The 57,671-nt window shown below is 36.7% G+C and carries 54 protein-coding genes, 1 other RNA gene, 2 pseudogenes and 1 other annotated feature (2 of these 58 running past the window's edge); of the genes and pseudogenes, 34 read left to right on the top strand and 23 right to left on the bottom strand.

Features of this window, described 5'->3' with window-relative positions; translation table 11 throughout:
* From FSZ17_RS12835 to FSZ17_RS12810, 6 genes are all read left to right on the top strand, one after another.
* Positions 1–171, top strand: the end of a protein-coding gene (locus tag FSZ17_RS12835) for an ABC transporter substrate-binding protein (RefSeq protein WP_057776619.1). It extends 1,542 nt beyond the left edge of the window; 171 of the gene's 1,713 nt are visible here — the last part of the coding sequence; its start codon lies beyond the left edge, outside the window; its stop codon occupies positions 169–171.
* A gap of 91 nt (positions 172–262) precedes the next feature.
* A complete protein-coding gene (locus FSZ17_RS12830; protein ID WP_185150620.1) occupies positions 263–1,330 on the top strand; it encodes a M24 family metallopeptidase in 1,068 nt (355 codons plus the stop codon).
* A 19-nt stretch (positions 1,331–1,349) separates the two neighbouring features.
* Positions 1,350–2,375, top strand: a complete 1,026-nt coding sequence (locus FSZ17_RS12825) for an ABC transporter ATP-binding protein (RefSeq protein ID WP_057776621.1) — start codon at positions 1,350–1,352, stop codon at positions 2,373–2,375.
* Complete coding sequence (locus tag FSZ17_RS12820) at positions 2,341–3,312, top strand: ABC transporter ATP-binding protein (RefSeq protein WP_057776622.1); 972 nt, start codon at positions 2,341–2,343, stop codon at positions 3,310–3,312. Before FSZ17_RS12825 ends, FSZ17_RS12820 begins: the two co-directional genes overlap by 35 nt.
* A gap of 22 nt (positions 3,313–3,334) precedes the next feature.
* Positions 3,335–4,477 (top strand): NAD(P)/FAD-dependent oxidoreductase, encoded by a 1,143-nt coding sequence (locus tag FSZ17_RS12815; protein WP_057776623.1) that lies wholly within the window; start codon positions 3,335–3,337, stop codon positions 4,475–4,477.
* A gap of 11 nt (positions 4,478–4,488) precedes the next feature.
* On the top strand, positions 4,489–4,962 hold the full coding sequence (locus FSZ17_RS12810; protein ID WP_057776624.1) for a DUF3830 family protein: 474 nt from the start codon (positions 4,489–4,491) through the stop codon (positions 4,960–4,962).
* Between the two features lie 289 nt (positions 4,963–5,251).
* On the opposite strand, the gene FSZ17_RS12805 is transcribed toward FSZ17_RS12810, so the two are convergent.
* Entirely contained in the window at positions 5,252–6,385 is a 1,134-nt protein-coding gene (locus FSZ17_RS12805) for an aminotransferase class V-fold PLP-dependent enzyme (protein ID WP_228460190.1), read from the bottom strand.
* Positions 6,386–6,420: 35 nt separating this feature from the next.
* Between FSZ17_RS12805 and FSZ17_RS12800 the strand changes: the two genes are divergently transcribed.
* The 3 genes from FSZ17_RS12800 (at position 6,421) to FSZ17_RS12790 (ending at position 9,489) form a co-directional block, all read left to right on the top strand.
* A complete protein-coding gene (locus FSZ17_RS12800) occupies positions 6,421–7,125 on the top strand; it encodes a Crp/Fnr family transcriptional regulator (protein WP_057776625.1) in 705 nt (234 codons plus the stop codon).
* A 281-nt stretch (positions 7,126–7,406) separates the two neighbouring features.
* Entirely contained in the window at positions 7,407–7,607 is a 201-nt protein-coding gene (locus FSZ17_RS23740; RefSeq protein WP_057776626.1) for a hypothetical protein, read from the top strand.
* Positions 7,608–8,013: 406 nt separating this feature from the next.
* Positions 8,014–9,489, top strand: coding sequence for a protein adenylyltransferase SelO (locus FSZ17_RS12790; protein ID WP_057776627.1), 1,476 nt, complete (start codon positions 8,014–8,016; stop codon positions 9,487–9,489).
* A gap of 195 nt (positions 9,490–9,684) precedes the next feature.
* Here the strand turns inward: FSZ17_RS12790 and FSZ17_RS12785 are convergent, their stop codons facing one another.
* The gene (locus FSZ17_RS12785; protein WP_057776628.1) at positions 9,685–10,467 is read right to left on the bottom strand and encodes a hypothetical protein; all 783 of its coding nucleotides are present in this window, start codon (positions 10,465–10,467) and stop codon (positions 9,685–9,687) included.
* 253 nt (positions 10,468–10,720) lie between these two features.
* Here FSZ17_RS12785 and FSZ17_RS12780 point away from each other — a divergent pair, with 253 nt between their 5' ends.
* The 3 genes from FSZ17_RS12780 (at position 10,721) to FSZ17_RS12770 (ending at position 13,153) form a co-directional block, all read left to right on the top strand.
* Positions 10,721–11,986 (top strand): S8 family peptidase, encoded by a 1,266-nt coding sequence (locus FSZ17_RS12780; RefSeq protein ID WP_057776629.1) that lies wholly within the window; start codon positions 10,721–10,723, stop codon positions 11,984–11,986.
* A gap of 224 nt (positions 11,987–12,210) precedes the next feature.
* On the top strand, positions 12,211–12,693 hold the full coding sequence (locus FSZ17_RS12775; protein ID WP_057776630.1) for a tetratricopeptide repeat protein: 483 nt from the start codon (positions 12,211–12,213) through the stop codon (positions 12,691–12,693).
* 130 nt (positions 12,694–12,823) lie between these two features.
* The gene (locus tag FSZ17_RS12770; protein ID WP_057776631.1) at positions 12,824–13,153 is read left to right on the top strand and encodes a DUF1904 family protein; all 330 of its coding nucleotides are present in this window, start codon (positions 12,824–12,826) and stop codon (positions 13,151–13,153) included.
* A gap of 417 nt (positions 13,154–13,570) precedes the next feature.
* Here the strand turns inward: FSZ17_RS12770 and FSZ17_RS12765 are convergent, their stop codons facing one another.
* Positions 13,571–14,083, bottom strand: coding sequence for a DUF3231 family protein (locus FSZ17_RS12765; protein ID WP_057776632.1), 513 nt, complete (start codon positions 14,081–14,083; stop codon positions 13,571–13,573).
* Positions 14,084–14,644: 561 nt separating this feature from the next.
* Here FSZ17_RS12765 and FSZ17_RS12760 point away from each other — a divergent pair.
* A complete protein-coding gene (locus FSZ17_RS12760; protein WP_057776633.1) occupies positions 14,645–15,742 on the top strand; it encodes an L-dopachrome tautomerase-related protein in 1,098 nt (365 codons plus the stop codon).
* A 153-nt stretch (positions 15,743–15,895) separates the two neighbouring features.
* Here FSZ17_RS12760 and FSZ17_RS12755 read toward each other — a convergent pair whose 3' ends face one another.
* From FSZ17_RS12755 to FSZ17_RS12735, 5 genes and pseudogenes are all read right to left on the bottom strand, one after another.
* Positions 15,896–16,195 carry a spore coat protein gene (locus FSZ17_RS12755; protein ID WP_057776634.1) on the bottom strand — a complete coding sequence of 100 codons (300 nt, stop codon included), beginning with the start codon at positions 16,193–16,195 and terminating at the stop codon, positions 15,896–15,898.
* An 18-nt stretch (positions 16,196–16,213) separates the two neighbouring features.
* Complete coding sequence (locus FSZ17_RS12750) at positions 16,214–16,408, bottom strand: hypothetical protein (RefSeq protein ID WP_057776635.1); 195 nt, start codon at positions 16,406–16,408, stop codon at positions 16,214–16,216.
* Positions 16,409–16,425: 17 nt separating this feature from the next.
* Positions 16,426–17,562, bottom strand: a pseudogene (locus tag FSZ17_RS12745) (zinc-dependent alcohol dehydrogenase).
* Between the two features lie 18 nt (positions 17,563–17,580).
* A complete protein-coding gene (locus tag FSZ17_RS12740) occupies positions 17,581–17,949 on the bottom strand; it encodes a spore coat protein (protein ID WP_057776636.1) in 369 nt (122 codons plus the stop codon).
* A gap of 16 nt (positions 17,950–17,965) precedes the next feature.
* Positions 17,966–18,211, bottom strand: coding sequence for a hypothetical protein (locus FSZ17_RS12735; RefSeq protein WP_057776637.1), 246 nt, complete (start codon positions 18,209–18,211; stop codon positions 17,966–17,968).
* A gap of 541 nt (positions 18,212–18,752) precedes the next feature.
* Here FSZ17_RS12735 and FSZ17_RS23415 point away from each other — a divergent pair.
* Both FSZ17_RS23415 and FSZ17_RS12730 read left to right on the top strand, forming a co-directional pair.
* A complete protein-coding gene (locus FSZ17_RS23415) occupies positions 18,753–18,914 on the top strand; it encodes a hypothetical protein (RefSeq protein ID WP_185150619.1) in 162 nt (53 codons plus the stop codon).
* Positions 18,915–19,265: 351 nt separating this feature from the next.
* Positions 19,266–19,574, top strand: a complete 309-nt coding sequence (locus FSZ17_RS12730; protein WP_057776638.1) for a hypothetical protein — start codon at positions 19,266–19,268, stop codon at positions 19,572–19,574.
* A gap of 276 nt (positions 19,575–19,850) precedes the next feature.
* Here the strand turns inward: FSZ17_RS12730 and FSZ17_RS12725 are convergent, their stop codons facing one another.
* Positions 19,851–21,089: an IS110 family RNA-guided transposase gene (locus FSZ17_RS12725; RefSeq protein WP_057776995.1), complete on the bottom strand. Its 1,239-nt coding sequence runs from the start codon at positions 21,087–21,089 to the stop codon at positions 19,851–19,853.
* A gap of 431 nt (positions 21,090–21,520) precedes the next feature.
* Positions 21,521–21,773, top strand: a binding site (T-box leader).
* 86 nt (positions 21,774–21,859) lie between these two features.
* Here FSZ17_RS12725 and tyrS point away from each other — a divergent pair.
* The 8 genes from tyrS to FSZ17_RS12685 all read left to right on the top strand — a co-directional run bounded on the left by tyrS (position 21,860) and on the right by FSZ17_RS12685 (position 31,076).
* Positions 21,860–23,074 (top strand): tyrosine--tRNA ligase, encoded by a 1,215-nt coding sequence (gene tyrS, locus FSZ17_RS12720; protein WP_057776883.1) that lies wholly within the window; start codon positions 21,860–21,862, stop codon positions 23,072–23,074.
* A gap of 597 nt (positions 23,075–23,671) precedes the next feature.
* Positions 23,672–24,244 (top strand): glycerol-3-phosphate responsive antiterminator, encoded by a 573-nt coding sequence (locus FSZ17_RS12715; protein ID WP_057776882.1) that lies wholly within the window; start codon positions 23,672–23,674, stop codon positions 24,242–24,244.
* A gap of 27 nt (positions 24,245–24,271) precedes the next feature.
* Positions 24,272–25,657 carry an alkaline phosphatase family protein gene (locus FSZ17_RS12710; RefSeq protein WP_057776881.1) on the top strand — a complete coding sequence of 462 codons (1,386 nt, stop codon included), beginning with the start codon at positions 24,272–24,274 and terminating at the stop codon, positions 25,655–25,657.
* A 249-nt stretch (positions 25,658–25,906) separates the two neighbouring features.
* Positions 25,907–26,728 carry an HAD-IIA family hydrolase gene (locus FSZ17_RS12705; RefSeq protein WP_057776880.1) on the top strand — a complete coding sequence of 274 codons (822 nt, stop codon included), beginning with the start codon at positions 25,907–25,909 and terminating at the stop codon, positions 26,726–26,728.
* Positions 26,729–26,788: 60 nt separating this feature from the next.
* A complete protein-coding gene (locus tag FSZ17_RS12700; protein WP_228460188.1) occupies positions 26,789–27,724 on the top strand; it encodes a carbohydrate ABC transporter permease in 936 nt (311 codons plus the stop codon).
* Between the two features lie 17 nt (positions 27,725–27,741).
* Positions 27,742–28,575: a carbohydrate ABC transporter permease gene (locus FSZ17_RS12695; RefSeq protein ID WP_057776879.1), complete on the top strand. Its 834-nt coding sequence runs from the start codon at positions 27,742–27,744 to the stop codon at positions 28,573–28,575.
* 38 nt (positions 28,576–28,613) lie between these two features.
* A complete protein-coding gene (locus FSZ17_RS12690; RefSeq protein ID WP_057776878.1) occupies positions 28,614–29,906 on the top strand; it encodes an ABC transporter substrate-binding protein in 1,293 nt (430 codons plus the stop codon).
* Between the two features lie 69 nt (positions 29,907–29,975).
* Positions 29,976–31,076 (top strand): ABC transporter ATP-binding protein, encoded by a 1,101-nt coding sequence (locus FSZ17_RS12685; RefSeq protein ID WP_057776877.1) that lies wholly within the window; start codon positions 29,976–29,978, stop codon positions 31,074–31,076.
* Positions 31,077–32,025: 949 nt separating this feature from the next.
* Here the strand turns inward: FSZ17_RS12685 and FSZ17_RS12680 are convergent.
* Positions 32,026–32,307, bottom strand: coding sequence for a winged helix-turn-helix transcriptional regulator (locus FSZ17_RS12680; protein ID WP_082625459.1), 282 nt, complete (start codon positions 32,305–32,307; stop codon positions 32,026–32,028).
* 192 nt (positions 32,308–32,499) lie between these two features.
* Here FSZ17_RS12680 and FSZ17_RS12675 point away from each other — a divergent pair, with 192 nt between their 5' ends.
* A complete protein-coding gene (locus FSZ17_RS12675; RefSeq protein ID WP_057776873.1) occupies positions 32,500–33,402 on the top strand; it encodes an SDR family oxidoreductase in 903 nt (300 codons plus the stop codon).
* Positions 33,403–33,570: 168 nt separating this feature from the next.
* Here the strand turns inward: FSZ17_RS12675 and FSZ17_RS23930 are convergent, their stop codons facing one another.
* Both FSZ17_RS23930 and FSZ17_RS24120 read right to left on the bottom strand, forming a co-directional pair.
* Positions 33,571–33,702, bottom strand: a complete 132-nt coding sequence (locus FSZ17_RS23930) for a hypothetical protein (RefSeq protein WP_267128881.1) — start codon at positions 33,700–33,702, stop codon at positions 33,571–33,573.
* Positions 33,703–33,903, bottom strand: coding sequence for a restriction endonuclease (locus tag FSZ17_RS24120; RefSeq protein WP_407643408.1), 201 nt, complete (start codon positions 33,901–33,903; stop codon positions 33,703–33,705).
* A 302-nt stretch (positions 33,904–34,205) separates the two neighbouring features.
* Here FSZ17_RS24120 and FSZ17_RS12670 point away from each other — a divergent pair, with 302 nt between their 5' ends.
* Positions 34,206–35,315, top strand: coding sequence for a hypothetical protein (locus FSZ17_RS12670; RefSeq protein ID WP_146846466.1), 1,110 nt, complete (start codon positions 34,206–34,208; stop codon positions 35,313–35,315).
* Between the two features lie 148 nt (positions 35,316–35,463).
* On the opposite strand, the pseudogene FSZ17_RS12665 reads toward FSZ17_RS12670, so the two are convergent.
* The 5 genes and pseudogenes from FSZ17_RS12665 to FSZ17_RS12650 form a co-directional block, all read right to left on the bottom strand.
* Positions 35,464–36,884 (bottom strand): annotated as a pseudogene (locus tag FSZ17_RS12665) (IS4 family transposase).
* 251 nt (positions 36,885–37,135) lie between these two features.
* Entirely contained in the window at positions 37,136–37,573 is a 438-nt protein-coding gene (locus FSZ17_RS12660; protein ID WP_057776871.1) for a hypothetical protein, read from the bottom strand.
* A gap of 410 nt (positions 37,574–37,983) precedes the next feature.
* On the bottom strand, positions 37,984–38,295 hold the full coding sequence (locus FSZ17_RS23410; protein ID WP_156416302.1) for an alpha/beta fold hydrolase: 312 nt from the start codon (positions 38,293–38,295) through the stop codon (positions 37,984–37,986).
* Between the two features lie 185 nt (positions 38,296–38,480).
* Complete coding sequence (locus FSZ17_RS24115; RefSeq protein ID WP_185150618.1) at positions 38,481–38,693, bottom strand: alpha/beta fold hydrolase; 213 nt, start codon at positions 38,691–38,693, stop codon at positions 38,481–38,483.
* A 115-nt stretch (positions 38,694–38,808) separates the two neighbouring features.
* Complete coding sequence (locus tag FSZ17_RS12650) at positions 38,809–39,285, bottom strand: DinB family protein (RefSeq protein WP_057776870.1); 477 nt, start codon at positions 39,283–39,285, stop codon at positions 38,809–38,811.
* Between the two features lie 145 nt (positions 39,286–39,430).
* Between FSZ17_RS12650 and FSZ17_RS12645 the strand changes: the two genes are divergently transcribed.
* Complete coding sequence (locus FSZ17_RS12645) at positions 39,431–40,333, top strand: LysR family transcriptional regulator (RefSeq protein WP_057776869.1); 903 nt, start codon at positions 39,431–39,433, stop codon at positions 40,331–40,333.
* 847 nt (positions 40,334–41,180) lie between these two features.
* Here FSZ17_RS12645 and FSZ17_RS12640 read toward each other — a convergent pair.
* On the bottom strand, positions 41,181–41,807 hold the full coding sequence (locus FSZ17_RS12640) for a cysteine hydrolase family protein (protein WP_057776868.1): 627 nt from the start codon (positions 41,805–41,807) through the stop codon (positions 41,181–41,183).
* Between the two features lie 385 nt (positions 41,808–42,192).
* Here FSZ17_RS12640 and ssrS point away from each other — a divergent pair.
* Positions 42,193–42,389: non-coding RNA, 6S RNA (gene ssrS, locus FSZ17_RS12635), on the top strand.
* Positions 42,390–43,657: 1,268 nt separating this feature from the next.
* Entirely contained in the window at positions 43,658–47,203 is a 3,546-nt protein-coding gene (locus FSZ17_RS24005; RefSeq protein ID WP_057776866.1) for a S8 family serine peptidase, read from the top strand.
* A 223-nt stretch (positions 47,204–47,426) separates the two neighbouring features.
* Here the strand turns inward: FSZ17_RS24005 and FSZ17_RS12620 are convergent, their stop codons facing one another.
* The 3 genes from FSZ17_RS12620 to FSZ17_RS24000 form a co-directional block, all read right to left on the bottom strand.
* Positions 47,427–48,107: a hypothetical protein gene (locus tag FSZ17_RS12620; protein ID WP_057776865.1), complete on the bottom strand. Its 681-nt coding sequence runs from the start codon at positions 48,105–48,107 to the stop codon at positions 47,427–47,429.
* A gap of 418 nt (positions 48,108–48,525) precedes the next feature.
* Positions 48,526–49,203, bottom strand: coding sequence for a nuclease-related domain-containing protein (locus FSZ17_RS12615; protein WP_322107613.1), 678 nt, complete (start codon positions 49,201–49,203; stop codon positions 48,526–48,528).
* A gap of 43 nt (positions 49,204–49,246) precedes the next feature.
* Entirely contained in the window at positions 49,247–49,447 is a 201-nt protein-coding gene (locus FSZ17_RS24000) for a nuclease-related domain-containing protein (RefSeq protein ID WP_322107581.1), read from the bottom strand.
* A gap of 286 nt (positions 49,448–49,733) precedes the next feature.
* On the opposite strand from FSZ17_RS24000, the gene FSZ17_RS12610 reads away from it, so the two are divergent.
* Both FSZ17_RS12610 and FSZ17_RS12605 read left to right on the top strand, forming a co-directional pair.
* Complete coding sequence (locus tag FSZ17_RS12610) at positions 49,734–50,483, top strand: GTP pyrophosphokinase (protein WP_057776864.1); 750 nt, start codon at positions 49,734–49,736, stop codon at positions 50,481–50,483.
* Positions 50,484–50,507: 24 nt separating this feature from the next.
* On the top strand, positions 50,508–51,113 hold the full coding sequence (locus tag FSZ17_RS12605) for a TetR/AcrR family transcriptional regulator (protein WP_057776863.1): 606 nt from the start codon (positions 50,508–50,510) through the stop codon (positions 51,111–51,113).
* A gap of 335 nt (positions 51,114–51,448) precedes the next feature.
* Here the strand turns inward: FSZ17_RS12605 and FSZ17_RS12600 are convergent, their stop codons facing one another.
* A complete protein-coding gene (locus FSZ17_RS12600; protein WP_057776862.1) occupies positions 51,449–52,426 on the bottom strand; it encodes a ring-cleaving dioxygenase in 978 nt (325 codons plus the stop codon).
* A 229-nt stretch (positions 52,427–52,655) separates the two neighbouring features.
* On the opposite strand from FSZ17_RS12600, the gene FSZ17_RS12595 reads away from it, so the two are divergent.
* The 4 genes from FSZ17_RS12595 to FSZ17_RS12580 all read left to right on the top strand — a co-directional run bounded on the left by FSZ17_RS12595 (position 52,656) and on the right by FSZ17_RS12580 (position 56,788).
* Positions 52,656–53,156, top strand: a complete 501-nt coding sequence (locus FSZ17_RS12595; RefSeq protein ID WP_057776861.1) for an Lrp/AsnC family transcriptional regulator — start codon at positions 52,656–52,658, stop codon at positions 53,154–53,156.
* Positions 53,156–54,331 carry an aminotransferase gene (locus FSZ17_RS12590; protein ID WP_407643407.1) on the top strand — a complete coding sequence of 392 codons (1,176 nt, stop codon included), beginning with the start codon at positions 53,156–53,158 and terminating at the stop codon, positions 54,329–54,331. Before FSZ17_RS12595 ends, FSZ17_RS12590 begins: the two co-directional genes overlap by 1 nt.
* A 634-nt stretch (positions 54,332–54,965) precedes the next feature.
* The gene (locus FSZ17_RS12585) at positions 54,966–55,529 is read left to right on the top strand and encodes a glycine/sarcosine/betaine reductase selenoprotein B family protein (protein WP_057776860.1); all 564 of its coding nucleotides are present in this window, start codon (positions 54,966–54,968) and stop codon (positions 55,527–55,529) included.
* Positions 55,530–55,879: 350 nt separating this feature from the next.
* Positions 55,880–56,788: an RNA polymerase sigma-70 factor gene (locus tag FSZ17_RS12580; RefSeq protein WP_057776858.1), complete on the top strand. Its 909-nt coding sequence runs from the start codon at positions 55,880–55,882 to the stop codon at positions 56,786–56,788.
* Positions 56,789–57,341: 553 nt separating this feature from the next.
* Here FSZ17_RS12580 and FSZ17_RS12570 read toward each other — a convergent pair.
* Positions 57,342–57,671, bottom strand: partial view of a copper resistance D family protein gene (locus FSZ17_RS12570; protein WP_057776856.1) — the end only. It continues 762 nt past the right edge of the window; only the last 330 of its 1,092 coding nucleotides appear in the window; the start codon falls outside the window, past its right edge — the gene reads right to left on this strand; it ends in the stop codon at positions 57,342–57,344.

Here is a 57,671-nt window from a genome sequence, read left to right as displayed (position 1 = left end):
GAAAAACGTCAGCAATTAATCTGGCAAGTAGGAGAGAAACTTGCGGAAGATGAGATTTGGATTCCATTATACGAACAGGTATCTCCATTTGTAGTAAATAATAGAGTTATAGGGTTCGAACCTGACTTTAGAGGTGCTACATTTAACGCTAAAGACTGGTCTGTAAAATAATTAATATTCTGTAAGTAAGTAGGGTGTTATCCCTCGCGTTTAATGGAGGGGTATCACCCTATCTCCTTATCTTGAGATGCTCGGAGGTGGAATGATGGAAAAAAGAATCGAGAAAGCAAGAAGCTTCCTAAAAGAAAAGGAACTAGACGCTATCTTCATCTATTCATATGAAAATAGAAGATATTTTTCTGGATTTTCAGGAAGCAATGGCTATTTGTTAATTACGAATGATTATTGTGGGCTAATTACTGATCAACGATATACAGAACAAGCAAAAGAGCAATCCCCACATTTTGAAATTATCACCCAAGGAATTGACCCTTTTTCCACGATACAAGATGTATTTAAAGGAAAAGACATTTCAAAGATTGGTTTTGAGTCTGAATCAGTATCCGTTCATTTATTTAATAGATTGAAATCTATTTTCATCGAATATGAATGGTTCCCCCTAACGAAAGAACTCCTAAATATCCGAAAAGTAAAAGATGATGCTGAAATTGAGATTATTAGGAAGGCTATTGCAATATCAGACCAGGCTTTTGCCGAATTGATTCCATTATTAAAGCCAGGCATGACTGAAAAAGAAGTTGCGGTCGAATTGGAATATCTGATGGGCAAATTGGGACATGAAGGCCCAGCGTTTGGCACAATTGTTGCCGCAGGGAATCGTGCAGCATTACCACATGCGATTCCTTCTTCTAAAATTGTAAACAATAACGAATTCCTCTTAATTGACTATGGAGTAAAATACATGGGATACATGTCAGATATGACTAGAACAATAGTGCTAGGTTCACCTAATGAAGATTTAAAGAAATACTATGACATCGTTCATGAAGCGTTAGAAAAATCCATTGAAGCTGTTAAACCTGGAATGACCGGTCACGAATTGGATGCTGCTGCAAGAAATGTATTTATTCGTGAAGGCCTTGAGCAATATAGCTTAAGGGGATTAGGACATGGCGTAGGGTTACAGATTCATGAGAATCCAAGAGTTGTCCTCGATTCTGAAGAAATTCTGGAACCAGGAATGATATTTACCATTGAGCCAGGTTTGTATGTGCCTGGAAAAGTCGGTGTTCGTGTGGAGGATATTGTTCTTGTAAGGGAAGATGGATGCGAAATTTTAACAGGGACACCTAGGCATATCTATATTTGAGATGAAAAGGGGTGTGGTTATGGAAAGCTTATTGGAGGTTAAGAACCTCAAAACCTATTTTTATAACGATGATGACGAAACGGCGGCAGTAGACGGGGTATCTTTTGAATTAAAAAAAGGAGAGACTCTTGGTCTAGTAGGGGAATCTGGAAGTGGAAAAAGTGTTACCTCTCTTTCAATTTTACAGCTTATTCAAAAACCACATGGAAAAATTATCGATGGAGAAGTTATTTTTAAAGGAAAAGATCTTGTCAAAATGGGAGAAAGGGAAATTAGAAAAGTTCGTGGAAATGACATTTCAATGATTTTTCAGGAACCAATGACTTCCCTAAATCCTGTTTTTACTGTAGGAAATCAAATTATGGAAGTGCTTATTCAACACCAAAGTCTATCAAAAAAGGATGCAAGGTTACGAGCAATAGAAATGTTGAGAGTAGTAGGAATTCCTTCTGCAGAACAAAGAGTCGATCAGTATCCACACCAACTTTCAGGCGGTATGAGACAAAGAGTCATGATTGCGATGGCATTGGCTTGTAATCCAGATTTACTTATTGCAGATGAACCTACAACTGCTCTAGATGTAACAACTCAGGCTCAAATATTGGAACTTATGAATGAGCTTAAAGAGAAACTCGAAACGGCAATTTTACTGATAACACATGATCTCGGAGTTGTCGCAGAAACAGCAGATAAAGTGGCTGTTATGTATCTTGGCCGGATTGTTGAATATTCTGATGTGGAAATTTTCTTCGAGGAACCTAAACATCCTTATTCACAGGGTTTAATTAAATCAGTTCCAAATTTAGATGAACGAGTCGACCGGCTTAATCCTATTATTGGGCAGGTTCCACACCCATCTGAAGTCAAAAGCGGTTGCAGGTTCGCTAGCAGATGTGAATTTGTTCAACCTATCTGTCTACAGGATGAGCCAAATCTCATTGATTTACAAGGTCATAAAGTAAGATGTTGGAAGTATTCTGATAATTGGGTTGAAAAAGGGGTGGAACCGAATGCCGGAGAAATTACTTCAAGTAGAGGAGCTTAAAAAATGGTTTCCAATCGAAGGAGACGGGTTACTCTCTAAAAATAAAAACATTGTAAAAGCTGTAGATGACATTAGTTTTTATATTGAGAAGGGGGAAACACTTGGCCTTGTAGGTGAATCGGGGTGTGGAAAATCAACAGCTGGAAGGGTTATTTTACGCCTCATTGAGGCTACAGAAGGAAGAATCTTAATTGAGAATGAAGATATCCGTGCTTTATCATCAAAAAAATTAAAGAAAAAACGAAAAGACATGCAAATTGTTTTCCAAGACCCTTACGCCTCACTAAACCCGCGCTTAAAAGTTGGGCAAATTCTTGAGGAACCCATGTCGATTCACTTAAACATTAGTAAGAAAGAGAGAAAAGAAAGAGTAAAGCAAATCATGGCGGATGTTGGCTTAAATGCTGCATATATTGACCGATACCCCCATGAATTCTCAGGTGGCCAAAGACAACGGATCGGAATTGCAAGAGCTCTGGCTGTGAACCCTAAATTAATTATTATGGACGAACCGGTATCCGCTCTTGATGTGTCTGTTCAAGCCCAAGTATTAAATCTTATCCAGGATTTGCAAGCTAAGTATGATTTAACCTATTTGTTCATTACTCATAATTTAAGTGTTGTGAAACATATCTCAAACAGGATTGCTGTTATGTATCTTGGAAAAATTGTAGAAATCTCCGAACGGGATGAGTTTTTTGAAAATCCTAAACACCCATACTCTCAAGCTTTACTTTCAGCCATTCCTAAACCTGATCCAAAACTGAAAAGGCAAAGGATTATTTTAAATGGTGATATTCCGAGTCCTGTTAACCCTCCAGAAGGGTGCCGATTCCATACTCGCTGTCCGTATGTGATGGATATATGTAAATCTGTACCACCAGAATTAAAGGATGCTGGAAATAATCATTTTGTAGCTTGTCATCTTGAAAAGTAACAAAATAGAAAGGAAGAGTGAAATGGAAAAATACGATGTTGTCATAGTTGGTGCTGGAATTATTGGCTGTTCGATTGCCTACTTTCTGACTGAAGCAGGATATTCGAATGTGTTAGTCATTGATAAAACTGGAATTGCATCTGATATTACTGGAATTTGTCCTGGGGGAGTTCGTCAACAATGGGGAACTGAAATAAACTGTATTATGTCCAAAGCGTCTACCGAATTTTTTCAAAATATCAATGAACATCTCGAACCCGAGCATGAAATAAAATTTAGAAATGTAGGTTACTTATACACGTTCCATTCTGAAGATGCAAAAAATAAGTACGTGCAAAGTGTTGCACTACAAAATTCATTAGGGATACCAACAAAGTTTATTACACCAAGTGAAGCAAAAGAGATTGTCCCTGGAATTAACGAATCAAGTTTCATTTCAGCTTCATTTTGTGAGACAGATGGATTCGCGGATGATGCCTATCATGTAACAAATAGTTTCGCGGCTATAGCAAAGCGAAAAGGAGTAAAGTTCGTAAGTGATACTGTTGAAAATATCGTCGTTGAGAATGGTGTTGTAAAAGGAGTAAATTGCTCGAATAGGGGTTACATCTCTTCTGAAAAGGTCGTAAATGCTGCTGGATTAGGATCTAAGAAACTTGCAGAGACAGCAGGGGTTAATTTGCCAATTAACTTTGAGGTAAGACGTATTCTTTACACGAACAGAGTGACTGAAAGAATCCTTGAGCCATTACTCATTTCGTTTGAAAAAGGCTTTGCAGCTAAGCAATTAACAGATGGAACGATTTACTTAAGTTATCTAGGGAAAGACTTGCAGCCTCCATACAATATGTTTGATTTCCAATTACGCGCTGCTGAAGTAGGGACGGAAATATTCCCTCCACTTGAGGAACTCGTTTTCCATAGCCATGTCGACGGTACTTATGACAGTACCCCTGATCATCAGGCAATACTAGGTGATGTGGATGGCTTACCTGGTTACTATCAAGCTGTGGGTATGAGTGGACATGGCTTTATGATGTCCCCAGCAATTGGGGAAACAGTTGCAGCAATTGTCGCAGAAAATACGCCGAAAATTGATGTTTCAAGTTTGCATTATCGCCGATTTGCAAATAAAAAGCTAATCTTTGAACCAAGTGTAGTATAGGGGGTGAAGTGATGAATACATTTAAAATCACATTCTTAGATTTAGATGTTCCCATTCGGGCACAAGTGTTAAGTGATAAGGCTCCATCGACGAGCGAGGCATTCTTGAAATTACTCGAAAACCCAATCACATCTATGGCAAGGCATGCCATGTACACAGGTAAAGAAATTTCAATACAGCTTCCAGTAGAAGCATGTCAAGTTACTGCACTACATGATCCAAATAAGGAGAACTTAACATGTTTCCCTCAACCGGGTGATATTCTGTATACGTTTATGCCTGCATACGCATGGGGAGGCGTTCCTACCCCGATATATGATTTTGGTCTTTTCTATGGTAGAGATGCACGAACCTTCTTCCCAGCTGGATGGATTCCAGGCAATCTATTTGCAAGAGTTGTGGAGAAGGATTTAGAAGAATTAGAGGAAATTGGTAAGATTATTCATGTTAAAGGTCAGCAACGAATTTCACTAGAATTAGAGTGATAATAGTAGTTTAACAGCACCTCTTACTGAGGTGTTTTTTTATTTATTAGAAAAAATTTGTTCGTTGTAGATCACTATGGCATCGATTGAATAGTAAAGATGGCTTCATGAGTTTAACTAATTAAATTGGAGAGGCAAGTGACCCGCAAGCAAAATTTTGGATCATAATATAACAGCTAGATAAAGCCCAGACAAGGTTTATTCCCTAGGTTATTCTTATTTTTTATATAAACAAGGCTAGCCGTAAAAACAGGCTAGCCTCGTTTTATCTATCAAAAGGGATAACAAATCAATGAGATAATTCTTTTAATTTTAGTAAGCAATTTACTATATCTTCCTCATTGTTATAGATGTGTGGAGCAATTCTTATGACATCCTTACGGGAAGATACAACGAATCCAGCCTGTTTCAATTTCTTTTCGATGTTACTCGCATCATCAACATAAATAGCAGTACTTGTGCCTTTCTTACTATTGTCCAAAGGGCTTGCGATTTCAAAACCCAGTTCTGCAGCTTTTTCAATTGTAAAGGAAGAGAGTTTTGATAAATAATTTTGTATCGTTTCCATTCCAACCTTATCAATGAAAGACAATGCAGCATCTGCAATGTATGCATTGATAACAGGAGGTGTACCTGTATTAAAACGCTGTGCTGAATGGGCGTAATCTAAATTTTTTAGATCAAAGGCAAAAGGGTTTTTTTGCCCAAACCAGCCTATTGTAGTTGGATACAACCGTTCTGCCAACTCTTTTTTTACGTAAAGGAAGGTTATACCCGGTACTCCGAGTAGATACTTTTGCATCCCAGTAACCAAGATATCTATGTCCATGTCTTTTACGTCAATATTTACAGCACCAGCTGATTGATATGCATCCACCAGTAGAAGGGAGCCTTTTTTGTGAGCGATTTTAGCAATATCCTTAATGTTTTGCTTAAAACCATTATAATAAGAAACATGAGAGATACAAGTTAGAGCTGTGTTTTCAGTTATATGAGTTTCATAGGTTTCTAAAGGAATCATATTATTTTCTGCTGGAATAAATATAACATTAATATCTTGCTTTTGTTTTTGTGCCAAGATTGCATGTCCTACACAAGGAAAATCCATTTCAGTTACACAAACGTCTTGCTTATTTAGGTCAAGAGATTGTAAAATAGATGAAATAGAGTCAGAAACTGATGAAAGAATTGCAACCTCACTCGCATCACAATTAATGATCCTAGCAAATTTTTCTTTGGCACTATTTACTTTCTCCATCCAAGTCTCCCAAGACATTCCTTCTTCTAGTAAACTATTTTTATACTCATCCATGGCATTCATTACATCAAGAGAAATAGCGCTTTGAGAACAGCTAGAAAGTATTAATTTTTTTTCCAAACCTGGGAACTCTGATCTAACTTTTAGTAACATTTCAGTATTCATTTTCAAAAATCCCTTCCTTTAATGAGGTGATAAATATGAATGAAGTTGTTCAAGAATTCAATTTTCTCAATCCTTGGTTAGATAATCTTCCATATACTTGGTCTGAGTTAAAGAATCATAGTGAGAAAGTAACCTATAAAAAGCATGAAACCATTTTTAATCAGAACGAAACAGGAAATTATATCTACATAATTGAAAGTGGACGTGTTCGTCTTTTTTTAATCTCTCCCAATGGAGAGGAAAAAGCTCTTACTATTATCGGGAAAAATGGAATCTTGGGTGAGTGTTCATTAAATGGTGATTCGAGTTATGCTACTAATGCTATTGCCGCTTCTGAGGTTGTATTACTAAGGACTTCTAAGCAAAGTTTTTTTGAATTTCTTTTTAAAAAGCCGCAGTATATTTCTCAAGCATTTGATCTAATTACAAAGAAATATCGTCTCCTTTGTTCACAGTCTTTACAATTAAGTTACATGAAAGCATTGCCAAGGGTTTGTGCCGCCTTTATTCAGTTATCGATTCAATATGGTGAAAAAATTGATGAAAGACAAATTAAATTAACAATTAATTTTACACATCAAGAGTTAGCAAACCTTCTAGGAACCACAAGAGTTACAGTCGCAAAAAATATTAAATGGTTAGAAGACCATGCACACATTACTAAAAGTGGAAAATCCTACATAATCAATAATATTGATAAACTTGCTGATCTCGCAAATGAAAAAATGCTATTTGCATAAATTTATTATAGATTAGCTTTTCAGAAAAAAATGTAAAATACTTAACATTCGATAAAACTTTTGGTGCCATTTTCCATAATATAGTGGTCAATAACCAAGTGTAGACGAAAATGTACATTCTATAATGTCGGAATTTACAGAAATTAATAAAGGAGAGTCGATCATGTCGACTCTCCTTTTATATGTAAAAAAGGGCATAGGGTGAAATGATTGAATGATGGAATAATATCGAAGCGTTCCTGTACAATTTAAGTCATAAAAACACTCGAACAATTGAGGATATGAATGCAATTCAACAATCATTTAACAATCGACCAAAAAATTGGGACACTATACCTGCGCTCATGGGACTCCTTGTATCGATAGATGCAATCATTCAAGTATCCAGAATTGGATCAATGGACTTCTCAAATGCAGGAAGAGGAATGGAAATGGACGCTATTGCTGCAGTGCTTTTACAGAAGAAGGAGAAGACTTCGTGAGTATGTATGCCCTGTATTTATTTAACTTTATAGAAATGATCAATTGTAGCAAAATGGGCCGGCTTTTGAAGGGGGGTTGTCTGTATATATTTAGAAATTATATATATTGTTGGCAATAGAGGAATTTTTTCATTTTCATACAAAAAAGGGTTTATACACTTTATATTTTTTTGTACTTAGCGTTTTTTCCTTTTTCACAGGAGCCTTTCATTCTATTGTACCCAATTAAGAAATGCTTAAATTGCTTCATCTTCATGTGATAAGAGTATAATAAAATTGCAGAAGCAGACATTAAAGGGTATAGCATTGTCTCGATTTTGAAAATAGAAAAAGTAATTAATCCTTTTAATTTTTATGTAGAATTAATATTAGAATTCAAAAAGACAAAAAAGAAAAGGGGGATAAGATGACAAATAATATTGATGCAATTGATGCAGGCTGGAACTTCGACAACAGTTATGCCCGTCTGCCGAAATCATTTTTTACCAGCCTCAACCCGACCCCTGTACGCTCGCCGAAATTAATCGTTCTCAATGATCCTTTAGCTAGATCACTTGGGTTGAATGTTCAAGCGCTGCAAAGCGATGATAGTGTGGCGGTATTTGCTGGCAACCAAATTCCTGAAGGCGCTTTTCCGCTTGCTCAAGCTTATGCGGGACATCAATTTGGGCATTTTAATATGTTAGGGGATGGCCGGGCACATCTGATTGGAGAGCAGATCACTCCCCAAGGAGAACGGTTTGATATTCAACTTAAGGGTTCTGGTAGAACACCATACTCCCGGGGAGGCGATGGTCGAGCTGCGCTTGGACCCATGCTGCGCGAATACATCATCAGCGAAGCAATGCATGCGCTTGGTATTCCAACAACCCGCAGTCTAGCAGTTGTGACAACTGGTGAGCCAGTTTACCGTGAAACCGAATTGCAGGGTGCCATTCTGACCCGTGTGGCTGCAAGTCATATGCGCGTTGCTACTTTTCAATACGTGGCAAACTGGAGAACAGTTGAGGAGTTAAGGAACCTTGCTGACTATACGATAAATCGTCATTATTCGGACATTGAAGCTGATGAGAATCGATATCTTTCTCTGCTTCAAGAAATGATAAAGCGTCAGGCAGCACTGATTGCGAAATGGCAGCATGTTGGCTTTATTCACGGGGTAATGAACACAGACAACATGACCATTAGCGGGGAAACCATTGATTATGGTCCTTGTGCCTTTATGGATGTGTATGACCCAGATACGGTGTTTAGTTCTATTGACAGACAAGGGCGCTATGCATATGGAAATCAGCCGATTATTGGAGGTTGGAATCTCGCACGATTTGCTGAAACTCTTCTGCCGCTGCTTCATGAAAATGAGGAACAGGCTATCGAATTGGCACAGACTGCAATTTCAGATTATAATGCGATATACCAATCTAGTTGGCTCACTGGTATGAGGGCAAAACTTGGCATATTTAATGAAGAGCCAAAGGACGTATCCCTTATTGAAGACCTCCTCAAGATCATGCAAAAGTATCGTGCGGACTTTACGAATACTTTCCGTTCGTTAACTATTGATAAGCTAGAGGATACCGCACTCTATGGAACACCAGAAATAGCAGAATGGTATGAATTATGGCAAGCAAGACTCGGAAGGCAACAGGAATCGAAATCCACTTCGCAGCAGTTAATGAGAAACAGCAATCCAGCGGTCATCCCTCGTAACCACAAGGTTGAAGAGGCACTGGAAGCCGCAGTAAAGCAAGGGGACTACAGCGTGATGGAACGTCTGCTTGATGTTCTTTCAAGACCATTCGAACACTCTCCTGTACAGGAAGAATACTGCACACTGCCTGCGCCATCAGACCGTCCTTATCGAACATTTTGTGGTACATGATATTAGGTAGAAGTATGAATTCTCCAAATTACTAGGATAAATTCCCTGATTCCTCATTTTTAAAAATTCCATATCAAAGGGATTACAGGTAGCTTACCAAAATGTTGAATCAGGGATCATAAAAAATTTTTAATAGTCGATTTGATGTCATAAAAAAGGGCAATAGGTTTATTTTTTGATGCAAAGAATCCGTCATTAAAGAACATTTCCTACAAACCCCAACTCATACAGCTCCTCAAAATAAAGCCCTTCAAACTTTCTTTCAAGAATCCCATAATAATAGGCGATAGGTTTATTAATTTGACGATTCGATTTCATTTTGCGTATTAACTGCTTAAACGATTGGATGGAAATAGAAAGGATCTGTTCGGTTTCATTTTCACGATTATTTCGGTATGCCGCTATTTTTGCCATTCGCCAAAATTCCTCAATGGTTACAGCTTCTGAGAAAAAACATTTTACGACGTTAACAAAAGATTGTGGAACTTGATCACTTGTAAATGTGTAATCCAGGTCCGTTTCTGAACGTTTATTATTCTTTTTAATATTAGTTTTAGAAAGATTACTAGTTTTAATAGGGTGGTTCATTTTTTCCTTTTTAGGTGGTTCACTTTTAGGAAAACGATTGAACACGTAAAGATTGCTGGACTGGGACCCATTCTTTCGTTCTGTTTCGTGGACTGTTAAGATCCCTTGTGTTGATGCCTTCATAATCATTCTTTTAAAAGTAGAGCGGGAAATGCCATTTCCATTGTATTCCTGATGAATGGCCTTTAGCATCGTGCCGATTTTAGCATTACAGACGCCAGGTATTTTAGCAGAAAAGCGGACAAGCCGTTTCAATGCAACTAACTCACCCTTAGAAAAATGATGCTTACATTTTGCTAACCACATTTCCATATGGCTGTTGAATTCCTTAAGATCCTGAAATTGAGATAAAGATGTGAAGTTTTTAATGCTACCTGATTTAAAATTCATTATTTTGCACCACCCTTTCACTCTTCAAATAGTGTTAAGTGATTGAAAGGGACAGGGTAGCTAGTAGATATTTTGTTGCAAATTTGTGACAAGAGTAATTCGAAAGTACTTTATTTAATTTTTATACACTCAATAGGATGTAAATATATGACTAGAAAATAAGTATTTTACGACTATTCAGAATACAAGCCTTCATCATATATATTAAATCAGTATCAATCAACATTGATTTGAAGGGAGAGGTTTTATTTAAATGAAGATGAAACGATTGGTCGGGTCTGTGATGTTAGGTGCTGCATTAGTGATGGGGACTATTACACCAAGTATGTCAGCTCAAACGATTGAGCCAGATTCTCTTAAGGCTGTGGAAAAAATAAGGGTCCATATTCAAGTTGAAGAAAAAAATAAAGCACAGCTACAAAAGGTTTATCAAATAAGTACCCATCGCGATTTTAAAGAAGAGGGGTTTACCTCTGAAGTTACTGAAAAACAATACGATGCGTTATTACACAATAAAAATATAACGATTGAAAAGGTACCTGAATATGAAATCCAAGTAGTTCAAGATAATAATAATGTAGCTGCTGTTCCAAGTACTCAAGTTCCATGGGGAATTAAAGCCATCTATAATGATAGCAGTCTACAAAAAAGCTCAGGCGGAGATGGAATTAAAGTGGCAGTTTTAGATACAGGCGCAAACACTTCACATGTTGATTTACAGGCTAACGTAGAACAGTGTAAAGATTTTACGAGAACAAGTACTTATGTTAATAATTCATGTACAGATAAGAATGGCCATGGGACTCATGTTTCTGGAACTGTCCTAGCAAATGGAGGAAATAACGGGCAGGGGGTGTATGGTGTCGCACCAGAGGCAGAGCTTTGGGCATATAAAGTTTTAAATGATAGAGGCTCTGGATACTCAGATGATATTGCTTATGCTATTCGACATGCAGCTGATGAGGGAACGAGAACTGGGTCAAAGGTGATTATTTCAATGTCACTAGGATCTAGTAGTAAAGATAGTTTAATTGCGAATGCGGTAACATATGCGAACAACCAAGGTGCACTTGTTATTGCAGCGGCAGGTAATAGCGGTCCAAATGCAAATACAATAGGCTATCCAGGTGCTTTAGTTGATGCTGTTGCCGTTGCAGCACTTGAAAATGTTCAACAAAATGGTACGTATCGTGTAGCAGACTTTTCTTCAAGAGGGTATCAATATTCAGCAGGAGATTACGTCATACAAGAAAGAGATGTTGAAGTAGCAGCTCCAGGTGCTAGTGTGGAATCTACTTGGTATAATGGCGGATACAGAACAATAAGCGGAACATCCATGGCAACCCCGCATGTTTCAGGTTTAGCAGCAAAAATTTGGTCCTCTAATAAGGGATTGACGAATAGTCAACTTCGTACGGATCTGCAAAATCGTGCCAAACTTTATGATATAAATGGTGGAATTGGAGCATCAACGGGAGATGATTATGCTTCAGGATTTGGATTCCCGAGGGTTCGATAAGGCTGTATAAGAATTTAATTTAATTATTTAGGGAAGCTCTTGAAAGGTATGAGTTTCCCTATTTTTATGCGCCTAGCATGAGAACATTATATAGACTGAAAGTCCCGAAGTGAAGGCAGAGTAGCATAAAACCTTTTTCTATCAGAAACAAAATGGATTCGCTATTTTAACACTTCATTTGATAAAATTTGTATATAATGTGAAATATAAGGATGTGAACCTTGATGGAAAGATTAAATAGATCCATTGAATGGCGTAAAGAAGGAAAACAAGTAGAATCGAATAAATTACTTGTAGAATTAGTCAAGGAATATCCAATGGATGCGATCGTTAACTATCAATGCGCGTGGAGTTATGACTTATTAGGAGAAGAATCAAAAGCAGTTCCCTATTATGAGGATGCCATCAAATTAGGACTTTCTGGTCAAGACTTAGAAGGTGCTTTCATCGGGCTGGGAAGTACCTTTAGAGCATTAGGAGAATATGAAAAATCTAAACAAGTATTTCAGAAGGGCATTAGCCAATTTCCAAATAATCAGGTGCTCCAAGTTTTCTACTCGATGACTTTATATAACCTGGATGAGCACCAAAATGCCATGCAGATACTTCTAAAATGCCTATTAGATAATACGCAAGATGAAGAAATTTTAAACTACAAGAATGCGATCAGCTTTTATTCGGACAAATTGGATCGAGTGTGGACTTAAAGTAAGGATTTCTTTTAAGTTATGAAATTATTATTCTAGTTGTCTTAATGGTATTGTTGTATTGATAAATGATAAAGTGTATGATTCAGTATCATAATACCAATTTTTCATTTTTATTGGAGGAAACAAAATGCCGCAATTAATTTTTAAAGGTATCTCGGTAGATCAAGTTAAAAAAATTAGTTCTCCTTTGGTTCAGGAACTAGCAGACCTTTGTCATTGTGAAACTGACAATTTTACATTAGAAATCATTCATTCAACTTTTGTATTCAATCAAGAGGAAGTCCCTGGATTTCCATTCATAGAAGTGAAATGGTTTGATCGTGGCCAGGAAATTCAGGATCAATTTGCAAAAATGATTACAAAACACATTCACTCACTTGATATTCCTGAAGTGGAAGTCGCCTTTACAGTATTTTTAGAGTCTGCTTATTATTTGAATGGTACGAATTTCGAATGAATTTAGAGTATGGCCAAAATTGGTTAGAACCAGCGACACAACTAACAAACGATGAATCGCGTAAGCAGTAAATAAAATGGATAAATAACAATACCTTAAGTAGTTTTGTGTCGCTCGTCAAATGGAATTAGAGGAAGTAAAAATATCTCCATATAAATCTCTAACTAGTTTACCAATAATCTTTATGTAAACCCTTATAGTTTACTCTTGTCCAAACTATCGGAAAAAAATAAAAGAGTGTTTGTATTATTAAACAAACGGGCCATATTGTGGAATAACAATTTGTGAAGAATAGCTAGCAAATTTAAATTCAAAAGGGGAATAATCAATTAATTTTATGAAAAGTACGAGTTGCTTTATAAATGAAAAGGGGAGCAGAATAAAATTTCTCCTCCCCATATACCAGTTATAAATTAACTAACAATCTTCTGCTTTATAATGATGTAAAGGAGGTGGAACTAGCCATCCTTTTTCTTTATTTAGACGTAGAACTTTAGCTCCAAGTGCTGCCTTTTGAATATGAAACTGTCCAAACATCATTCCAATATCTTCTCGAATTGATTGCCCCATTATTGTACTGCACGCTACTAATCCTGCAGCGATGCTCATTGAAAGAGCAGCTGCTATTTCAGGATCTGCAAAACGTGCTCCAACCGGAATATCCTCTAAACAAGCTTTAGGTCTTTCTGGAGGTGTTGGAGGTAATCCGACTCCATTCGCTTTTAATAAAGTTTCAATCTGTTTGATTTCTTGTTGTCCGCCTTGAATGGCTTCCTCAAGCAATTTATGTAAATCTTCATCGCCTGCATGGTTTAGGTGAGTTTGATAACCTGCAATTGCCCCTTTAGCCGTTAAAAGAAATGACCATGTGCTAAACACTTCCCCATAATGCATAGGTTCATCTGCTGGATTTCCACTTAAAATTCCCATTGTAATCCTCCTAATCAAATTCATATTTTGTGCCTCCTTTCGCCAAAGCACATTTTTTATCATTCTCCATTCGCAGCTTGTTAATTCATTATTTGCGGCTTCGAAATAATACACGATCATTTGTCTAACTGTTTATTATAAAGTTTGATCAGGAATCCTGTTTTAAAATATATCATTTTCCTTATTCTGCAATTGGGCCATTTAATGGAATAAGACTTTAAACAAAACTAGATATTTATGTGAGATTGTGAAGAAATCTAAAGGAGCAGTTTAGTTTAAGTACATTTCTTCACAAAGTTAAAAAAGGGATTTTCTCTAATTTTTTACAACAATATAACGTTGATTCGGGAGTATTGAACTTCGCTACCTGCAAATTGTATGCTACTTAATCTGGAGACCTTTAAATTAAAATGTTTCCTTTCTTCTGACAGACTTATTAAATTTCGAAAGCAATCAATTCAATCATCTTTTCGTATAGAAAAACTTATTAAGAAACATACACTAAAAAAAATATATATCATATATAGGTGATATCCCGTTTGATTGCTTGAGGAGGATATTATGAAACCTATGTTACCTAGTGAAAAATATTTCGGTAATTTAGAACTAGTTTATGCATTTTATGGGGCTATGCCTACAGGTGTTACTGTTTCAGAGACCGGTCGTATTTTCATTTGCTTTCCGAAATGGGGAGACGATGTTAAATTTACGGTGGCGGAAATTGTTGAGGATAAATTGCAGCCTTATCCCAATTTACAAACCAATTTGGTTAACCCCGAGAATATCACAATGACTTTCATCAGTGTCCAAAGTGTAGTTGCTGATGGAAGGGGAACGCTTTGGATATTAGATACAGCGGCACCCAATTTTTCTGAACCTATTAAAGGGGGGGCAAAATTAGTCGCTGTTGATTTAGCAACCAATACAATAAGAAAAGTATATACCTTTACAGAAGATGTTGTCCTGCCTACAACTTACTTGAATGATGTCCGTTTTGATTTTCGTGTTGGAAAAGCAGGTTATGCCTATATAACGGATTCTTCTTCAAGAGGACCAGGAGCTATTATAGTCGTAGATTTATCAAATGGAAACGCGTTTAGACGGTTAAATGGGGCAAATTCAACTTCACCCGATCCATATTTTTTACCGAAAGTAGAAGGTCAAATTTTAATGAATCGAAACAAAGACGGTTCAACTTCTCCATTTAGATTGGCGTCTGATAGTCTTGCGATTTCTCCCGATGGAAAGATATTATATTTTGCTCCACTAACCAGTCGTCATTTGTTCTCGATCTCAACAGAAGCCCTGAGAGACAGAACGATACCGGATATGGATTTACCTTATCATGTGGAGTATTGGGGAGAAAAAGGTGCGTCTGATGGAATGATCACCGATGCAAAGGGAACTGTATATGCTGGAGATTATGAAAACAACAGTATTCGTAAGATATTGCCAAATGGCATAATGGAAACTATCGCACATGATCCGAGAATTTTGTGGCCGGATACTTTTTCTATTGGTCCAGATCAATATTTGTATGTCATTGTGAACCAATTACATCGACAGCCTAGATTTCATTATGGAAAAGACTTACGACAGAAACCTTATAGTTTACTTCGTATCAAAATTGATGAATTTCCTGCTCCGACCTTTTCATAATTAAAATAGTCAATTAATTGTTTTCATTATATAGTTTAAAACAAACACGAGTAAGCAAGAAGTATTAACTTTATTTACTTCTGCCAAATAAACTCAAAATGGTTTAATAGGAACAGTTTATTTGGTGAGTGTTAAACTGTTCCTGGGAATTTTTTATAATGTCGGTAAGTTCAATGCTGTATTGATATTATTTAAATCCAAACTGATCTGTTCGTTTGTATCCCAAGCATGGTACCATCCTCTTTCTACCATATATCCGGATATTTGTTCATGCATATCAAGAGCTTCCACTAAATGGCGTGTGAGCATTTCTTTAATTTCCGGTGTTCCTGCCTCTGTAACTGCCATGGCGTAATTTCTAATTCCACTTTTAGCTGAAATGAGTAGATCCATTGCAACCACTTGATCCGATAGTGCGTCCATGCCAGTTAAAGTTTCAATGATTGGATTCATGTTCATTCATCTCCTAATTTACTGCTTAGCGTTTGTAAGGATAGAAGCATATTCTTGTAATTGTCTCGTAGATACATCAATGTCTTGCTGCATAATATCTTTTAATAGCTGATCTGTAATTAACGCTTTCATCGTTTTGGATTTAGTTAAACAAGTCGTCTTAAATGCAGCCATCTCATGGATCTCAAGAACTTCATGTAAGGCGTAGTTCATTTATTAACCTCCTTTCCTCAAGGTTTCAACACTACTTTTATACAATTATCCATTTTTGTGTCAAAAATCTCATAGCCACGCTTCGCTTCACTAAGTGGAAGTACATGACTTACGACATCTCCTGGATCAATTTTTCCGGTAGAAACTAATTCAAACATATATGGCATATAATGAATCACAGGTGCTTGTCCAGATCGAATATTGACGTTTCTGTTCATAATATCTCCCATTGGGAATCAATTATATCTACCACCGTAAACGCCTGTAACTTGTATTGTCCCGCCTTTACGTACTGCTTGTGATGCCATGATAAACGCACTGAATGCTCCGCCTTGAAGTTTCATTCCGCTCGCCAGGAACTCTAAATCAGTCATTTTACCGTCCATACCAACTGCATCAATGACAACATCAGCGCCTCCCTTCGTTATTTCTTTCAAATGCATTCCCACATTTTCAAAGTTCTCGAAATTTACAATTTCAACTTTGTTGGTACGTTTCGCGTGTTGCAAACGATAGTCTACATAATCTACGGCAATGACACGCTTTGCTCCTTTTAGCCAACAAAATTTTTGAGCAAAAAGACCAACCGGACCACAGCCAAGAACAATAACTGTATCTCCATCCTTTACGCCTGCATTGTCAACACTCCAAAAACCAGTAGTCATCGCATCGGCAATAACTGTTAACTTTTCATCTGGTTCTTCACAAGTCTCTGGAATTTTGAAATTAGTAAAGTTGGCAAATGGCACTCTTAGATATTCAGCTTGCCCACCAGGATAGCCCCCCGTCGTACCAGAATATCCGAAATAGGCACCCATATCAGCATTATCATTAGAATTATCACATTGGCTTTCCAAATGGTTCTTACAAAAAAAGCATTCACCGCATGCTATATTAAAGGGAATAATTACTCGATCTCCCTTTTTTAGTTTAGTCACACCTGGACCAACTTCTTCGACGATTCCCATTGGTTCATGACCAATAACATAGTTTTCTTGTAGGTTAGGAATCATGCCATGAATTAAATGTAAATCAGACCCACATATAGCAGTACTCGTTACTTTAATAATCATGTCATCTGGTTTTTCAATCTTTGGATCTGGAACTTCTTTGACTACAACATTTTTAATACCTTGATACGTTACCGCCTTCATGCTATACAGCCTCCAGTGTTAGTGATCATCAGGTGTCCGGTCAAACATACCTTTTCTATTGGTCTCAACAGGGAATAGATTCATTTTGCCAATCATCAATGTATTGTTGGCAGAGAGTTGATCTAGTTTATACTGTTCACTTAGTTCGTATGGATGGAACCATTTTTTATTAATCATAAGTTCTGTAATTTCTTGGTGCATGGCAATACCTTGCATTAATTGGTTTCGTAAGAGCGTTCTAACATCAGGTGATGCTGACTCCGTTAATGCAACCGCAATATTGCGAACACCTTCTTTGGCACGAAGAAGTAAATCCATCGCAAATGTGGTATCTGCTAGCTCAGGTACGTGTAGCGAGTTTATAGGGTCTAAATAGTCATGGTTCAATGAATTTGCCTCCTTTTCAATTGATTATTGGTGTTGGCCGGTTTTGAGGAACAGGAGCTTCAAAAGGTGCACGTTGATAAATTGCCTGTAATTCCCAAAGCGCTTGTATGGATTGTTCAACATCTTTTTGCATTAATGCTCTCAAATCATGATCAAATACCAATCCTTGCATTAGTTTTGATTTCGCTAAGCAAAGGGTTTTGAAATTAATAACTTCATGTAAATCCAATGATTCATGATCAGCTAATTTTTGATTATCCATTTCTAATTAACCTCCATAGTCGTTAATTCAATCAATAGTATTAACGACTAAGGAGGACTTTAATGTTTTTGGAAATTTGTAAATTATCCCAAATGGTTGGTATATTCATAAAGTGGGGAAAATCATTTATTGTGATGGGTGAGGATGATTGCTGCGGTGTTCTTTTTTTGTAGCTAAAAAAATTCAACCTGAAACTATAGAAGCCAGGTTTCTTAACTATCTTATTTTTGTGTCTACTTGACAGGGTCAGATCATCTAGATAAGGGTTTTTTATATTCAAAAATGAATAATTCGATAAAGTGGTGTATACATACTTCTATGAACTAAATTTTTTAAAATGAATTAACCAATTTAGTTTTTTATATTCTTTATCATTAATCATTTTTTTGTTTTGTAATTCAATTCTGCCAAACCCCTGTATGTTAAATGATGATACCTAATTTCTTATGAAGTTAACTAGATAGTTGATAATTGTTCCTTCTGGAATGTTTTGATAAAAAAGACAGATAATATTTTTAAACGTTTCAAGGAGATGAACCAAATGAGTTACCGTAATTATCTAGATGTTTTCGGCTTAAGTATTCGTGCTCGTCATCATATTGAAAAAGAAAACCATGACCCTTTCAAAAATCCTATAATTCATAAACGAATAGATGGTCTGGAGATTGTACCAATTGATAGGACTAGATTGTGGGGAAAATAATTATCCCTTAAAAACATTTCAAGCATCCCCACAAATCAATATCAGTGTTATTCGATAAACGGGCGCAATTCTTGAAGAGGAATTGTGCCTTTTTCAATAATAGGGCCAAATTGTGGAGTAAAGGAAGGATTTATTAGAAAGTAAATCGAACATAGTCAATCTTGTATGGAATCAACCATGCTTTTTTATGTTAATCCGTTATTAAATAATCGTTTTATTATTTTTGTTAAATTTTGTGGAAAAGTTACTTTTTGTGTCTTATAAGCAATTATTTTCCGAATTCTCCTTATAATTTTAGTATTTATAGTGTAAAATTACACTATAAAGAAACTGAAAAGGGGGCGAAGAGTTTTGGAAAATCTCAAAAAAATTAGCAATTATTCATTTATTTTATCTATCATCGGAATTGTATTTGGCATGATATTTCAAACTATGGCGTATTGGGGTTCAAGTTATACTGTTGGTATGATGTGGTTCTGGATTGGGGCATTTTTATCATATGCATTTTCCTTAACTGCTATATTTTTGATGTTTTTAAAGACAAAAGAACTAAAATTAAGTATTGTTGATATTGTTATGAGGATAATCTTTATAATCATTTCATTTGCAAATATAGTTTGGACAACGTTTGTTATCATTGCTGGACTGTCAGGCATGTAGTAATTGCAAAAGGCAAAAAAGTATGTGAATTCAATTACGAATTCATGCTCTTACCTTTGTTCATTTCATTTTTTGGGTTTGATTTTGTGAACACATGTACTTAAAGTAACGGGGGCTTTACTTCAATAACAATATTCAACAAAACCAGCTAATAGTTTGTCAACATTTTTCAATAAAAAACTTTATTTATCCATGCTATACTTAAATTGTCCATGACAAATAACCTTCCGAATATACTGTTTGGAAGGTTTTTCATTTGATAGATTGATGTAGTAGTTAAGCTATATCTTGGAAGGTTGTTTTGCTTTTCAATAAGGCATAGATCCAATGTAAGAGCTTATTCACACAAGCAATAACTGCAACCCTAAATGGTTTACCTTCATCGCGTTTTTTATCATAAAACTCTCGTAGTTTTTTGTTTCTTGCAATGATCTCATCTGTTGTCTTTTGCTTTCTGGTATCACGAATTCCGCATCTTACAGCCATATATAGAGATCGTCTTAATCGGCTAGATCCTCGTTTAGTAATTTTGTTTTTTGTAGCTGTAAATCGACCAGAAGAGTAAACACTAGGGTCTATTCCTGCAAATGCAACTAACTTTTTAGGGTGATTAAACCTTTCTATCTCTCCAATTTCTGAGATGATTGTTGCCGCAATTTTTTCTCCGATACCAGGGATAGATTGGATAATCTTATATTCTTCCAATTCTTCAGCGAGGGCATCTATTTCAGCTGCTAACTTCGATAGGTGCTCTTCGTATTGAAGAACGATATTGATTAATATCTTAAGATTAAAGATGTGACTGTCGTACATATTATGTTGAAATGGATTTCTTTCAGCCGCCTCAATAAGTTTCTCTGCTTTCTCTTCAGCCCACTGATTTGATCGACTCTTACACAAGGATGAAATAATGTCGATTAACGCTGACTTTGATACTTTTAATACAGACTCTGATGTAGGAAATGTATTAAGGACATTTAAAGAGACTCTGGAATATAGAGCTCCAAAAACACCTCGATACTCAGGAAATACTTGATCCAATAGAGTTTGTAATTGTAATTTTGTTTGCGATGAGACACCTACAATTGCTTCCTGTTGTCTGGTGAGGTTTCTTAGATTTAATAACTGAATTCCTCTTTTTCTATGAGGCTCTAACTCTTCCTTGTAGAATAGCTCGCAAAGTTGGTACGCATCTACAGGGTCTGTCTTTACCTTTCTAAGATTGGCACTACGTGAGCGATGAGACACAAGAGGGTTCACCATAATATACACATAGTCTTGTTCATCTAAAAACTGGACAACAGGGGAATGATAAGGACCAGTTGATTCCAAGATAACCGAAGGTTTCATCCCCTCTGATGCTATCGTAACCTCCTTTAAGAAATCTAATAAACTATCTAAACCATCCAAAGTATGCTTTACACTAAAGCTTTTACGATAAGGTTTTCCTTTATCTAAAAAGGCTTGAACCTGACTCTCTCCTTTTGAAACATCCAGACCAATCACTGGATTCATTTATCAATCTCCTCCTAGAAATGAATTAGTCGGTAACCACTAAACTCCTTGTAATGCCATAGGTTCGCTTGTTAAACGGGATCTATGTCCCAACCAGCCTAAAACATGTTTATACAAGTAGGGGGTGAACAGTTTTGCTGACGGGATCCAGTCCCACGGGCGCTGCGTTCTACCCCGACTACCGCTATCATAAGACCTCATGAAAAAAGGTCAACCAGAAAAAACTGGCTGACCTTATATTACGATCGGGCGCTTTTCTGAAATAAGGAAAGCGTCTTTCTTCATGAAAAGGAATTGTGCCTTTTTCAGTAATAGAGCCATTTTCTGGGTTAGGAATCTACTGAATTGACAAATTTAAATAACATAGATAGAATCAATAACATTAATATCTGCATAACGAAGATTTGTTTAAAACATTTCGGAGTATAAGAAAAAAGGCTATGATAAGAAAGAGTAGCAATCATGTAAACAGACAGAAAGTTACCGGTTGATGAGAGGTGCATGTTGAACGATTGTGAATACATCTTGGAGCTGTGTACCGAACAGGATTTCCTTAGTAGGCTACACCGGATAAGCACCCGTAATCATGTGTTAAAGTATCGTCAAACGACTGTACTTATTAAGATAAGCAATGTGAGTTGCTTATGAATTAAAGGTGGTAACACGAGATGAATCGTCCTTTTGGTTAATCCAAAAGGGCGTTTTTTTATTATCCTTTGCTTCTTATAGAACTTGCAATATTAGAAATAATATTTCAAGGAGATGTTAGTATGTTTGTAAAACCTGAAGAACAATTAAAAATTATCATGAAAGGTGTTCAAGAAGTAGTAAACGAGGTAGAGTTACTGGCTAAATTAGAGAAGTCATACCAGTTACAGACTCCGCTTACTATTAAATTAGGGCTTGATCCTTCTGCACCTGATATTCACTTAGGTCATGCAGTTGTATTAAGAAAAATAAAACAGATGCAAGATCTAGGTCATAAAGTCGTAATTATTATCGGTGATTTTACAGGTCGTATTGGGGATCCAACAGGAAAAGCAAAAGGCCGAGTAGCATTAAGTGACGAACAGGTTAAAGCAAATGCAAAAACATACTTTGAACAAATCTTTAAAGTGTTAGATTCAGAAAAAACAGCTGTCCACTTTAATAGTGAGTGGCTTTCAAAATTAACATTCGAGGAAGTTATTAAATTGGCAGCAACCACATCAGTTGCGAGAATATTGGAACGTGATGATTTCCAAAACAGATATAAAAATCAAGTACCAATCGGAATTCACGAATTTTTTTACCCACTAATGCAAGCGTACGATTCGGTAGAGGTCCAAGCGGATATTGAATTAGGCGGTACAGACCAAACATTTAACATTCTAATGGGTCGTACACTTCAAAAACATTTGGGATTAGAAAAGCAAATTGCCATTTTCATGCCCTTGCTTGAAGGTCTTGATGGTATAGAAAAGATGAGCAAAAGTCTTGGAAATTATATCGGAGTAAATGAACCGGCAGAAGTAATGTTTAAAAAGGTTATGGAAGTACCCGATAGCCTCATTGTTAAATACTTTGAGTTGGCAACGGATGAACATCCAGATGAAATAGAAAACATTAAACAGCTTCTTGAAAAAGGAGTTAATCCAAGAGATATTAAACTTAAATTAGCTAAAATCATCACGAATTTATACTGGGGAGAAGAAGAAACAAAAAGAGCGATAACGTATTTTGAAACGGCTTTTAGTAAAAAAGAAATACCAGATGACATTCCTAAAATTTTAATAGAAATTGGTGCAGAAACAGTTGAAGCCATCATTCCACAGCTTCTTGAAAAAGGAATCGTAAAAAGTAAAAGCGAATTTATACGTTTAGTTAAACAAAATGGAGTACAGCTCAATAAAGAAAAAATAAATGAAGATGAGTTAGACCGTGTATTAATGAATGAAGACGTATTACAAATTGGTAAAAAGCGATTTATACGTTTCATTAAATAATCTAGAATTCTTTTGGGAGCGATAATTGGATATTTTAATATCATCGCTCTTTTTTTCTTATTGTACTAACGGGTGATTGACACATTAATGCTCTTCAACAATTGGGCGCTATCCTAGAATAAGGTTCACAGAAATGATCAATCTTTTTTTCAAAACACGCTTTTTTTATTTGTTCTCTTATCAAGGTTTATAGAGTTTTTTTAATCAAACTTTATTTCAAGGCTACAGTTAATTAAAAAAATGTCTTCCGATCGGGAAAATTAATTGAATAAGAAGTCGCAAAAAAAAACCACTATTTATACAGCTATATTTTGCACGGGAACAAAATTTACAAAACATTAAAACATAGTTAATATTTTATTTATAAACTATTGGTATTATAAAACTTGTAATAGGCAATATTAATAAACATAAATGAATATTAGTTGATTATATAGGTGGAGAATAGGAGAAAACCTTTGTATAGCTAATTTTCACAATATACAAATATATTAATATTTTATATATGTATATTGTGTTAAAGCTAGGCAAATGTGTTTTCTCCTTTTAATTTTACTATATACTAGTTTCCATCTGAAAAAATAGGGGGATGTAAGAGTGAGTGAATTTTCTATTAACAATCCCGTCATAGCAGCCGTAAGGGATGTTAACCACATGAATTATGCAGTCCAGACACCTATCGATACCATATTTTTAATGACAGGTGATATCTTAACTTTAGAAGAAAATGTAAAAATTGCTAGAAGCAATGATAAAAAGATCTTTATACATGTTGACCTTGTTAAGGGACTAGCAAAAGATAAAGAAGGTATTAAATATTTATCAAGGCAGGTAAAGCCTGATGGAATTGTTACTACTAAAACTCATTTACTTCTTGCAGCAAAAAAAGAGGGGATTCTTACTGTTCAACATTTATTTTTACTTGACACTCAAGCTTATGAATTAGGAATAAAAAATGTTCTAGATGTAAAGCCAGATGCTGTAGAAATTATGCCAGGATTAATGCCTAGAGTTATTAAAGATTTAAAGCAAAAAATTCCTTGCCCAATTATCTCTGCTGGTTTAATCAAAGAGGAGCATGAGGTAAGAGAAGCTTTAAAAGCAGGAGCTACTGCTACTGCAATCGGTGACCAATCATTATGGGATTTAAATATATTTAAATCACTCTAACATCTTCATTTTCCAGGAGGTTCCAATATGTCGAAAAAAAATAATCAATATGTAATAGTAATTAGCATCGATGGACTTGCTCAACACTATTTGGAAAATCCGAAACTTCAAGCGCCTAATTTGCGCAGTTTAATCCAAAATGGAGCAGTAGCGAGAGGATTGGAAAGTATTTATCCAAGCGAGACTTGGGCTATTCATTCTAGTATTGTGACTGGTACTTATCCTAGTAAGCATGGTGTCGTGGGGAACTGGTCTTTTGATCGAGAAAAACAAGAGGTTATTTGTTATGCGGGTGATGTCCATGTAAATAAAGAAGAAACTCTCTTACAAGAAACATATTATGATCTCGCCAAAAAGAATGGATGGACTACGGCATCTATTTGTTGGCCGTTAACAAAAGAAGCAAAATCTATAGATTTTAATATTCCAGAATTTTATAATCAAGAATTATTTGAGAAATTTAGCACAACCTCTTTTTGGAATGAATTAAAGGAAGCAGGTTTACCAGTTGATAAATATGCTATTTGGAGCTTAGATCACGCTCGTGGACATATGCAAGATTGGCTGACAGCAGAAATTTCAAAATACCTGATTAGGAAGCATCGTCCAAATCTACTACAATTACACTTCTTGTTACCTGACAGCTATCAACATGATTTTGGAGTAAATGCAGAAGAAATCTTATGGTCTATCGAATATGTTGATGAGAGGATAGGAGACATCCTAAGTACTTTAAAGCAAGAAGGCATTTATGATCAAACGAATATCTTTATTATGTCAGATCATGGGCATCAAAATTATATAAATGTTTTTAATCCTAATTATATATTTGAAGAAAAGGGATGGATCTCAGAAAGTTTCGAGAATAGTAAGGTTCTACACATCTCTCAATCTGGCTCAGGCTTCATCTATATTCAAGAAAAGGACCCAGTTGAGAAAGCAAGATTATTAGCACAAGTAAAAGAATTATTAGAGCAGCAAGAGTCTGTAGAAACCATTTTTGTCCCGGAAAGTTTCTCGCAATTAGGGGTGCCAACACTAGAAGATAATGCACGCCTTGCTCCAGACCTTGTTATTGAAGCAGCAGATGATTGGAAGTTTGGAGCACATCCTAAGCAAATAGAAACATTTCAGGGATATGGACATTCTGGAATAAATGATACGAACAATGCACAATCAAAGACAATTCATTTAGACAATATGGCTGGAACGCATGGTTATTTACCGACTAAGGATATAATGAAAGCGATCTTTGTTGCCTCAGGTCCAGCTATTCGTAATGGAGTAGAATTACCTTTAATAAAAGCAGTTGACGTAGCTCCTACTATATCAAAACTTATTGGTAGGGAACTTCCAAATGCTGATGGTCAAGTTATAGAAGAAGTTTATAAATCACCTGTACTATCTTCATGAGTAATAAATTTACAGAGTCTTAACTTTTATCATACATTCTATTAAAAACAGTAGTGTACAATGAAAGTGAATTAAGGATATTGATGAAGTGAATAAATGTCAGTTTATTTAGGTGGAGTATATGGAGAAAACCTAGGTATAGCTGAGACTATTTTTGGGGTTAGGATTGCATTCCCATTGGATTAGTCTGGCTATTCACTGGTTTTCTCCTTTTGTTTTATTAAGTATGGAAAGAGGTAGTGTTGGAAAATGAATGTAAGTTTAAATGGATTATCTGTTTATATTTTTGATCTAGATGGCTGCATTTATAGTGGCCAAACCTTGTATCCAGGGGCTAAGGAATTAATTGAAACTTTAATGAAACATAAGAAAAAGATTTATTTTTTAACAAATAATTCTAGGGATACGTCTGAAACGATTAGAAAGAAACTATATGGTATGGGTCTCGATATTAAAAAAGCGCCTGTTATTACTATGACGGAAATAATAGGGAAATATTTGTATGAAAAGTTCGGCCGTTTAAAAGTTATTGTAATAGGCTCACAAGAGTTGGAACTATCAATAAAATCAGAAGGTCATCATATTGTAAATCTTATTAGCAATGAACCTTGTGATTTTATTGTAGTGGGAAGAGACACAGAGTTTACCTATGAAAAACTATACAAATGTTCTCAGCAATTAAAAGGAGCGACCAAATTAGTTTTAACAAATCCAGACCTTCATCACCCAGGCTTGGGAGGAGAGAATGTCCCGGAAACGGGTGCATTATTTGCAGCTATTCAGGCTGTTTCAGAACTAACGGATGTTGATTTTGTTGGGAAACCTAATAGTTATCCGTATCAGTATATTTTACAACACTCAAATGAAACGTTAGATCAATGTGTCATGATAGGTGATAATCCTTTAACAGATATACAAGGCGGGTTTAACGTTGGATTAAAAACCATTTGGATTTCGCATAGTAAGGCTTTTCCAAAAGCATTAGAATTCCAACCAGATTTTACTGTCAAAACTATCGAACATCTAAAAGATTTATATATTAAGGAAATGTCATTAAAACAAAATGAATAGTTTTCACCGATCTAAAATGTCTTTACACTACTAAATTTTATGTCGAGAGGGGGGACTGTTTTGAGTTTGGAAACTACTAGTGATACGTTAAACACAAATTCAAAAGCAGTACCAACTAAGAAGCAGTTCAAAAAATTACAAAAAGCAGCTTGGGCATATGCTTTATTAGCACCAGCATTGATTCTTTATAGCATTTTCTTTATATTTCCATTCATCTTTTCTTCTATATTAAGTTTTATGCAATGGAATTTAATTTCTGACATGCAATTTGTTGGATTAGATAACTTTAAAAGTCTGTTCTCCGACCCAGTATTTTGGAAATCAATGAAAAATACGTTTATTTATGCAATAGTGACTGTACCTGCAACGATGATTATCGCTTTATTGTTGGCTGTATTAGTAGAGAGCTTAGGGAAAATTTCTGAATTGTATCGCTTCCTTTTATTTATTCCTGTAGTTACATCTACTGCTATTACAAGTATTATCTGGGTTCACTTATTACATGGAAATAACGGAATTATTAACCAACTTCTTGCTATAGTAGGGATTTCAGGGCCTAACTGGTTAAATGATCCGAAATGGGCGATGTGGAGTTTAGTTATCGTAGGAGTATGGAAAACAGTTGGATATAATTTTATCCTGTACGTTGCAGGATTAAAAGGGATTGATAAGCAGCTTTATGAAGCTGCTGATATTGATGGTGCAGGAAAGTGGAGAAAATTAACTTCCATCACCATCCCAATGCTGTCACCAGTAAATTTATTTGTCTTAGTCGTTAGTATTATTCATTCTTTTCAAGTGTTTGACATTATAAGTGTTATGACACAGGGAGGACCAAATAATTCAACGAATGTTCTCGTTTATCAGGTGTATCAAGAAGCCTTTCAGTTTTTTGATATTGGCAGAGCAAGTGCCTTATCTATGATTTTCTTTATTATTGTTTTAATTGTGGCTATTGTACAAATAAGATTAATGGAATCGAAAACACATTATTAGTAAGGGAGGTGAAGACTATGCATGGAAAAGTGGCAAATCAAGTTCAAAAATACTTTATTCATCTTATTTTAATCGTAGTAGTTGCATTTACACTTCTCCCGTTTTTATGGATGATTAGTACTTCTGTAAAGACACCTGACCAAGTATTCGAGGAAAGTTTATGGTTCTTCCCCTCATCTATTAATTTGGACGGGTTTAAACAAGTGTTTGAACAAGCGCCCGTCTTGACCTGGGCATTAAATAGTACTTTTATTGCAGTTGTACAAACTATTTCACAAGTTATCATAGCATTTTTAGCTGCATATGCGTTTGCAAGATTCGATTTTCCAGGACGCAATATACTATTTTACTTTGTTTTAGCGACGATGATTATTCCGCAACAGGCACTGATGATCCCTACTTTTATAACTATTAATATGATGGATTGGATTAACACCTTTAAGGGGGTCATAATTCCGCATATGGCTAGTGGTTATGCGATTTTCTTACTCAGACAATTTATGATGGGCATACCAAAAGAATTAGCAGAAGCAGCTGCGGTTGATGGTTGTGGACATCTTAGAATTTTAAGACATATCTACTTGCCGGCTTCTGTTCCTGCGCTGACAGCGCTTAGCATCATTTTGTTTGTAAGCCACTGGAATGACTTTTATTGGCCGCTTTTAGTCTTAACAGATGAAAACAAACTTACACTGCCAGTAGCGCTTGTAAGATTTCAAAGTGAAGGAATGATTGAAATGGTACCAACGATGGCAGTCGCTACTTTATCCACTCTACCGATTTTAATTCTATATTTCTTCTCACAAAAGAAATTTGTTGAAGGATTTACCAACTCTGGCCTTAAAGGGTAATAAATAAAAAAATGAAAAAATGAAAAGGGGAAAATGATATGAAAAAGACATTATTAAGCCTGATAGTAATTGTATTTACTTTTAGTATATTAGCAGCTTGCACAAACACATCAAATCCATCAGAGAGTTCCACACAATCAAGCAATAAACCTATTGAACTAACATTTATGCATATTTTAGGTGGAGATCAGGGTAAATCTATTGAAAAGATTGCGGATAATTTTAATAAAAGCCAAACTAAGTACGTTGTAAAACCTGTTTTCGAATCAGGGAATTACGAAGGGTTAGTTGAAAAATTACAAGCTTTACTCGTGACTAAAAAGCTTCCTGATGTTGTGATGAGTGGATTGAATTTTACGAATTATTTTAATGATAATATGCCTATTGTTCCGGCGCAAACATTTATTGATAAAGAACAAACAGATTTATCTGATTTTTACCCGAATATGTTAGAACTTGGTAAGGGGAAAGATGGAAAACAGTATGCCATGCCTTTTGCAGTAAGTACACCTGTTCTCTATTACAATAAAGATATGTTTAAAAAGGCAGGATTAGATCCAGAAAATCCTCCAAAAACGTTTGAAGAAGTACGTGAAGCTGCCAAAACTTTAACAGCTGGTGATCAATATGGTATGTTCTATGATTATACAATATCTGGGGCCTGGATGTTCCAAGCGATGGTAGAAACAATGGGAGGTCAGATGGCAGCTGATGATGGTAAGTCGGTTGCTTTTAATTCAGAGCCAGGTAAAAAAGCACTTCAACACTGGGTGGACCTAGTGAATAACGATAAATCGATGCCAAAAATGGTAGGGTCACAACCACTACAATCCTTTACATCTGGAAAATTAGGAATGTATGCATATTCTACAGGTGCATTAAATCAAATTGAGGATGCAAGTAATTTTGAATTGGGAGTAGCACCTTTCCCAACAGATGGAGATCAACAACGTAAAATCCCTGCTGGAGGAAATACCCTTTATGTCATGAAGTCTACACCTGAAAAAGAAAAAGGAGCATGGGAGTTTATAAAATACGCTACATCGACTGAAGGTACAACAATTGTTGCAAAGGAAATGGGCTATATGGCAACACGTAAAAGTGCTGTTGAAGGACAGGAGTTAGGTGCTTACTTTAAAGAAAATCCACTAGCTAAGGTAACGTATACACAGCTTGAAGATATGGTTCCTTGGAATAATTATTCAGGGGCTGATGGCACGCGTATTTACAAAGTGATTCAAGATAATATTGATGCAGCTTTAAATAACCAAAAAACTGTAGATCAAGCTATTGAAGACGCAGCAAAAGAAGCGAATAATTTACTCAAATGAAGTATGTAATAAGCTTAAAAAAGTAATTGCTTTTGATAGTTATAAGAAGTTCAAGTGGAGGATTAAAACATGGCTCAATTGCAAATGAAAAACATATATAAAATTTATGATAAAAATGTTACAGCCGTTACAGACTTTAATCTTCATATTCAAGATAAAGAATTTATTGTATTCGTTGGCCCTTCAGGCTGCGGTAAATCAACGACTCTCCGTATGATTGCTGGACTTGAAGAGATATCGAAAGGTGATTTCTATATCGATGGTCAACGTGTAAACGATTTAGCGCCAAAAGACCGTGATATTGCGATGGTATTCCAAAACTATGCCTTATACCCGCATATGAGTGTATATGATAATATGGCATTTGGTCTAAAGTTACGCAAATTTTCAAAAGATGAAATTGACCGCCGCGTAAAAGATGCTGCGCACATTCTCGGCCTGGAACAATATTTGGAACGTAAACCAAAAGCTCTTTCCGGCGGTCAGCGCCAGCGTGTTGCTTTAGGACGTGCAATTGTTCGAGATGCAAAAGTTTTCTTGATGGATGAGCCTTTATCCAATTTGGATGCAAAACTGCGTGTCCAAATGCGTGCTGAAATCACTAAATTACATCAGCGATTAAAGACGACCACCATTTACGTCACACACGATCAAACAGAAGCCATGACAATGGCAACTCGTCTTGTTGTGATGAAAGATGGGATTATTCAACAAGTTGGTGTACCAAAAGAAGTGTATGAAAAACCTGAAAACGTATTTGTTGGCAGTTTCATCGGCTCTCCTGCGATGAACTTCTTTAAGGGGATACTAAAAGATAGAGCCTTTCAAATCGGTAAAGTAAGTATTGCGGTGCCAGAAAAAAAAATGAAAATACTACTTGATCAAGGCTATGCTAATAAAGAAATCCTTTTAGGAGTTCGTCCAGAAAATTTCCATAATGACCCTGTGTTCATTGATATGTCAAAAGATACAAAAATAACCGTTAAGGTAGATGTGGCAGAGTTGATGGGGGCTGAAACCATGGTTTATTCCCAAATTAGCGATCAAGACTTTGTTGCACGTGTTGATGCTAATACAGAAGTGAAACCAGGCCAACAATTAACATTAGCATTAGATATGAACAAAGCCCACTTTTTCGATGTAGAAACTGAGTGCCGTATTCCACATTGAAACAGTATAATGCACTCATAAGTGATTCGTAAAATTAACTTTCACTTATTACAAGTAAGAGAGCAGATCTTAAAAAGGTTTGCTCTTTTCTATAACCACTCATCTATTAAAAGAGAGGGTCTATGAAAGATAGCTTAGTGATTATAGGAGGTTGTAACGGAACAAAAACGGCAATAGAAAATAAAATACAAAAACAAACCCATGTTCTTCCATTGAAGGGCGCAATTCTGCAGCAAGAATTACGCTCTTTCTTTATGTTTAAGGCCAGATTGTTGAACAACCACTTTAAAGAAAATTGGATATACTCATGTTAATGTTTAGAAAAGATTGTGAAGGTTTGTACTTAAACGAACGGGAGTTTAATATTGTATGGATCCAATTGATACACCGAGAGCACTTAATGATTGAGGATCGGGTCGATTTTATATTCATTATGTAGAAATAACGATGTAAATTCTTATAAAAAAGTACTTGAGAAATATAAGGAGTGTTTAAAAGATATTCAGCCAAAAATGATGGACATTGCAAAATCAGAAATGCACCTAAAAGAAGAAAATTTGCCCTTTAGTTATTTCTGCTTTGAAATCCACAGTGAATAAGTTGCGGTTTACCTGCGATTCTTCAAAATAAGTATCGCTATTTCTATGTTGAGCAATACATATGCTTTTATTATGAGAAGTCTTCTTTGGCATTTTCACCCCAAAGATATGTACGAGGTAAAAGATGTGCTCCAGAATCAACATAAATTTTTTCCACTCCTGTTAGCTTGATGGGCATGGGGGAGTACTAGTGAAGCTGTCACCACCCGCAATAAGGAAGGTTTAATTATATAAGAAAAGATTGGTTAAGTATGTTGTTCAGGCTTAATCCAATCTTTTTTATACTATCGTGCTATTGCATGGGTAGCCGTTCGAGACGCCCGCCGGCACCTACTTGTTACTACCTATCATTATTTTGGATTATTTTCCATATATTCGAGGCCCCATTTCTCTATTTGAAGAAATATAGGATAAAGGCTCTTCCCGGTCTCTGATAATGAATACTCTACTTTGGGTGGAATTTCAGGATACACTTGTCGATTAATCAGCCCATCGCTTTCAAGCTCACGCAGCTGGCGAGTAAGTGTACGCTGCGTAATATTGGGAAATTCCCTTCTTAATTCATTGAACCGCCTAATCCCATGAGTCGCAAGCTTGTGCAAAATGATCAGCTTATACTTGCCTCCGACCATATTGACCGTTAATTCAACCGGACATTGTATCCATGGTGTGTTTTGTTTATCCACTCTTTTTCACTCCTTTTTCAAGGTATCCTTAAGGATACTATATATCATGAATGTGCGTACTTATATATTTGAATGTTAACGTATATTATTTTACTATAATGAAAAATTTACTTTTAGTATACGAAAGGATGTTGGACAATGGCAACTAAAGATAAAGTATTGGTTTATGGAGCTGGCGGTGTGCAAGGAGGTGCAGTCGCCCGCAAGCTTTTGAAAGAAGGACACACCGTTCATACGATCGTAAGAAGTTCGGACAAGGCCGCTCAGCTTCAAGAGCAAGGCATTTCTGCTTTTGTTGGCGATCTGTCAGATGCAGACAGTCTTACTTCAGCACATAATGGAGTCAGCAAAGTGTTCCTGCTGTTGCCAGTGAACTATGACCTAGAGCGTAATCGACAATTCATCCGCAATACTGTTGATGCCGCTAAAAAGGCAAATGTTAAGCTTCTCGTTATTAATACCAGTGGTATCGTTCCGGATGATGCTACAGATGTCGCTGTCTTTGAGATTAAGAGAGAATTGATTGCCTATGTGAAGCAAAGTGGCATTCCTTTTATCATCCTTAAACCTACACTATATATGGAAAACTTCCTTATCCCCGGTGTTGTAGGTAACCAGACACTAGCTTACCCAGTACCAGCTGATCTCGCAATCGCCTGGATTAGCATGGAAGATATGGCTGCTTACGGAGTATATGCACTGAACCATCCAGAGCTAGCAGGGCAAACACTGTATATTGTAGGTCCTGAGGCGCTGACTGGAAATCAACTGGCTGAGCAATTCAGTGCTGCATTGGATCAAGAAATACAGTTTTTCTCTCTCCCAGTGGAAGCGTTCGAAGAAGCAATAGGTCCAGTATTGGGCAAGGAAACAGCAGCAGGCCTAGCCGACACGTACAAATGGACGGGATTAAATATTCATTCACTGCCCAAGCCAGAACAAGTCATTGATGAAATGCGAATTGCCGTTCCCGGCACTCCGCTTGTGGATTGGGTGAAACAAGCTGTGCAGCAAGGATATTTCGCAACCGACGCTGAGTAAACGGAAAAAGCTAATCCATTACTAAAAGCACCGTAAACCCCAACATAGTTGCGGTCTACGTGTCGCCGCTCACTCCCATTAACGGAAGATGAGCGGCGATTTTTCATTTTCAGTGTTGATGGTCACTTTGAAAAAAACTGTTATATACTGTTTAACCATTAAAGGGACCTATTCTCTTGTCGGAGGAACAATGTCTGGACCTACTTGTAACAATTCTCCTATACCTTTATTAATCCATTCATCTCTTTGAGTTACCTCATATTGCTTTTCCGAAAAATCATATTCTCTTTGTCCTACCAATTACCACACACTTTGTAACCAACGTTTTTCAAAAAATGATAAAAGCTCTTGCCAAGCAAGTAAATGTATATTTGTGTTTTTAGTTGCCTCATAAGCTCCTGCTTGAAATCCTTTTCTAGCGATAATTAGACCGTGCTGTGAACTGTAGTCACTTACAACTGTTCTAAATGAGTGAATTACTGTGTCAGATAAAGACTTCATAATAATACTTAGGCATTTTAAAGGAATTTGTAATAAAATGGAGAAATTTAATTTAAGTAGGTTTATTTTATGACAAATAAAACGAATTTAGATTGAATATGATAATGAGTCTTTATAATGGATAGACGTTTATCTAAATTAGCAGATGTATTAGTAAATCAATCTACAAAAGTTTAGCCAGGAGATTATATGTTGATCCGAAGTGTAACTGAGGTTGACCGAAAAATCGTATAAGCGAATTTTGGGGGCCGATTCGGACAACTAAGATTGTAAAATACATGAGTGAGAGGATTGATAGGAAAGTGAATGCCCACAAAAAGAAAAGGAATACTTGGGTTTGGATTTCGTTTTTTTTATTTGGCATCATGGTTTTGATAGTCGTCATTATTTATTTATACTTCTTCTCGAAGAGCGGGTATGTGTACGAACGTAAAATCCTGGGCAAAATGGAGGATCTGCATGGGGTCGAATTTCTCGTGACGGACAGACTAGAACGTAACGAGGACGGCTACCGGATGCTTGTCGTTTCTCCGAAGGACGAACCCACCACCACCTTTATTGCCGAGCGTAACAGCGGTGCCCACGCTGAAGGTGGACTGCCATACTGGGGAAAGTTAGGGGAGGATTACCGGGATACTCGTTATTTCTATCACTATCCGGAACTGGTGGAGAAGCATTTTGGCATCGAGCCACAGGACCTTATCTCCTTGTACTGGGAAGCGGTGAAAGCGGACGAACCGTTTTACTTTGATAAGGCGATTCGAGAGAAGCCGAGCCAATACGTTCCGGTCACGTTAACTAATATGGACGAAACGATCCGTAAGGCGAAAGCTTTCTTTGAGGATGGCCAGCAGCATAAGATTTATGAGCTACACATGATTTACCAGGACGAGCGGCTGCCGAAAGATGAAAGCCCTAATCTTTTAGTGGACATGGACCACGTATTTATCTTGGAAGGCGTGAACGAATATCAACACGATCGATTCGGCAATAGTACGGATTTACTGAGTGAGAAGGAGCTGAAGGAACAGACCCTCGAACAGATCAAAAACATTCTCTATAGGGCTTTCGAACATCAATTCGACAAGCTCTACACTTTCCAAGAGCAGGAAGAAGTGGCCATATGGAGCTTGAGTCCACGCTTCGACGACCAGTTGACCCATTACTCGTTGGAAGTGGATATCGATACCGAACAATACACAAGCCCGGAAAAGGATGAGCTCTACAAGATCTATAGTAAGGTGTGGCACCTCATGGAGACCATGAAGCCCTTCCATGCTACTGAGGTCGTATTTATATTCCCTGGTGATGAAAGACGTATGGTTTACACTTTACAGGACCAAGATAACGCACGGGTGGTGAACAAGGAAATCTTCTACGCCAACTTGCAACCGCAAAACAGCAGCGAGTAAAGAGTTCGTAGTTGAACTAGGGGTGCCACCACATACCCATCAAGCTAACAACGTAAATTACTAGATACGAAATGATCTTTGTTTCAAAACTAGCGAGTGATGGAAAAATAGGCATGCCAAAGATACCAATTAAAACGCGATTTTTTCGCTAGGCAGCTTGTCTATACTTCACCGTCGTTTCATACACAACCCCTAGAATATCAAAGACGGTCATCTTCTTATACCGATGACATTTACGACCGTTCTTTTTGAGCAGTTGATAAAGACGATGAAGAATTTTCAAAAGTTCTTCTGTGCCAACTGCTATCGCTTGAAACAGTAACGGAAAGTAATCTTTAATCATTTAAATCGCTTTGTATTCACTCAACTCCTGCTTTTTCTTTTCAAGCAGAAGCTGTCGCATTTGAAACATCGTAGAAGAACAGTGGAGAATGCCAATGAGTTGTCCATATATAGGCGTACTCTTTTAATATTTTTACATTCATCAATTTCAAAGAATGACTTCCACGTTTTAAACAAAATCTCAATCTGCCAACGAAGTGAATACAATGAATGCACGTAGTTCGTCGGTATTTCTTCTAGCGACGTGTTCGTGATATATACATTCATGTTCATTAAACGTTTACTTTTATCCTTCATGATAATGCCTTTCTTCGTTTCACGTATCGTTTGGTTTTTCAGGCGTGTTTGCGTTTGATCGTTGGTTAAACGATGGATAATGACACGTGCTGGAAGCTTCTGTTTTTGGCCAATGTATGCGTCGGGGATTTCCATCGTTTCACCAGGGGTTAGACCAGACATAATTTGTTTCATATCAAGCTGGATGTATTCTGTTTGTTTTATTAACGTGCCATTTTTGAAGTATTCTGGCTCAGAGTTCTTGATATAAATGCGTGTATTCAGCTTCAACCGCGAGATATAGTAAGCCTCTTTATCATGAATGGCTTGTAAGTCTCCTAAATCGAAGTAACCAAGATCACGCAAACATAAATCGCCCGCCTCTACGGTTTCAAGGCAGTTGGTACCGTATGTTTTATCATTATTCTTTCCTGATCCAAGCTGCACGTTAAGAAATTGACCACTCAGTAAATCATATTCCAGTTGGATTTTCACGCCTGCCGTATTACTACTCCCACCTGAACCTTGATAGTCAGTGGAGAAATGATTAGGCAGTTGAAACACTGTTGCATCAAAAATACGGATACGATTGAAAGTAGAAATCATGTGTGCAGAAAGCGATTGATTTGAACAGAGTTTTTGTGTGAGAAGAGAAGTAAAGACTTCTCGAAGAAATGTGACGGCTGCTGGATTAAAGCGTTGATTCAGTCCTTCTGGGCTCATCAGTACCCCAGTGGAAGCTTCTAACCGACTGCACAATTGTGTAAGTGATGTGCTAGCGATTTCCTGACTGAGCCATACGCAAAGGGCGATGAGTTCGTTTGCTTGATACTTACTAGATCGTTGTACAAAGCCAACTTGTTTAGCGATGTCTTGTAGGCCTACTGGAGATAAAAAATAATGTAGCTCTTGTACGAAAAGATTCAGTTCATTTGAAATGATAAGATTCATCAAAAACGCCATCCTTTCTCGTAAACTTCTTACGATAAGCATAGCGTTTTTTCATTTTGAGGGTATTATTTTTACTTCGATTGATGGGTATGGGGGTAGAGTCAGGAAAATGCTGAATTACAACGTTAAAGAAAATAAACAAATAAAATCCTAGGTTATTTGCTTTTTTTTCTCCCTCAGTGTAAACGTTATTCTCACGAACTCTTGCTTATTCGTAGGATTTCAAACCACATTGTATCGGCATAACGGCATTAGTGAGATCTCTTCTGAGGTTTGTTTATCCACCAATAATAAAACTCAAATATGGCAAACACACCAACTACGAGTGCTATAAGAACAACAGCCCATATTCCAAAATACGTCATCTTAAACCAGATTCCATCCTTCGCAATCAGAAAAATGCTCCCAATAACCCAGAGAAAGTCTACCACAGAAAAGATAAGCACATACATTGGAGGAATAAACGGCATTCTTACCGTCCAAAAAACAAAAGCTACAAAAATTACTAGGAAAATTCCCGTTTCGACTAGCATAGATGAACGATCCAGACCCGTCAAGGTTGCCAAAAAATGTGAGAAAAAGATCAAAATTAACCCAACTAGTCCTGTAGAGAAGCCATTCGCTAACAAAACATATCGAATAAATTTGTCACCATTCATGCTTTTTTCCACATGTTGATTTTGATTCATAGATAAACACCTCAATTTTCGTAAGAATTAACTGTCTGATACCGATTGCGCCGTTTTCGATCTGGTGTTTTTGATTAGAATAAGCGCAAGAGGAAAAAGAAATTTGGTATACGCGGCAAGCAAGTAAAGACAGAGCCTGAAAGTATCCGAATAGATTTGAACGTTTGCTTGCCGGACACCGATCATATTTGCGAGGTAACTGAGTCCGTTCAACCATACGATGCCGATCAAACTAATTCCGGTTGCATAAGCAATTTGGAAACCTGTCATCAATATACCCGACACGGAACCAATATCGATCTTTCGTATTTTTGCGAGTACGGTATTCGTTAAAGGAGCGGCAATAAAACCTTTACCGATAGCGAGAACGGCAAGAGCGAGAAGCCACTGGGCAATGTGATGCTACTCCTTTATGAATGCCAGCAGATCCTTTTGAGACGGTCCGCATGGGTCATGTACAACCTATGCGGACCGTTTTCATACACGACAAACTGATTATTCGGTACAAGCTGTGCTGATTTTTCCCCTGATATTTCGATTGGCATAGACTTGTCGCTGTCACTGTGAATGATCAGAGTTGGAACATCGATTTTGCGCATCTCATCTCGGAAATCGGTCTCCAGGACCGCTTTATAACAATCGAGAACGGCTATAAGTGAAGTGTGAAGCATATCCCATCTCGTCCATTCCCCAATCTTGGATGAAACGCCGCAATTTGGCAATGTAGCACCGAATTACGGGGGTTCATTGTCGGCCAACCATTGTGGAAAATCCTTTTTCAATGCCCCACGGGTCGATTCAATGAAGCTCCTGTCTATTCAGCCCGGATTATCTTCCATCTTTAACGGGAAGGGAAGGCTCCCGGCAAGAAACACGATCCGGTTGATAAGATCACTGCCGTGGCGTGTTAGATATCGGACAATCCCGCCACAGCCCATCGAGTGACCCACAAGCGTAATTTCACGAAGGTCAAGGTGTCGATTAATGCACTAAGATCATCGGCAAAGGTGTCATAGTCGCACCCTCGTCCAGGATCATCCGAGCGGCCATGCCCACGTCGATCATACGAGATGCAACGCAGCCCTTCGTTAGTTAAATGGAACATTTGATAATCCCACATCCGGGAGCTCATCGCTCAGCTGGAAATGAAAACGATCGGTTTACCGTTGCCCTAATTTTTAAAGAAGAAGCACGTATTATCATGGGTTTCAAAGTATGGCTTATTGAATACCTCCCTATACTTTTTGGTATTGTAGTACTTTTAAAAGGCATGAAATGGTTGCGAAGTGCATCGTTTCATGGACGGTCGCAAAGTTGAATACCTCTTCAAACGTTTCGAATTTCAGCGGTCCTAGTTCAATAGGCGGATGCATTTGTTGATCGAATACGCTCGAAGGTATATCGGAAAAGCTAGCTAGCTGGCTTGATAAGTTCTGAATAAGTTGTTCCTTAGTCGGCGGTATGTCATTCCAATCAGATGGCTTGGTTCCTGTATTAAACAATTGTGCGTAGTTATCTGGAAGGTTGAATTCAATCGGTAAAGCTAATGAAAGAAAATACTCATTAATAAAGGCAATATGTCCGACATTCCATCTAATCGTATTGTTGAATTGATCGGGTTGAACGTCAAATAACTCCTCTGAAATCGATTGAATCTGTTGGATAACCATTTGGCGAACAGATTTAGCCGTACTTAACAATGCATTTGACATAACAAATTCCTCCATTCGAATTTTAAAAAAATTCAAACAACTAATTACAATGCAAGTATATCTAGCCCCCAATAGTTTATCAATGCAGTGTTTCCTATTATTATGATAAGTTATAATTATGAAAATGTTTGGAAGGGGAGTAAACATGGAATTGCGGCAGTTGGAATACTTCATGGTTATCTGCGAGGAACTTCATTTTTCAAGAGCAGCAGAGAAAATTATGGTTTCTCAACCTAACCTGAGCCAGCAAATCAAGTTACTAGAAAGTGAATTGGGTGTCCCTCTCTTTAATCGCATTGGTAAACGGATTACAATAACAGAAGCTGGTAAACTGCTATATGAACAGAGTAAGCATATTTTTTCACATTTAAAACAAGCTCAGGAAAGCATCTCGGAACTGAAACAAATAAAAGGCGGTTCTCTCACCATAGGGGTCTTACCCGGAGACGCTGACTTGATGTTCAATTCATTGCTTCTAGATTTTCACAGTACCTATCCGAATGTTTCCTTATCATTAGTCGAAACCGTTAAAGTCTCCGAACAAGTCATTGAAGGAATGATTGATATTGGTGTGACAACATCCCCTAACCCAGATGAAAGGATTGTACAAATACCGCTTTTTTATGAAGAATTTTCTTTAGCGGTTGCCAAAGAAACGTCACTTGCAAAGAAAAGGTTCATACAATTTAACGATTTGCAAGAGATGAAGATAGTGATGTTTCCTCCTGATCATCAGTGCCGCAAATTAATTGATAATCATTGTCAACAATTAGGATTCCGAATTAAACCCAAAATTGAAACAACGACCTTATCATCATTGATTACCATGGTTGAAAAGGGAATTGGAGTAACTGTTCTGCCTAGACTGTTACTTGAAAATCTTCATGATAAAAACATTCAAGCGATCAAAATAACGAAACCCACACCAGGTCAGGATATTTGTCTTATCTATCGGACTGATAAATACTTAGGATTTGCTGCACGGGCGTTTATACAAGCAGTAGAGGATTACATTCAAACCGCCAAAAAGAATGCACGGACTTCTTAACTACCGTCTCCAATAGGAATTCAATAAAAACTTCTTTAAAAGCCATTACTCCTGTCTATATGATTGCATTATTTCGCATGGATTTAGATAATACAAAAACCCCCGATATCTTCGGCTTAACGCACAGATATTAGGGGTTTTTCGCTTTTATTTTTTCTTAACAGGATTATTCAAGAAAAGGGCGCTTTAATGAAGTAACGGAAAAGCCCATTTTTCTATTTTAATTTGCAGAGAAGTTGGGCTTTTTAATTTGGAATTTCCTTAACGTTGTAAATATGCGGTTTTCCTGACGGTACCCCATGCCCATCAAGCTAATATTTTGAAGTACCCTAAAACGATAATTTTATCTTTCCACTACTGTCCATGAGAATTCAGCTCATTTTTTTCGTTTTGGGGTCTTTAATTTCGTTAGGTTGATGGCGATGGGGTGCCACCAACATATTGCATAAAACCCACGCTAAGACAATAATTGGAAAATAAAGTTTGATCAAATATACCATACAAGCAAGCATATTTTCGATCAATAAAACGCGTGAGGAAGGCAAATTTTATAAAGAAATTATCCCTAGAAACAAGAGATTAAGAGCGTTTACGATAAGAAGATTTCCAAGATATAGTCTATATCAAGATTGGTTAGATATTTGAAAAAGTGCTACAAGACGATGGGAAAGTTTCAGGAACTAGCAATGGATATGGTGGAAATCTATCTAATGAAACACACTGTAATTGAATCTTAATTTAATAAGAATGGACTTATTGGATATCGTTAATGAAAGCACCTAACGGCTGTAACATTACAATTAATCAAAGAATAATCTCTTCTTTAGTAGCCTATTTATGAGTATCATTACATATTTGATATGGCTTCATGTGTTGTCCATGTAGCACTACTGAAAGCTCGGTAGTTCGTAACAGCAGCATGAAAATCGTTTTCACTAATTGTGGCAGTTGCATCGTAAACAACAGCTGTCTTGAAGCCATTTTCGATTAAATCTCTCATATGGGATTCGACACATACGTTAGATAATACCCCAGCCAAAATTACTTGTTCTTTTCTGCGTTGCCTTAGTTGATAGACCAGATCATTTGTCTGAGGACTGGCCACCTTGTGCGGTGTTGCAATGACGGTTGTTTTGTCCCAGATATACGGAGCTAAAGTTGGAACATAATCGGCTTCCGGAGTTGGAGGACTATATTGATTTAATTTCTGATAAACACGCAAACTAATCAACATCTCTTGTTCGTTCCCTGTAAACTGCCAATCATAGTCATGTGGATATAAAAAGTGCGGAGAAACAAAGAGCTGATAACCTTTACTACGGGCAGTGCTTAATAGTAGTTCCAAGTTGGCTAAAGTATTATTCTGTTTAATGTTAGCCTTTGTCAAATGATATCCTCTTCCGCCTGGAGACAAAAAGTCATTTTGAGGGTCAGTAATAACAATTGCAGTATTCGCTGGGTTTGGTTTAAACATAGAATTGTTCCCACCTTTTTTATGTATTCACTTATCGATTATACGAACTACATTGATTATAAATTCCTTAGGAAAATGATATTTTGAATTTAATTAGTGACAATAAAGTACGGATAAACAAATACAACTATTGCATTTAAACTCCATTTCTTTTTTTGTATGATTTCCTTCCAATAAACATAAAAAAGAGCTGATTGCATCCCACTTGTTAAACCTGCCCAAAAAGCTTAAGAGCACATTTATCATGTAAATCTATTCCACTTTTAATAACAAAACCTTTGTATTAACAATTTATGAGATTACTTAGCTTTCAATTCAATGAGAAGATGACCATTAAGTAAAATAAACCCATTGATTTTTAAATCCTAATCAATTATTATAATTAAACAAGCTGCGTTGTACGTATTGATAATAAAGTTTTAACCTTTAAGCTGTAATAGGGAGTTTTATATAGAAACAGGAATGACAAGCCTCTGTCTATAGGACAAGGAGGACATGCAAGAATGTTTCTGCGAACACCCACTTTGAGGAGTGGTGGTTTAAAACTTTCTTATATTCATGTACGGCAAAGGCGGCTGTACCATTATTGTGATAAAACAGTTTCCAATCGGGAGCTGTTTTTTTGTGGTTTATTATTGATTGATAATTCAAAAAACGAAAAAACAGCTTACATTAGATACACAATTACCGCTTTCTTTAGAGGATCATTATGTGACTGCGTCACATAATGATCCTCTATTTTGATTACAATATCCTCTTTCATAATCTGGCTAAACACAAAAAGACGCCTTCTTATTTATGAATGGCGCCCTATAGTTGAATAAGGAATTATAAGAAAAATTAAGGACTAGCAATATTTAAATTTGCCACTCTCGATAATACTTGTTACATTTTTTTACTTTGAAATAATGAATATGCCACTACAATAAGAAATCGGATAAAACTTACACTTACACTTATTCTTTTGGGAAGATTTAATTTAATTATTAACTAAATAAAATTCATCATTATCCTAGTAATCAATACTATCTTTAAAGTGGTGTAATGTATACGTGATTTTAATAGAGTCATATTATATCACTCTTGGTTTAGTACTTTTGTTTTATGCAGATTTAGAACCAATAACAGCTAGAGTTACATCCTATGTTTAATTTTCAGAAAAGGAGAAATGTGAGATGATAGGGGATAACCGGGTGATATTTCTGAATATTTAATAAATTACTGGTTGATACTAGATTAGCTGAAAAAATTTAATAACCTGATGTTGAAAGACAGATCAGCGTATTAATAGTGAAGTTAAGTCATCAGCACGAAACCTTCACATTTTTACAAATATATTAATCTACTATTTAGTTAGGAAGAGGAGAGGTGGAGAAAAAAATTATTAATGTATAACCGCATGCTTGGCTACTGCAGTACTTTACTCAACAAGTACTGGTAATTCATTTGCTTATGATGACATCACCGTCGAAACGCCGGCCACCTAGGCGTCCCAGCCACAGCAAAACGGCCCGGTCGTCGCTACGCACACGGTCACCCTCGTCACGGACAAGGGTGTGACGCTGGACAAGAGTGTGACGCTGGACAAGAGTGTTCCGCAGATTGGGGAGCATGCACTATGGGATGCCGGGTTTGATGGCAAAGGCGTGAAATTTGCTGTCTTGGACACTGGGATCGACCCCAATCATTCTGATTATCAAGCAGCTATCAAAGAAGAGAAGAACTTCACAGTGGATCCCGATTTTTTTACTAAGAATAGTTAGTAAATTGTCATTTTATTAAATTTCTAATCTCATAAAAGTAGTGAAATAAATATAAAACTTAAAACAAATAAAAAAGGAGAGACGTTAATGAACAAGAGTAAAATCAAGGCATTTAAAGTGATGACTACTGCAGCAGTAACATCATTACTTCTTTCATCATTCACAGTTTTTGCGGAAACTAATAACAGTTCAACCGAGTCACAATGGGTACCCATAGAATTTGCGACTAGTTTGACAGATGAAACTAAAGATGAAGCACCATTGCAATCTTTGTTAGAGAACCAACAGATTGATCAAGAGAAAGTGGCAGAAGACCAAGCCCACAAGCCATATGATCAATATGCTCCAACCGATACTGTACGAGTGATTGTGGAAATGACAGGAGAACCTGTACACAGTGGCAAAGGAAATGAAGCTGAAAAGAAAAAATTAAAACATGCTCAACAGTCCTTGATTCGAGAAATGAAAAAAACGAAAAAGTTGAATGTGAAAGAGCGACATCACTTTGTGACAGGTATAAATGGCTTCAGTATGGATACACAGTTCGAAAATATCAAAGATATCGAAAAATTAGATGGAGTGGCTCGTGTTCATATTGCACAAACTTATCAACAAACGATGAGCTCTAGCCAATCCCTCGTTCAAGCGAAAAAAGTATGGGAAGAGCTAGGTTACCATGGTGAGGGGATGGTGGTTGCTGTTGTCGATACCGGAGTGGACTATCGCCATCAAGATCTAAACCTGTCTGACAAAGGAAAAGAGAAAGCCAAGTGGACCTCTGCCACTATTAACGAGAAATTAGCTGAAACAGCAGTAGATGAACGCTGGTATACAGATAAAGTACCAACAGGTTACGATTGGGCTGACCAAGACCAAGATGTTCTTCCTCATGCTACCTCACATGGAATGCATGTAGCAGGAACGATTGGAGCCAATGGAAACAATGAAATAGACGGGGTTAAAGGGATTGCTCCTGATGTGCAGATCCTAGCGGAAAAAGTCTTTTCCGATAATTGGACTGGGGCATATGCAGACGATATCATAGCCGGAATCAATCATGCGGTTGAAATGGATGCGGATGTCATCAACTTAAGCTTAGGGGCTGACGCTAATTTTGTGACTGAAGAAGATCCAATTCAAAAAGCGGTTCGTACTGCAACTGAGCAAGGGGTATTAGTAGTAGCATCAGCTGGAAACGCATTTTACAGTACCAAAAGTGGATCCGTCTCCTATAATCATCCAGCCTATGCTCAAAATCCTGATATTGGAGTAGTCGGAACACCAGGTGCAAGTCCATTTGCTTTACAAGTAGCTTCTTATGAAAATGATCAAGTCCATATGGACACACTTACTCTTTCAGATGGGAAACCACTTATTTACCAACGCCATCCAGGTTTTGTTCAACTGGCAAATGTGTTTGCTGAAAATCAAGAGATTGAGTTAGTTTATGTAGGATATGGTCGTACTCAGGATTACGAAGGAAAAGATGTAACAGGCAAAATCGTGGTGGTTGAACAACAATGGGAGGGCAGTGAGCAATCCGTACAATCTCCTGCTCTTCAAAGAGGAGCAAAAGGAGTGATAATGGTTCCTTTAGCGACACGAGGAGATTATGCCAGATTACTTTTTTCTCCTTATGGCTCCGTTCCAGGAGTTAGTACTGGGATCACTGAAGGAAACGCCTTGATTCAACGTTTGAAAGATGGTGAACAGATTACGGCTCGAGTGGGTCAGGGAACCTATATAGATAATAAAACCAAGGGGACAATGTCTGGATTCTCATCCTATGGAGCACCGCATACCCTTGATTTTAAGCCTGAAATCACCGCACCTGGCGGTAAGATTTATTCTACTGTCATTGATAACAAATATGATGTATATAACGGAACTTCGATGGCTTCACCACATGTAGCGGGTGCAGGAGCTTTGGTGTTACAGTCGCTCTATGAAAAAGGTGTCAATAAAGATTCAAATACTGTCTATCAAGTAAAAACAGCTTTGATGAACACAGCTCAAATTATATTGGACCCTGCAACAGATAAAATTCCATATTCACCACGTAAACAAGGTGCAGGGATGATGCAGATTGCCAATGCACTAAAAACGCCTGTATTAGTGAAAGATAAGTTTGCTAAGCCAGAAAATGCAGCCGCTGTGGAGTTAAAAGAGATTAAGAAAAATAAAGTAAAATTTATGCTGGAGTTAGAGGCGTTAGCTGGAAAATCTTCTCCAGACGAGATTACCTATGATGTGTATCTAGATCTTTTAACAGATGACACGGAGCAGAAAGAACTAGATATAGATAAAGATGGGAAAAACGAACGGACGATGGAAGTATTAAAGCTAAATAGTAAGCGAATAGAAGGAGCAGCAGCGAAGATCAACGGAAAAGATTTTAGCGACTCAACACCTGCCACTTTTACTGTGAAAAAAGGTCATCTGCAAGATTTAGTGGTGGATATTAAACTTCCAGATGGATTGAAGAAAAATATATTTGTTGAAGGATTTGTTCGCTTTGTTCCGAAAAATGGGGATCAAACTTCTGTTCCGTCTTTAACCATTCCGTATATGGGCTTTTATGGTGACTGGGATCAACCTCAGAACTTAGATGCACCGATGTGGGAGCAAAATGCATTTTTACATGAAACAGCTCTATTTCCTTACTATGGTCAGAAAAACTGGCTTGGAAAACCAGCTATACCACTTGGTTATGATAAAGTGACCAAAACATTCTCAGAAGAAAGAATGGCCAACTCTCCACATGCTGCGAATCAAGGTGTTTATTCGGTCTTTACCACCTTGCGCAATGTAAAACAGGTGCACATGTACATTGAAGATGCATCAGGTAATCGAGTTCGTGACCTTGGAGATTTTAGTGAAATAACAGGAAAACCATGGAAGTTTAGAAAAAATGTAATGGACAGAAGCGAGTTCTTTAATGGTGGATATGGATGGGATTTGAAATCAGAGGATGGAAAATACGTTCCGGATGGAAAGTATCAATATATTATCGAGAGCACATTAGATTATGAAGGAGCACGACCACAAACGATTAAGTTCCCGATCAATATTGATTCTGTTGCACCAAAAGTAGAAAATATTCAAGTCAACAAAACACCAGAAAATAAGTATATGATTAGTTGGGATATGATGGATAATGCAGGGGGAAGCGGCTTAACAAAATCGATGGTTTATATCGATGGCATATATAAACCTATTTCTGCAACACAATCGTCCTTACTAGTAAATGCAGAACCGAAAAGTGTAATCGTTGTGCCATTTGACTGGGCAGGTAATGTCACTTATGAAATATACGGAGATCGCTCGTATGTAAAACAGGATTTATTCCTTTCAGCGTGGGATGTATGGCAAAGACCAATAACGCAACAGGAGCCAGGTCATATTTTGGGGATTGGCTTGAAAAAATTGAACTGGACCATTACAATCCAAGATCCTGAAGGAAATGTGGTTCATACTTATAATGAAGCGAATACAGAGACTGCTTATATTAAATGGACTCCATCTGCTGATCTACCTAGTGGGAAATATAAAGTGGTCGCTGAGATGGAAGATAATGAAACGGGTCTAAAGATCACTACAACTCCACGTTATATGACGGTGGTAAAACCTTAAAAAACGAAACCATAAGATAAAACCTCAATCCTTTATGATGGTTAGAAGGGTTGAGGTTTTATCATGTGCGAATCCGGAATGTTTCATATAAAAATGGCCCCACTTTATTGGCTCTTGTTATCAGCTCTACCGGACAACAAAAATGCTCAGTTAAACATTAATGTTGATAAATAAACATTATTATGGGGAAACTCATTAAAGTGGTTTCCCCCTTAGGAAGATTTTATTTACAAGGTTGAAATTCAATCGATTTTGCTTGATACATTTTGTCTCGATATTCATAAACAATGACAATACTTCCAACAAAACTGGCTGGAGATATTTGTCCAGCAACACTTACAATTAGTTGATTGTCTCTAACTTCGTAATCGATAATGCTTCCAAAACCTATATCATCAAATAAGTTTTCGGGTTTGATTTCTAAAGGGGGTATTTCAACTGTACATTTTTTGTTACCGACAATGATCTCCGCTTTTTCAGACGATAATTTAGTTTTTACGTTCTTATGAATAATTGCTAAAGGATTATCAACAATCACTTCGTTTACGTTTAAACGATTATTCAGTGTGTCAAAAACATAAACATCTTCCCATAAGACACCTGTACCATAACCCTTTGTCAAGATTATGATTAACTCTTTATTTTGGTCTTTGTTGATGTCTTTGTAGATAATTTGTGGAGCATAGGTAGGGTTTGTATCGCTAATCCAAAAAGGTCTTAAGTAAATTCCCTCTTTGAAATTGATTTTGAAATCCCTAAATAAACCATTTATTTTCTTAGCGTACAGTGTTATATTCTCTTTGTCGTTCCTACTAACAATTTCATATCCTTCAATCTCAGCTCCTGCAATGATAGGGTGAAACATAAGAAGACCTGCTAACAATAATCCAATATAAAATTTCATAGAAAACACCTCATTTTAGTGTTCCCAAATATAACATCTTATTCTCGTCATAAATGTGACCGCAAAAAGAAGATCGCCACCAAACCGGTCACATAGAAGAACACAATGTGACCGCAAAAAAGAGATCCCTGCCAAACCGGTCACATAGAAGAGCTCAATGTGACCGCAAAAAGGAAACTCCCACCAAACCGGTCACAAAGAAGAGTTCAATGTGACCGGAAAAAGGAGATCCCCAGCAATCCGGTCACAAAGAAGAGCTCAATGTGACCGCAAAAAGGAGATCGCCACCAAACCGGTCACAAAGAAGAGCTCAATGTGACCGGAAAAAGGAAATCCCTATCAAAGCGGTCATAAAGAAGAGTTAATCATGCTCAATATCAGAAAAAGAGAATCCATCTCAGATACTTTTACTTTCTTTCTAACTATCTTGGTTTCGAAAAACAAAATATGAAAACCTTCTATGATTGAATAGTATTAAATTCCTCATTAGAATCCTTCTGATTGCCTTCTTTGAATCAATCACCTTACACCATTCATGGGTAGTACTGGTTGTGATTTTTTTTTCTGGAAAAAGAAGGCTAAATTCCTCAACACTTCGCATAACAGCAGATTCAAGGTTATCTTTGCAACCACATTCATCACAAACCAATTCCTTGTAACTAAATGGAGACAAAAAAGAATTGCACGATGTACAAGTTATGCCTTTGTTAAGTTGTTGATAGTCATATTCGGGTAGTTTTGTGTAAATAGATTCATTTTTATGCTCAGATACTAAATGTTCAGCCAATTTGATGTGTTTTTCATTTAGTTTTGATGTCACCATATTTAATTTTTTCATAAATCGATTAAGCTGTGTTGGAAGAATGATAGGTAAGTTTAAGGGGGCTTGAAATAATGTAAACTCGGGGTTGATGAAGATTATGTTTGATTCTATTGAAATGTTAATCCCAAAATCCTGTAGTGATCGTCGAAGTAATGATTCACATCGGGACAATTGAAGCAATGGATTTTTTATTTCATTTCCATTCGTCGAGTACCAGATGTTATCGTCAATATAGAAATCACCTTCATAATTTTTTACCTCAAAAAGATATATGGTATGTTGTGAGATTAGTAGTGTATCAATTTGAAATAAAGTATTATTTTTTTAGCAACAAGTCGTTTAAAATAATCCATTCACTAGAGAGATTCTCCAGGAAAAAAGCAAACTTTTGTTCACCTTCGAAGCCTTTTTCAAGGTTTAAATAATTTTGTTTTTCCTTCGTTGATAAATTCATTCGCCTTTTTAATAGTCTAAGTAGCTTTAATTCGACAGATTCCGATATAGGTTTGAAAATCATTTTCCACTTCCTTTCAATTTTGATTTGAAATAAAGCACAAGTTCTCTTCCTTAATAATATGTAAATGTACCCATATTTTCAAACGAATCAATTCACTATTTCTCCGACAAAAAACGACACAATACCACAAAATATTTGACAAGTGACACAGTGTCATTTATTATTATGCTATAGAAAAAAGTGACAACATGTCACAAAAATCTATAATGAGTATTGAATGCCGAATCTAAAATATAATTCTTGGAAATAAGAAAATGACATTGAAATCTACCTAGAGGAGAAAAACATGAAAGAACAAACGCCTATCAAATTTGATAATATGAAAGCTTTAAAAACAGAATTGATTCGATTTATGATGTCTTATAAATTTGCATTAGAGGAAATGAATACGAAAATAGATATATTAAAACAAGAATTTCAATATATCCATGATTATAATCCTATCGAACATGTTAAGTCGCGTCTAAAATCTCCAGAAAGTATATTAAAAAAGTCTCAAAGGAAGGGCCATGTATTTTCTTTGCCTTCCATTAGAGAGAATATACGAGATATTGCGGGGATTCGTATAACTTGTTCCTTTATCTCAGATATTTATGAAATAAGTAATATGCTACAGCAACAAAAAGATATTACATTAATTGATTGCAAAGATTATATTAAAAACCCAAAACCAAATGGGTATCAAAGCCTTCATTTAATCTTGCAAATTCCAATTTTTATGTCTGACAGGGAAGACCATGTTTATGTGGAAATTCAAATCCGAACGATCGCAATGGATTTCTGGGCTAGCTTAGAACATAAAATTTACTATAAATATAATTCAAAAGTACCTCAAAGGATCATTGATGATCTGAAGGAAGCAGCTAATTCAGCTGCACAATTAGATGCGAAAATGGAAAGCATTCAAAAAGAAATGTTGAAAATTAAAGAAACGAGTAGTGATGAGGAAAACATACATGAATTAATGCTCAATAATGAAAGATATCATCTCCCAATTGACTTTTTAATACCAGATCTTTATTCGGAGAACAAGTGAGATTTAGTAAAAGGAGTGAGTATTTTGCCGAAAATTACATTTTATAATTTACCAGAGGATAAGAAGGAAACGTTAATTCATGCAGTGATGAAAGAGTTTTCCAGAGTACCGTTGTATGAAGCTTCGATTACGAATATCATCAAGTCGGCCAATATTCCAAGAGGGAGCTTCTATCAATACTTTGAAAATAAAGAGGATGCCTTTTTCTTTTTATTAAATGCGGTTGTGAAGGAAAATAAGACTTCTTTTCTATTTATGCTTAAAAAAAATAATGGCGATTTATTTGAAACAATGATTGAATTTTTTCAGTTAATCATAAGGGAAGACGAAAACATCCATTTCTTAAAAAACACGTTTTTAAACATGACATATAAAATTGAAACTACTTTTGCGAGAAGCTTCACAGAAGAAGAAATGAATGAGGCTTTCAAGGAATTTTGCACTGAAATTGATAAGTCAAAATTGAATATTTCGGATAATAGTGAATTAATTCATGTCTTGCAAATCATCACTGCAGTTACTTTTCGTAATATTGTTGCTAAATATTCAAGGGATATATCCTATGAAGAAGCGATAGAAAACTATATTAAAGAAATCAATTTTTTGAAAAAGGGACTTTACCATAATTGAAATTAACATTCGATTTAATTGAAAAAGAGGAAGATGCTAAATATTAAAGAAATATTCAACTGTTTGGAGAAAGCTAAAATAGAATGATAATATCTAATAATATTATTATGTAAACTAGGGAATAAATCGATTTAATTTGGAAAGAAAAGTTTGCTAAATAAAAAAGAAATATTCAACTGTTTGAGGTAAGGTAAAACAGATTTATGATATACGATAATATTATTATGTAAACTAAAAGTTATTTTCAGTTTTTCAATACAAAAAGATCTACAGAATAGTAAATTAAAAATGCCTGACTCCCCAGAAGAAATAGGGGAGTCCAGGCACTTTTTTGTTTATTCTTTTTCAAAATGAATCGTGCTTCTCACTGTATCAATCGGGCGAACAAGCTTTTCGATTTGTTCACGCTTAGGTTCTAGGAAAGGAGGAAGTGATAGCTTTTCTCCAAGTGTTTCATAAGGCTCATCGCCCATAAAGCCAGGACCATCTGTAGCAAACTCAAATAATATATGTGGAGCAACCCTTGCATATAAGGACTCAAAAAAGTGGCGGTTTACATATCCAGATGTATTGAATCCAAAGTTTTCAAGTCGGTTGATCCATTCCTCTAAAACAGAACGGTCTTCTACACGGAATGCTGCATGGTGAACAGTCCCAAACCCCTGGCTTCCAGTTGGAAGTATCGCATTGTGCTCAACAATAATCTGTGCACCATTACCTCCTTCTCCTACTTCAAATAAATGAAATGATTCTTCCTGAGCAATTTCTTTAAATAAAAGAACCTTTTCCAACATTTCTTTAAAATAGTCAAAATTAGCGATCCGAACAAAGATCGGACCTAATCCAGTAATAGCAAATTCGAGAGGGATTGGGCCTTTTTGCCATGGAGTGCCTGACGTGACTCCTTTATTATTTTCATCTGAAATTAATTGATAGTGCTGATCATCAAAATCAACGAAGGATAGAGTCTTTTTACCAAATTGTACTTTAATTCCTGTATGTTTGACTTCTAATCGATCAAAACGCTTAACCCAATAGTCCAATGCTGCATCATTTGGAACTCGGAAAGATGTTTTCGATATTTCATTCGTTCCGTGCACTCCTTTTGGTATGCCAGGGAAGTCGAAGAAGGTCATATCTGTACCAGCACTGCCGGTATCATCTGCAAAAAATAAATGGTAGGTTTGAATATCATCTTGGTTAACAGTCTTCTTTACTAAACGCATACCCAATACATGAGTGAAAAATTCGTAGTTCTTTTCTGCACTGCTTGTAATAGCTGTTACGTGATGGATTCCTTTTAAATGGTTCATGGAAATTTCCTCCGTTAAGAATTATTTATGATAATTTTCCTAATGACAAAGCTTATATTTCTTAAATGCATCTCTTTAATTAAAATATCTTTAATTCAAGATAAATTTATCATGGTTATAATAAATTGTCAATTCGTCTTATAGTATAAATTTGCTTCGAGAAGTTCTTTCGTATACTTAATTATTTTGATATAATAAAAATATTTTTAAGACATTTGGAGGTTTTTCCATGAAGCTAACAGAGAAGGAACTAGAGATTGTTGAGATTTTGGAAAAAGATGCTCGCATTAATAGTGAAGACCTTGCGAAAATGGTCAATATGAGTACTGAAGAAACAAATGAAGCTATTAAAAGATTAGAAGACCAAAAAGTCATCGTTAAATATATGTCAGTGGTCGATTGGGCGAAAGTGGAAGGTCATGCTGGCTTAACTGCCATGATTGATGTAAAGGTAACGCCTAAGCGTGGGGTTGGATTTGATGAAATTGCAGAGAGAATTTATCGTTTTCCAGAAGTGGATTCTGTATATTTAATGTCAGGTACATATGATTTATCTGTATGCATAAAAGGGAAATCAATGAATGAGGTAGCTCAATTTGTTTCTCAAAAGCTATCAACCCTTGAATCTGTTATCTCCACAACAACACATTTTATATTAAAAAAATATAAACATGACGGCACTATTTTTGAAGCAATGGATGACGACAAACGAATTGTGGTGTCTCCGTAATGAAAACAATGAATAAAAATTATTTATCAAAAATAGCACAGGAATTAAAACCTTCAGGAATACGAAAATTCTTTGATTTAGCAGCTGGAATGGAAGGGGTCATCTCTCTTGGTGTAGGTGAACCGGATTTTGTTACACCTTGGTCGGTAAGGGAAGCTGCGATATTATCAATGGAACAAGGGTATACATCTTACTCGGCTAATGCTGGTTTTTTAGAGCTGCGTGAAGAAATTGCCCATTATATGAAAAATCAATTTGATGTAGCTTATTCACCTAGTTCAGAAATCATTGTGACTGTCGGTGCAAGTCAAGCAATTGATATCGCGATGAGAGCCATTCTCGACCCAGGTGATGAAGTAATCATCATTGAACCATCCTATGTCTCTTATGCTCCAATGGTTGAATTAGCAGGTGGAGTGCCAGTTTTTGTGCAGACGTTTAAAGAGAATGATTTCAAAATATTGCCTTCACAATTGGAAGAGGTAATTACAGAGAAGACAAAAGCAATTATCCTATGTTCACCTAATAATCCAACAGGTTCAATGTTAAATAAAAAAGAACTAGAAGACTTTGCACAGATCGCAGAGAAATATGATCTGCTTGTTGTAGCAGATGAAATATATGCGGAGCTTGTCTATGATGAGGTATATACTAGTCTTCCTTCCATACACGGAATGAAGGAACGTACGATTCTAATCTCAGGATTTTCAAAAGGGTTTGCCATGACTGGCTGGCGACTCGGATTTATTTGTGCACCGGTGGAATTATCACAAGCTATGTTAAAAATTCATCAATATGCGATTATGTGTGCACCGACAATGGCTCAATTTGCCGCCATTGAGGCGCTGAAAAACGGCCGTTCTGATGTGGATGAGATGGTAAAAAGCTACAGAAGACGACGAAATTATATTGTCCAATCCTTTAATGAAATTGGTTTGACCTGTCATTCACCAGGGGGAGCCTTTTATGCATTTCCTTCTATTGAATCTACTGGACTCAGCTCAGAACAATTCGCAGAAAGACTTTTAATGGAAGAAGCTGTGGCCGTTGTGCCTGGAAATGTCTTTGGGGAAAGTGGAGAAGGGCATATCCGTTGCTCCTACGCTACCTCTTTGGAGCAGCTTCAAGAAGCAGTAAAACGGATGAAGCGATTTATTGAGAAGCTGGAAGCATGAAATGAATCAAAGGGGAGGGGATTGTATCATCTCCTCCCTTAACTGTGTATGTTACTTACTACATGAAAAGTAAATACTTCATTTATAGGGCATTGTTTTAAGAACAATGCCCTTTTATCATTGCTGGGATTGAAGCAGCAATAGCCGCCGAGCATGCCCAAATAGACGATGACAAAGAGTCAAAATTAGCTGTGGAGCAAGAAAAAATATATGCAGCAGAAGCAAATAAAGCTGCTGACCAGGCAGTTTTAGATTTCTATAACTGAAGGGTTATGTCGAGGAGTCGAATGAGGAAGTAACGCTCTGAAAAGCTCCCCCTATGCCAATTGAATATGTTCGCCTTGCTGCTCCATACGATGCTAATTTCATTATTCTTTAGTATCATATGTTACATGATTCTGACAATGGTACAATCGGGAAAGAGAAACATATTCTCCTTCATCGGGGACTTGGCACCCGGTTTCGTCGAATAAAAAATAAAAGCTGAATTTAAAGTATTACCTGTAATTTATAGAACCTATCTGATGATAGGTTTTTTTAATAAATTCTCATTGCCATGTCACAAATCCCCCTCCTATTTCGTCACTATGTGTGAAAGATAAAACAGGTTGAAAATGAAAAGGAGGCATATTCTATGGCAAATATTCATTCATCTTCCAAGGTTGGCTTTGGCAGAAAGGTAATATTCACGCTTGCTCAATCGAAATTGATGGGTAAATTGATTGAGAAATACCCCAAATTAATTGATCGAATCAGTATGAAAAGTATGAAATTGGGCAGAGAAAGGAGTGGTGATGTTCCCTGGGCTCCATTAAAAAGGCCGATTGAGGAAAGTCGGGTGGCTCTCATTACCACGGGAGGCATCATCCTGAAAAGCCAACCCCCATTTGACTTGAACGATTCCAAGGGGGATTGCTCCTATCGTGTGATTCCCTCAGATACCCCCTCAAGTGAAACGGTGATCAGTCATTTATTTTATGATCATAGCGATGTAAAGGTTGATTTGGAAATCATGTTTCCTTTAGCCACTCTTCACCGCATGCAACGGGAAGGTAAAGTAGGGAGTATCGCTCCGCGTCACTTCAGTTTTCAGGGAGGAATTCATGATACCTCTCCGTTGGTTGAAAAAACAGGACCGGAAGTTGCGCGCAGTCTTGTGAATGACCAGGTGGATGTGGCCATTCTGACTCCTGCATGAAGCCACTGTCATCGGTCCGTGGGACTGATCGCACGAGAATTGGAAAAGCAGGGAATAGCGACAATCACAGTAACCCTGTTACCCGAAACGACAAATGCTTTGGGAGTACCCCGATCGATTTATTTCCCCAACAAACTGGGGAGTCCGATCGGTCTTGCCAACAGAAAGGAGGAACAGTACTCCGCTTTGTTACAATGTTTGGGTGCATTGGGCAAAGCAAAAAAAGGGGAGATGATCACCGGGACGAGATGAAACGATCTCGTCCCAACGGATAGAATAGCCCTATTGGATCAAAAATTGTGCTAAAATTTAGAATAGAGTGTAATCATAAACAAAAGGGTGTGCTTTGAATGCCGGACGGATCTGAATCTAAACATCTTCCACCTGATGATGATATGACCGAAGTTTACTCATCTTATAAATCGGTTCTTTTTTCGCTTGCTTATCGCATGTTGGGAAGTGTGACCGATGCAGAAGACATCGTGCAAGAAGCTTTTTTGAATTTGAATCAAGTTTCTTTGCATTCGATTCATCATGTGAAAAGTTATTTATGGAAGGTCACAACAAACCTTAGCATTGACTTCCTGCGTTCTGCCCGAAAGAGGAGAGAAGTGTATGTTGGCTCCTGGTTACCGGAACCGATCATTAACGGAAAGGGGACGGATCCGGCAGACCGGGCGATTGCCAATGAGGAGTTATCCATCGCTTTTTTACATCTACTTGAAAACTTAAATCCGGTGGAAAGAGTGGTGTTCCTTCTGCGGGAAGTTTACTCTTATTCTTACGATGAGATTGCACAATTAATCGGTAAATCTCCTGATAACAGCCGAAAAATCCAAAGCAGATCGAAACAAAAAGTCGGCGATTTATCCCCGAAAGAGGGGGGAGATAGGGGTCAAAAAGAAGAAACTGTGCGTGACTTTATAGAGGCAGTTCAAAGAAACAACATCGAAAAACTTTTGTCCATTTTATCAGATGACTTCACTATTTATTCCGACGGAGGAGGTAAAGCGAAAGCAAACTTGCGTCCTATCTTTGGAATTGAACGAGCCGTTGCCTTTTTAATGGGTGTCTACCGTAAAATCCCATCCAATTTGATTTTCATGGAAGCGGATGTGAACGGGCAACCGGGAATGATTATAAAGGCGGACAATCAGATTTTATATGTATTGGCATTTCAATTCGATGACGATAAACTTTCTGCTTTATACAACATAGTTAATCCAGAGAAACTGAAGCATTTGAAAAAGCTGAAATGAAAGTGGAAGTGAATCTTTATAGGATTTGCACGTTATCTGCGGTAATCAATTGACCCGTCATTGATTTTTGTCTCAAAATAGAACAAATGAGTTCAACGTAATTACACATGGATTTATAATAGAGGGGATTGCGCGATGTTTAAAGGGCAAAACCACTAAAAAAGAGGTGCAATACGCACCTCTTTTGTTTATATTAGAATTGAAATTGGAGTAAATATAACACTTTCCAAATTATGCGAAACGGACACCTAACAAACCTGTAACAAGACCAACGATTATACCGACCACACAAAGAATAAACCAAATTCGTCTGTGGCGAGGCTTATAGAGGTAGAACCAACCAACAATCCCCAGTAAAGACGGGACCTTTTAATATGATCGGGCCATATTGTGGAATAACACTTTCAAAAGGAATCGGATATATAAATGAAATTCTAGAAGCAGAATGTGATGAAATTTTCCTTCCTTTGTGGATGAGAAAAACTACTTTAAAAGTATCCATAATTAAAAATCAAAAAAAGAGTGAGACTCTACTTTTAGAGTCTCACTCTTTTTAGCGAATTACCACAGTCACCATTATCATAAAGTATATACTCGTTACGAATAAGCAACTAAAGAGAAAAGATATAATAATCGATGCTTTTTTGAAAAATGATAATACAATTAACCCCATAAATAGGATAGAAATAAAAAAGAACCATACAGTATTTAAGTTTACAGAAAAGCCAATTGTAGTACCAGAATCGATTATGCCATCGTGAAATAGACTGAATAAAGGTGATACCGCATCACTCGTTAAATAATTGCCATGAGGTGGTGATTGTTGCGAAAAAGCTGCTGTAATTGTAAAGATTGTAAATAAAATAAAGCCTTCTACACGAAT

The organism is Cytobacillus dafuensis, from assembly GCF_007995155.1.
GTDB lineage: Bacteria > Bacillota > Bacilli > Bacillales > Cytobacillaceae > Cytobacillus > Cytobacillus dafuensis.
Note: the sequence above shows the minus strand (reverse complement) of the source record. Positions and strands in the feature narration are given on the sequence as shown.

What these genes read in the sequence shown, in the direction of transcription:
- FSZ17_RS12685 (WP_057776877.1), top strand. Translation starts at nt 29,976, where the DNA reads ATGGCTCAATTGCAAATGAAAAACATATATAAAATTTATGATAAAAAT.
- FSZ17_RS12680 (WP_082625459.1), bottom strand. Translation starts at nt 32,307, where the DNA reads ATGGTCGGAGGCAAGTATAAGCTGATCATTTTGCACAAGCTTGCGACT.
- FSZ17_RS23740 (WP_057776626.1), top strand. Translation starts at nt 7,407, where the DNA reads ATGAATGCAATTCAACAATCATTTAACAATCGACCAAAAAATTGGGAC.
- FSZ17_RS23415 (WP_185150619.1), top strand. Translation starts at nt 18,753, where the DNA reads ATGAGTTACCGTAATTATCTAGATGTTTTCGGCTTAAGTATTCGTGCT.
- FSZ17_RS12690 (WP_057776878.1), top strand. Translation starts at nt 28,614, where the DNA reads ATGAAAAAGACATTATTAAGCCTGATAGTAATTGTATTTACTTTTAGT.
- FSZ17_RS12800 (WP_057776625.1), top strand. Translation starts at nt 6,421, where the DNA reads ATGAATGAAGTTGTTCAAGAATTCAATTTTCTCAATCCTTGGTTAGAT.
- FSZ17_RS12810 (WP_057776624.1), top strand. Translation starts at nt 4,489, where the DNA reads ATGAATACATTTAAAATCACATTCTTAGATTTAGATGTTCCCATTCGG.
- FSZ17_RS12595 (WP_057776861.1), top strand. Translation starts at nt 52,656, where the DNA reads ATGAAGCTAACAGAGAAGGAACTAGAGATTGTTGAGATTTTGGAAAAA.
- FSZ17_RS12705 (WP_057776880.1), top strand. Translation starts at nt 25,907, where the DNA reads ATGAATGTAAGTTTAAATGGATTATCTGTTTATATTTTTGATCTAGAT.
- FSZ17_RS12580 (WP_057776858.1), top strand. Translation starts at nt 55,880, where the DNA reads ATGCCGGACGGATCTGAATCTAAACATCTTCCACCTGATGATGATATG.
- FSZ17_RS12765 (WP_057776632.1), bottom strand. Translation starts at nt 14,083, where the DNA reads ATGGGAATTTTAAGTGGAAATCCAGCAGATGAACCTATGCATTATGGG.
- FSZ17_RS12675 (WP_057776873.1), top strand. Translation starts at nt 32,500, where the DNA reads ATGGCAACTAAAGATAAAGTATTGGTTTATGGAGCTGGCGGTGTGCAA.
- FSZ17_RS12585 (WP_057776860.1), top strand. Translation starts at nt 54,966, where the DNA reads ATGGCAAATATTCATTCATCTTCCAAGGTTGGCTTTGGCAGAAAGGTA.
- FSZ17_RS12770 (WP_057776631.1), top strand. Translation starts at nt 12,824, where the DNA reads ATGCCGCAATTAATTTTTAAAGGTATCTCGGTAGATCAAGTTAAAAAA.
- FSZ17_RS12805 (WP_228460190.1), bottom strand. Translation starts at nt 6,385, where the DNA reads ATGAATACTGAAATGTTACTAAAAGTTAGATCAGAGTTCCCAGGTTTG.
- FSZ17_RS12710 (WP_057776881.1), top strand. Translation starts at nt 24,272, where the DNA reads ATGTCGAAAAAAAATAATCAATATGTAATAGTAATTAGCATCGATGGA.
- FSZ17_RS12775 (WP_057776630.1), top strand. Translation starts at nt 12,211, where the DNA reads ATGGAAAGATTAAATAGATCCATTGAATGGCGTAAAGAAGGAAAACAA.
- FSZ17_RS12760 (WP_057776633.1), top strand. Translation starts at nt 14,645, where the DNA reads ATGAAACCTATGTTACCTAGTGAAAAATATTTCGGTAATTTAGAACTA.
- FSZ17_RS12755 (WP_057776634.1), bottom strand. Translation starts at nt 16,195, where the DNA reads ATGAATCCAATCATTGAAACTTTAACTGGCATGGACGCACTATCGGAT.
- FSZ17_RS12640 (WP_057776868.1), bottom strand. Translation starts at nt 41,807, where the DNA reads ATGTTTAAACCAAACCCAGCGAATACTGCAATTGTTATTACTGACCCT.
- FSZ17_RS12660 (WP_057776871.1), bottom strand. Translation starts at nt 37,573, where the DNA reads ATGAATCAAAATCAACATGTGGAAAAAAGCATGAATGGTGACAAATTT.
- FSZ17_RS12790 (WP_057776627.1), top strand. Translation starts at nt 8,014, where the DNA reads ATGACAAATAATATTGATGCAATTGATGCAGGCTGGAACTTCGACAAC.
- FSZ17_RS24120 (WP_407643408.1), bottom strand. Translation starts at nt 33,903, where the DNA reads ATGAAGTCTTTATCTGACACAGTAATTCACTCATTTAGAACAGTTGTA.
- FSZ17_RS24115 (WP_185150618.1), bottom strand. Translation starts at nt 38,693, where the DNA reads ATGTGGGATTATCAAATGTTCCATTTAACTAACGAAGGGCTGCGTTGC.
- FSZ17_RS24000 (WP_322107581.1), bottom strand. Translation starts at nt 49,447, where the DNA reads ATGATTTTCAAACCTATATCGGAATCTGTCGAATTAAAGCTACTTAGA.
- FSZ17_RS12750 (WP_057776635.1), bottom strand. Translation starts at nt 16,408, where the DNA reads ATGAACTACGCCTTACATGAAGTTCTTGAGATCCATGAGATGGCTGCA.
- FSZ17_RS12725 (WP_057776995.1), bottom strand. Translation starts at nt 21,089, where the DNA reads ATGAATCCAGTGATTGGTCTGGATGTTTCAAAAGGAGAGAGTCAGGTT.
- FSZ17_RS24005 (WP_057776866.1), top strand. Translation starts at nt 43,658, where the DNA reads ATGAACAAGAGTAAAATCAAGGCATTTAAAGTGATGACTACTGCAGCA.
- FSZ17_RS12590 (WP_407643407.1), top strand. Translation starts at nt 53,156, where the DNA reads ATGAAAACAATGAATAAAAATTATTTATCAAAAATAGCACAGGAATTA.
- FSZ17_RS12735 (WP_057776637.1), bottom strand. Translation starts at nt 18,211, where the DNA reads ATGGATAATCAAAAATTAGCTGATCATGAATCATTGGATTTACATGAA.
- FSZ17_RS12645 (WP_057776869.1), top strand. Translation starts at nt 39,431, where the DNA reads ATGGAATTGCGGCAGTTGGAATACTTCATGGTTATCTGCGAGGAACTT.
- FSZ17_RS12620 (WP_057776865.1), bottom strand. Translation starts at nt 48,107, where the DNA reads ATGAAATTTTATATTGGATTATTGTTAGCAGGTCTTCTTATGTTTCAC.
- FSZ17_RS12610 (WP_057776864.1), top strand. Translation starts at nt 49,734, where the DNA reads ATGAAAGAACAAACGCCTATCAAATTTGATAATATGAAAGCTTTAAAA.
- FSZ17_RS12785 (WP_057776628.1), bottom strand. Translation starts at nt 10,467, where the DNA reads ATGAATTTTAAATCAGGTAGCATTAAAAACTTCACATCTTTATCTCAA.
- FSZ17_RS12825 (WP_057776621.1), top strand. Translation starts at nt 1,350, where the DNA reads ATGGAAAGCTTATTGGAGGTTAAGAACCTCAAAACCTATTTTTATAAC.
- FSZ17_RS12650 (WP_057776870.1), bottom strand. Translation starts at nt 39,285, where the DNA reads ATGTCAAATGCATTGTTAAGTACGGCTAAATCTGTTCGCCAAATGGTT.
- FSZ17_RS12695 (WP_057776879.1), top strand. Translation starts at nt 27,742, where the DNA reads ATGCATGGAAAAGTGGCAAATCAAGTTCAAAAATACTTTATTCATCTT.
- FSZ17_RS12830 (WP_185150620.1), top strand. Translation starts at nt 263, where the DNA reads ATGATGGAAAAAAGAATCGAGAAAGCAAGAAGCTTCCTAAAAGAAAAG.
- tyrS (WP_057776883.1), top strand. Translation starts at nt 21,860, where the DNA reads ATGTTTGTAAAACCTGAAGAACAATTAAAAATTATCATGAAAGGTGTT.
- FSZ17_RS12815 (WP_057776623.1), top strand. Translation starts at nt 3,335, where the DNA reads ATGGAAAAATACGATGTTGTCATAGTTGGTGCTGGAATTATTGGCTGT.
- FSZ17_RS12600 (WP_057776862.1), bottom strand. Translation starts at nt 52,426, where the DNA reads ATGAACCATTTAAAAGGAATCCATCACGTAACAGCTATTACAAGCAGT.
- FSZ17_RS12780 (WP_057776629.1), top strand. Translation starts at nt 10,721, where the DNA reads ATGAAGATGAAACGATTGGTCGGGTCTGTGATGTTAGGTGCTGCATTA.
- FSZ17_RS12820 (WP_057776622.1), top strand. Translation starts at nt 2,341, where the DNA reads ATGCCGGAGAAATTACTTCAAGTAGAGGAGCTTAAAAAATGGTTTCCA.